Annotated in this window: 47 protein-coding genes, 1 other RNA gene and 10 pseudogenes; 15 read left to right on the top strand and 43 right to left on the bottom strand. The window is 51.3% G+C overall.

Features of this window, described 5'->3' with window-relative positions:
• Positions 1–25: 25 nt before the first annotated feature.
• Genes LH51_RS18835 through LH51_RS05280 form a run of 4 tightly spaced genes read right to left on the bottom strand, consistent with a single transcriptional unit; the run spans position 26 to position 1,822 of the window.
• The gene (locus LH51_RS18835; RefSeq protein ID WP_052063468.1) at positions 26–670 is read right to left on the bottom strand and encodes an FtsX-like permease family protein; all 645 of its coding nucleotides are present in this window, start codon (positions 668–670) and stop codon (positions 26–28) included.
• The gene (locus tag LH51_RS18840; RefSeq protein ID WP_052063469.1) at positions 619–1,173 is read right to left on the bottom strand and encodes a hypothetical protein; all 555 of its coding nucleotides are present in this window, start codon (positions 1,171–1,173) and stop codon (positions 619–621) included. Before LH51_RS18840 ends, LH51_RS18835 begins: the two co-directional genes overlap by 52 nt.
• A complete protein-coding gene (locus LH51_RS24055) occupies positions 1,170–1,292 on the bottom strand; it encodes a hypothetical protein (RefSeq protein ID WP_327124330.1) in 123 nt (40 codons plus the stop codon). Before LH51_RS24055 ends, LH51_RS18840 begins: the two co-directional genes overlap by 4 nt.
• Positions 1,292–1,822, bottom strand: a complete 531-nt coding sequence (locus LH51_RS05280) for an ABC transporter ATP-binding protein (protein ID WP_327124331.1) — start codon at positions 1,820–1,822, stop codon at positions 1,292–1,294. The genes LH51_RS24055 and LH51_RS05280 overlap by 1 nt, the downstream gene beginning before the upstream one ends.
• Before the next feature lie 109 nt (positions 1,823–1,931).
• On the opposite strand from LH51_RS05280, the gene LH51_RS22210 reads away from it, so the two are divergent.
• Genes LH51_RS22210 through LH51_RS05305 form a run of 6 tightly spaced genes read left to right on the top strand, consistent with a single transcriptional unit; the run spans position 1,932 to position 4,567 of the window.
• Positions 1,932–2,162, top strand: a complete 231-nt coding sequence (locus LH51_RS22210) for a hypothetical protein (RefSeq protein ID WP_235263536.1) — start codon at positions 1,932–1,934, stop codon at positions 2,160–2,162.
• Positions 2,159–2,962, top strand: a complete 804-nt coding sequence (locus tag LH51_RS05285) for an AI-2E family transporter (protein WP_235263537.1) — start codon at positions 2,159–2,161, stop codon at positions 2,960–2,962. The genes LH51_RS22210 and LH51_RS05285 overlap by 4 nt, the downstream gene beginning before the upstream one ends.
• Positions 2,963–2,989: 27 nt before the next feature.
• Complete coding sequence (locus tag LH51_RS05290) at positions 2,990–3,514, top strand: MFS transporter (protein ID WP_036520495.1); 525 nt, start codon at positions 2,990–2,992, stop codon at positions 3,512–3,514.
• Entirely contained in the window at positions 3,514–3,747 is a 234-nt protein-coding gene (locus tag LH51_RS05295; RefSeq protein ID WP_144244185.1) for an MFS transporter, read from the top strand. Before LH51_RS05290 ends, LH51_RS05295 begins: the two co-directional genes overlap by 1 nt.
• Positions 3,738–3,932, top strand: coding sequence for a hypothetical protein (locus LH51_RS22215; RefSeq protein WP_036520501.1), 195 nt, complete (start codon positions 3,738–3,740; stop codon positions 3,930–3,932). The genes LH51_RS05295 and LH51_RS22215 overlap by 10 nt, the downstream gene beginning before the upstream one ends.
• A gap of 26 nt (positions 3,933–3,958) precedes the next feature.
• Complete coding sequence (locus LH51_RS05305; protein ID WP_327124333.1) at positions 3,959–4,567, top strand: hypothetical protein; 609 nt, start codon at positions 3,959–3,961, stop codon at positions 4,565–4,567.
• On the opposite strand, the pseudogene gcvP reads toward LH51_RS05305, so the two are convergent.
• Positions 4,564–7,457: pseudogene (gcvP, locus tag LH51_RS05310) on the bottom strand (aminomethyl-transferring glycine dehydrogenase). The gene LH51_RS05305 and the pseudogene gcvP sit on opposite strands and share 4 nt — an antisense overlap.
• 188 nt (positions 7,458–7,645) lie before the next feature.
• Here gcvP and LH51_RS05315 point away from each other — a divergent pair.
• Positions 7,646–7,927, top strand: coding sequence for a hypothetical protein (locus LH51_RS05315; RefSeq protein ID WP_036520507.1), 282 nt, complete (start codon positions 7,646–7,648; stop codon positions 7,925–7,927).
• Between the two features lie 212 nt (positions 7,928–8,139).
• Here the strand turns inward: LH51_RS05315 and ahpF are convergent, their stop codons facing one another.
• The 17 genes and pseudogenes from ahpF to ffh form a co-directional block, all read right to left on the bottom strand.
• Positions 8,140–9,708: an alkyl hydroperoxide reductase subunit F gene (gene ahpF / locus LH51_RS05320; protein WP_036520508.1), complete on the bottom strand. Its 1,569-nt coding sequence runs from the start codon at positions 9,706–9,708 to the stop codon at positions 8,140–8,142.
• An 88-nt stretch (positions 9,709–9,796) separates the two neighbouring features.
• Positions 9,797–10,360, bottom strand: coding sequence for an alkyl hydroperoxide reductase subunit C (gene ahpC / locus LH51_RS05325; RefSeq protein WP_036520510.1), 564 nt, complete (start codon positions 10,358–10,360; stop codon positions 9,797–9,799).
• A gap of 104 nt (positions 10,361–10,464) precedes the next feature.
• A complete protein-coding gene (locus LH51_RS24060) occupies positions 10,465–10,830 on the bottom strand; it encodes a hypothetical protein (RefSeq protein WP_327124351.1) in 366 nt (121 codons plus the stop codon).
• Positions 10,831–10,899: 69 nt separating this feature from the next.
• Positions 10,900–11,094: pseudogene (locus tag LH51_RS24065) on the bottom strand (DHHA1 domain-containing protein); the annotation flags it as partial.
• Positions 11,095–11,561: 467 nt separating this feature from the next.
• A pseudogene (locus LH51_RS24070) lies at positions 11,562–12,299 on the bottom strand (single-stranded-DNA-specific exonuclease RecJ); the annotation flags it as partial.
• On the bottom strand, positions 12,265–13,659 hold the full coding sequence (gene thrC, locus LH51_RS05335) for a threonine synthase (RefSeq protein WP_036520512.1): 1,395 nt from the start codon (positions 13,657–13,659) through the stop codon (positions 12,265–12,267). The gene thrC and the pseudogene LH51_RS24070, both read right to left, overlap by 35 nt.
• An 11-nt stretch (positions 13,660–13,670) precedes the next feature.
• Positions 13,671–14,971: pseudogene (locus tag LH51_RS05340) on the bottom strand (homoserine dehydrogenase).
• Positions 14,972–15,125: 154 nt separating this feature from the next.
• Positions 15,126–15,863: a DsbC family protein gene (locus LH51_RS05345; RefSeq protein WP_036520514.1), complete on the bottom strand. Its 738-nt coding sequence runs from the start codon at positions 15,861–15,863 to the stop codon at positions 15,126–15,128.
• 57 nt (positions 15,864–15,920) lie between these two features.
• A complete protein-coding gene (xerD, locus tag LH51_RS05350) occupies positions 15,921–16,850 on the bottom strand; it encodes a site-specific tyrosine recombinase XerD (protein ID WP_081960675.1) in 930 nt (309 codons plus the stop codon).
• Positions 16,847–17,533 (bottom strand): hypothetical protein, encoded by a 687-nt coding sequence (locus tag LH51_RS05355; protein ID WP_160173681.1) that lies wholly within the window; start codon positions 17,531–17,533, stop codon positions 16,847–16,849. Before LH51_RS05355 ends, xerD begins: the two co-directional genes overlap by 4 nt.
• Positions 17,461–17,814 carry a hypothetical protein gene (locus LH51_RS05360; RefSeq protein ID WP_036520520.1) on the bottom strand — a complete coding sequence of 118 codons (354 nt, stop codon included), beginning with the start codon at positions 17,812–17,814 and terminating at the stop codon, positions 17,461–17,463. The genes LH51_RS05355 and LH51_RS05360 overlap by 73 nt, the downstream gene beginning before the upstream one ends.
• On the bottom strand, positions 17,799–18,179 hold the full coding sequence (locus tag LH51_RS05365; protein WP_036520522.1) for a hypothetical protein: 381 nt from the start codon (positions 18,177–18,179) through the stop codon (positions 17,799–17,801). The genes LH51_RS05360 and LH51_RS05365 overlap by 16 nt, the downstream gene beginning before the upstream one ends.
• A gap of 116 nt (positions 18,180–18,295) precedes the next feature.
• Positions 18,296–18,652 carry a 50S ribosomal protein L19 gene (rplS, locus tag LH51_RS05370; RefSeq protein ID WP_036520524.1) on the bottom strand — a complete coding sequence of 119 codons (357 nt, stop codon included), beginning with the start codon at positions 18,650–18,652 and terminating at the stop codon, positions 18,296–18,298.
• A 29-nt stretch (positions 18,653–18,681) separates the two neighbouring features.
• Complete coding sequence (gene trmD / locus LH51_RS05375; RefSeq protein ID WP_036520526.1) at positions 18,682–19,419, bottom strand: tRNA (guanosine(37)-N1)-methyltransferase TrmD; 738 nt, start codon at positions 19,417–19,419, stop codon at positions 18,682–18,684.
• Positions 19,420–19,422: 3 nt separating this feature from the next.
• The gene (rimM, locus tag LH51_RS05380) at positions 19,423–19,956 is read right to left on the bottom strand and encodes a ribosome maturation factor RimM (protein WP_036520566.1); all 534 of its coding nucleotides are present in this window, start codon (positions 19,954–19,956) and stop codon (positions 19,423–19,425) included.
• A 20-nt stretch (positions 19,957–19,976) separates the two neighbouring features.
• Entirely contained in the window at positions 19,977–20,228 is a 252-nt protein-coding gene (rpsP, locus tag LH51_RS05385; RefSeq protein WP_036520528.1) for a 30S ribosomal protein S16, read from the bottom strand.
• 158 nt (positions 20,229–20,386) lie between these two features.
• A pseudogene (ffh, locus tag LH51_RS05390) lies at positions 20,387–21,770 on the bottom strand (signal recognition particle protein).
• Between the two features lie 235 nt (positions 21,771–22,005).
• Between ffh and LH51_RS05395 the strand changes: the two are divergent.
• Together LH51_RS05395 and LH51_RS05400 are read left to right on the top strand one after the other, a co-directional pair.
• Complete coding sequence (locus tag LH51_RS05395) at positions 22,006–22,734, top strand: cytochrome C assembly family protein (RefSeq protein WP_235263545.1); 729 nt, start codon at positions 22,006–22,008, stop codon at positions 22,732–22,734.
• A 74-nt stretch (positions 22,735–22,808) separates the two neighbouring features.
• Positions 22,809–24,080, top strand: coding sequence for an HlyC/CorC family transporter (locus LH51_RS05400; RefSeq protein WP_036520530.1), 1,272 nt, complete (start codon positions 22,809–22,811; stop codon positions 24,078–24,080).
• Here the strand turns inward: LH51_RS05400 and LH51_RS05405 are convergent, their stop codons facing one another.
• Positions 24,081–24,674: a CoA pyrophosphatase gene (locus LH51_RS05405; RefSeq protein ID WP_036520532.1), complete on the bottom strand. Its 594-nt coding sequence runs from the start codon at positions 24,672–24,674 to the stop codon at positions 24,081–24,083.
• Positions 24,675–24,773: 99 nt separating this feature from the next.
• Between LH51_RS05405 and LH51_RS05410 the strand changes: the two are divergent.
• Positions 24,774–25,345: pseudogene (locus LH51_RS05410) on the top strand (NUDIX hydrolase).
• On the opposite strand, the gene LH51_RS05415 reads toward LH51_RS05410, so the two are convergent.
• The 13 genes and pseudogenes from LH51_RS05415 to grpE all read right to left on the bottom strand — a co-directional run bounded on the left by LH51_RS05415 (position 25,339) and on the right by grpE (position 37,534).
• The gene (locus tag LH51_RS05415; RefSeq protein ID WP_036520535.1) at positions 25,339–27,153 is read right to left on the bottom strand and encodes a V-type ATP synthase subunit A; all 1,815 of its coding nucleotides are present in this window, start codon (positions 27,151–27,153) and stop codon (positions 25,339–25,341) included. The pseudogene LH51_RS05410 and the gene LH51_RS05415 sit on opposite strands and share 7 nt — an antisense overlap.
• A complete protein-coding gene (locus tag LH51_RS05420; protein WP_036520537.1) occupies positions 27,150–27,854 on the bottom strand; it encodes a DUF2764 family protein in 705 nt (234 codons plus the stop codon). The genes LH51_RS05415 and LH51_RS05420 overlap by 4 nt, the downstream gene beginning before the upstream one ends.
• On the bottom strand, positions 27,854–28,534 hold the full coding sequence (locus tag LH51_RS05425) for an ATPase (RefSeq protein ID WP_036520540.1): 681 nt from the start codon (positions 28,532–28,534) through the stop codon (positions 27,854–27,856). The genes LH51_RS05420 and LH51_RS05425 overlap by 1 nt, the downstream gene beginning before the upstream one ends.
• A gap of 9 nt (positions 28,535–28,543) precedes the next feature.
• Positions 28,544–28,990 carry an ATP synthase subunit C gene (locus tag LH51_RS05430; RefSeq protein WP_036520543.1) on the bottom strand — a complete coding sequence of 149 codons (447 nt, stop codon included), beginning with the start codon at positions 28,988–28,990 and terminating at the stop codon, positions 28,544–28,546.
• Positions 28,978–29,868, bottom strand: a complete 891-nt coding sequence (locus tag LH51_RS22220) for a hypothetical protein (RefSeq protein ID WP_235263538.1) — start codon at positions 29,866–29,868, stop codon at positions 28,978–28,980. The genes LH51_RS05430 and LH51_RS22220 overlap by 13 nt, the downstream gene beginning before the upstream one ends.
• A gap of 17 nt (positions 29,869–29,885) precedes the next feature.
• A complete protein-coding gene (locus LH51_RS22225) occupies positions 29,886–30,269 on the bottom strand; it encodes a hypothetical protein (RefSeq protein WP_235263539.1) in 384 nt (127 codons plus the stop codon).
• A 44-nt stretch (positions 30,270–30,313) separates the two neighbouring features.
• The gene (locus LH51_RS22230) at positions 30,314–30,754 is read right to left on the bottom strand and encodes a hypothetical protein (RefSeq protein WP_235263540.1); all 441 of its coding nucleotides are present in this window, start codon (positions 30,752–30,754) and stop codon (positions 30,314–30,316) included.
• Positions 30,751–31,353 (bottom strand): V-type ATP synthase subunit D, encoded by a 603-nt coding sequence (locus LH51_RS05440; RefSeq protein ID WP_036520546.1) that lies wholly within the window; start codon positions 31,351–31,353, stop codon positions 30,751–30,753. The genes LH51_RS22230 and LH51_RS05440 overlap by 4 nt, the downstream gene beginning before the upstream one ends.
• A 3-nt stretch (positions 31,354–31,356) precedes the next feature.
• Positions 31,357–32,721 (bottom strand): V-type ATP synthase subunit B, encoded by a 1,365-nt coding sequence (locus tag LH51_RS05445; RefSeq protein WP_036520548.1) that lies wholly within the window; start codon positions 32,719–32,721, stop codon positions 31,357–31,359.
• 78 nt (positions 32,722–32,799) lie between these two features.
• Positions 32,800–33,608: pseudogene (dapB, locus tag LH51_RS05450) on the bottom strand (4-hydroxy-tetrahydrodipicolinate reductase).
• A gap of 32 nt (positions 33,609–33,640) precedes the next feature.
• Positions 33,641–34,776, bottom strand: a pseudogene (dnaJ, locus tag LH51_RS05455) (molecular chaperone DnaJ).
• A gap of 109 nt (positions 34,777–34,885) precedes the next feature.
• Positions 34,886–36,804, bottom strand: a pseudogene (dnaK, locus tag LH51_RS05460) (molecular chaperone DnaK).
• A 94-nt stretch (positions 36,805–36,898) separates the two neighbouring features.
• Entirely contained in the window at positions 36,899–37,534 is a 636-nt protein-coding gene (gene grpE, locus LH51_RS05465; protein WP_036520550.1) for a nucleotide exchange factor GrpE, read from the bottom strand.
• Between the two features lie 159 nt (positions 37,535–37,693).
• Between grpE and recN the strand changes: the two genes are divergently transcribed.
• Positions 37,694–39,358, top strand: coding sequence for a DNA repair protein RecN (recN, locus tag LH51_RS05470; RefSeq protein WP_036520552.1), 1,665 nt, complete (start codon positions 37,694–37,696; stop codon positions 39,356–39,358).
• A gap of 40 nt (positions 39,359–39,398) precedes the next feature.
• Here the strand turns inward: recN and fur are convergent, their stop codons facing one another.
• Complete coding sequence (gene fur, locus LH51_RS05475) at positions 39,399–39,815, bottom strand: ferric iron uptake transcriptional regulator (protein ID WP_036520554.1); 417 nt, start codon at positions 39,813–39,815, stop codon at positions 39,399–39,401.
• 113 nt (positions 39,816–39,928) lie between these two features.
• Here fur and LH51_RS05480 point away from each other — a divergent pair, with 113 nt between their 5' ends.
• The gene (locus LH51_RS05480) at positions 39,929–40,237 is read left to right on the top strand and encodes an outer membrane protein assembly factor BamE (RefSeq protein ID WP_327124347.1); all 309 of its coding nucleotides are present in this window, start codon (positions 39,929–39,931) and stop codon (positions 40,235–40,237) included.
• A gap of 19 nt (positions 40,238–40,256) precedes the next feature.
• Here the strand turns inward: LH51_RS05480 and LH51_RS05485 are convergent, their stop codons facing one another.
• The 4 genes from LH51_RS05485 to LH51_RS05495 are packed head-to-tail and all read right to left on the bottom strand — an operon-like array spanning position 40,257 to position 42,382.
• Positions 40,257–40,577 (bottom strand): RnfH family protein, encoded by a 321-nt coding sequence (locus LH51_RS05485; protein ID WP_235263541.1) that lies wholly within the window; start codon positions 40,575–40,577, stop codon positions 40,257–40,259.
• Positions 40,570–41,001 carry a type II toxin-antitoxin system RatA family toxin gene (locus LH51_RS05490; RefSeq protein WP_036520559.1) on the bottom strand — a complete coding sequence of 144 codons (432 nt, stop codon included), beginning with the start codon at positions 40,999–41,001 and terminating at the stop codon, positions 40,570–40,572. The genes LH51_RS05485 and LH51_RS05490 overlap by 8 nt, the downstream gene beginning before the upstream one ends.
• A gap of 47 nt (positions 41,002–41,048) precedes the next feature.
• On the bottom strand, positions 41,049–41,309 hold the full coding sequence (locus LH51_RS19875) for a hypothetical protein (protein WP_081960676.1): 261 nt from the start codon (positions 41,307–41,309) through the stop codon (positions 41,049–41,051).
• Complete coding sequence (locus LH51_RS05495) at positions 41,303–42,382, bottom strand: sodium-dependent transporter (protein WP_081960677.1); 1,080 nt, start codon at positions 42,380–42,382, stop codon at positions 41,303–41,305. The genes LH51_RS19875 and LH51_RS05495 overlap by 7 nt, the downstream gene beginning before the upstream one ends.
• Before the next feature lie 124 nt (positions 42,383–42,506).
• Here LH51_RS05495 and smpB point away from each other — a divergent pair, with 124 nt between their 5' ends.
• The 3 genes from smpB to ssrA all read left to right on the top strand — a co-directional run bounded on the left by smpB (position 42,507) and on the right by ssrA (position 45,140).
• Positions 42,507–42,986 carry an SsrA-binding protein SmpB gene (gene smpB / locus LH51_RS05500; RefSeq protein ID WP_036520560.1) on the top strand — a complete coding sequence of 160 codons (480 nt, stop codon included), beginning with the start codon at positions 42,507–42,509 and terminating at the stop codon, positions 42,984–42,986.
• Between the two features lie 110 nt (positions 42,987–43,096).
• Entirely contained in the window at positions 43,097–44,722 is a 1,626-nt protein-coding gene (locus LH51_RS05505; protein ID WP_036520561.1) for a methyl-accepting chemotaxis protein, read from the top strand.
• Positions 44,723–44,782: 60 nt separating this feature from the next.
• Positions 44,783–45,140: a transfer-messenger RNA gene (gene ssrA, locus LH51_RS19880) on the top strand.
• A 257-nt stretch (positions 45,141–45,397) separates the two neighbouring features.
• Here ssrA and LH51_RS22235 read toward each other — a convergent pair.
• A complete protein-coding gene (locus LH51_RS22235) occupies positions 45,398–47,533 on the bottom strand; it encodes a beta strand repeat-containing protein (RefSeq protein WP_235263543.1) in 2,136 nt (711 codons plus the stop codon).
• Positions 47,534–47,994: 461 nt separating this feature from the next.
• Positions 47,995–48,990 (bottom strand): annotated as a pseudogene (locus LH51_RS22240) (autotransporter-associated beta strand repeat-containing protein); the annotation flags it as partial.
• Positions 48,991–49,080: the final 90 nt, after the last annotated feature.

The following is a 49,080-nucleotide window of genomic DNA, read 5'->3' on the forward strand; positions in this document are numbered from 1 at the left end:
GCACACATAGGGAAACCGCTTTAACTTATCTTGCCGTTGCGTTGTGGAAGAGCCTGATCAGGCGAATAAGTGGCAGGGTGGCGGCCAGCAAAACCCCTCCAATGGCCATCGCCACGCCACTTAACCACCAGGCCGGTTGCAGGGTTAAACTGCCACTTAGGTCCGCACCGTAAAGGCCGCGCAAGCTGGCCGCCAGGTCGGGTAACAGCAGACTGGCAATCAGATACCCTGCGATTAAGCCGGGCAGCGCGGACAAAACCCCCAGTAACAACAGTTCGGCCAGTAGCCACCCCAATAGTTGACGTTGGCTGACACCGCAGCTGTGCAGAATCCGGCGCAGTGGGCGGCGCTGCTCAAACGCCAGATTGATGCAGGAATAGACAATTAACAGTCCCACCACGAACGCCAGCAGGCTCAGCGCGGTCAGATTGAGGTGAAAGCTGTCCGTCAGCCGGGCCAGATCGGCTTCATCTTCGGCTGTGATTAACTTCAGGATAGGCTGATGGCTATTGGGCAGTGGGCCAGATGGATCGGCTGTCAGCAATAATCGAGAGAGCCTACCGGGCTGTGCCAGTAACTGCTGCGCCAGATAAATATCGGTAATCACCTCTGCATCTGTCAGCTCCGGGCTGACCTGCAAATCCGGTAAGTCACCGGTTTGTGCTGACATAAACAGCTGAGCAACCTGGGGGATTCCCATAGGTGTTCCAGACTATCTGCCGTTGATTGGGAAACCAGGAGTTGCCTTGGCGGCGTTAAAAAGCGACTCAAATCAAAATTGCCGGGCAGGCTGTGGGAAGACTGAACATTAGAAAATGTCAGTGTTAAGGGATCCAGGCCAATAATGCGTAGATTCTGACTAGCGGGGAGTTCCAGTGTGCCCTCCAGTAGCGGTGTAACTTTCCAGCCCATACGCCGCAGGTCAATATAATGCTGTTCAGAAAAATTGCCTCCGGTACGGCTGATAAGTTGCGTCTGAGCAAGGTTGTTAAAACGCTCGGCTGCCTGGTCGTAGCTGCTACGTGCCTGGTCGTTAAGTGCCTGTACGCCGCTCCAAAGCGCCGTGGCTGCAATCAGCCCGCAAGCCAGCATCAATAGCTGTAAGGGATGTCGACGCCAATGACTGAGCAGCGCATGCAGAACCCAGCCTTGAGTAAAGCGCGTAACCGTCATTGCAGTTGACCGTTATGCAGTGTCAGACGGCGATCGAGCAGGTCCGCCAGGCGAGCGCTGTGGGTAACCATCAACAAACTGGCTTCGGTGTCCCTGACCAGTTCCAGAAACAGTTGCATCACCGCATCACCGGTACGTTCATCCAGACTGCCAGTGGCTCATCAGCCAGAATAAGATCAGGTTTTACTGCCAGAGCACGGCCAATGGCGACACGTTGTTGCTGTCCGCCGGAAAGCTGATGGGGGTAACGGTCTGTTAGCTTATCGAGCTCCAGGCGCCGAATCAGTGTCTGTTGCCAGGTCAGATCATGGTTGCCAGCGATACGCGCCTGAAAGGCTAGGTTATCCTGTACATTAAGACTGGGTATCAGATTGAGTTGTTGAAACACTATGCCCAGATGCTGGCGCCGGAACACTGCTCTTTGATGGTCGTTCATCTGCAGTAATTGTTGCTCGCCAAGTTGTATACTCCCGGCATCAGCCTGCTCCAGTCCAGCCAGCAGTTGCAGCAGAGTGGACTTACCACAGCCGGACTCTCCCATCAGTGCTAAACTTTTACCCTGAAGCAGGGTCAAATTCAGGTTGGAAAACACCTGTAGAGCCCCCTGAGGGGTGCTGTAGGTTTTACATAATCCGGTAGCTGTCAGCATAGCGACGTCCATTTAATTATTTCCCGATGCTACGGGGTTTTGATTGGGAAAGCTGTGGTAAAAGTATACAATTCTTTCTTTTACGTAGACCAAGTGCAAGAGGAGCTTTATGGCGGATAATCATGGACTGAAATGGCTGTTGGGATTGGCAGGTGTCATAGTGATTCTGGCCGGACTCAAAGCTGCTGAGGCTATCGTCATTCCGATTATGCTGGCTCTCTTCGTTGCTATTATTAGCACGCCATTTTTGCGCGCCTTAACGCGCCGTGGTGTTCCTTCGTATATGGCTGTTCTGATTGTACTTTCAGTATTGATCATTTTTGGTGGTGCGCTGGGATGATTGTCAGTCAGTCGATTGACTCGTTTCTTACGCGCATGCCGCAGTATCAGACACGCATGCAGACCTTGATTGTAGACTGGTTGCCCTATCTGGAGCGTTGGGATATTCCGGTTAACCGGGATATGGTGATGAATCACTTCAATCCATCCCAGATAATGGGGCTGGTAGGTACTACGCTGTCTGGTATTGGGTCTTTGTTGACCAATCTGTTTCTGGTGGTCTTTATTGTGATTTTTATTCTGCTGGAAGAGGCGGGTTTTGGCGATAAAGTGAAGGCGGCACTGCCCAATGCGGAAAAGTCCATCCGTGATGCCCAGGGTTTTATGAAACAGGTTAACCAGTATCTGATGATTAAAACCACTATCAGTTTTATTACCGGTGTGCTGGTGACTTTATGGCTCTGGTGGCTGGACGTTGATTTCCCGGTATTGTGGGGATTGATTGCCATGTTAATGAACTATATCCCTAATGTGGGTTCATTGATTGCGGCCGTACCTGCTGTGCTGCTTGCACTGGTGCAGTTAGGTGTGACAGACGCCATGTTGGTTGTTGCCGGTTATGTATTAGTGAATGTAGTGATGGGTAATCTGATTGAGCCTCGCTTTATGGGGCGAGGATTGGGTTTGTCTCCCTTGGTTGTATTTCTTTCTTTGATTCTTTGGGGCTGGTTGTTCGGTCCGGTGGGTATGTTCTTATCCATTCCTCTGACGATGATTGTCAAAATTGCGCTTGAGCAGAATCATGGCACCCGCTGGGTGGCTATCTTACTGGGCAATGAAGTTCCAGATACCTCAAAATAACCGCGTTATTCAAGATATAGATCTATTATGCTAAGCACAGCTCGTACCCTGTTATCCCTATATGCCAGCTATGGTTTGCTGGTTTTGGCTAATGCACTTTTCACCACATTGACCAGCTTGCGTGCCGATCTGGAAGGCTTTACCGTACAAACGATAGGCCTGATCATGGCCGGTTATTTTCTGGGGATGTTTCTGGGTGCCCGTTACACTTCTAAAGTGATACAGCGTGGTGGGCATATTCGCGCCTTTGCTGCATTCGCTTCATTCATGTCTTTGTCTCCCCTGATGCATGCCCTGTTTATCGATCCCTGGGTCTGGTGGGTATTACGCCTGATTGATGGTTTCTGTCTGGCAGGCTTGTTTATCATCACCGAAAGCTGGCTGAATGCACGTTCGGATAATAAGACGCGTGGCAGCATCATGGCGATCTATATGGTGGTTAACTACCTGGCATCAGGCTGGGGCAGTTGTTTCTGCTGTTTGCATCGCCGGACTCCTTTGAGGCCTTTGCTGTGGCATCAATCTGTTTTTCACTGTCCTTGCTGCCGTTGATGATGACTCGAACAGAGGCACCCATACCGCATCCGGTAACCGGCTTTACCGTTAAGCCTTTGCTTAAGGTGGCGCCAGCGGGATTTTATGGTTCCGTCTGTGCAGGCTCTGTCAATGCGGCCTTTTTTGCTATGGCGCCGATCTATGCGCAGACGCTCAATTACTCTGTCCAGGAAATTTCCCTGTTCATGATGGCGGGGTCTTCTCTGGTCTGGTGCTTCAGGTGCCCTTAGGTAAGCTTTCAGACCGTATTGAACGGCGTAAGGTATTAGCGGGCGTGTGTTTTGGTGCATTGGTATTCAGTTTACTGATGGTGCTACAAAGCTTCTTTCAACTGCCGTTCTACTGGCTGTTGATCAATGTGTTCTGCTATGGCTCTTTAGTGTTTGTTATCTACCCCTGTCAGCGGCGCATGTGAATGACTGGAGTGAACCAGATCAACTGATGCAAACCTCTTCAGGTCTGATGATAGGCTATGGTAGCGGGGCCATTTTTGGACCCATGCTAAGCTCTTCACTGATGTCCTGGATAGGGCCTGCCGCTTTGTTTGCTTATATTGCCCTTAATCTGCTGGTGATGATGTTCTACGCAATTTACCAGTCCAAAGTGGCCGGTCTGCAGCGCGAGAAAATGGAGTTTGTACTTCAGCCTTCAATACAGTTCCCGACCGACGAGCTGTATACCGCTGCACAGGATGATCTGACGCCGGTGCCAGAAGAACTCTACCAAACGGAAGAGCCTGTAGAAGGTGAGTCCGTTACTGGTAAAGCCGATGCAGATGAAACATCTGATAGTGTTACCGGCGAGGACAACTTTGAGGATGCGGCGGTTGTGGAGGAGCCTGTTGCACCTGCCTTGGCCTCTGATGATATGGCGGCTGATGGCAGTGCAACAGTCGCTGCTGAAACGCAGGATGCAGAAGATGAGCCGATTACTACCGAATCGCTCATTGAAGCCTGGGAGCAGGAGCAGCTCAGTGAAGCCGGTTTAGTACCTGAGAGTGATGAGCAGATGCTGGTTCAGGAATCCAAACCAGCACCTTCTAAGGATTAACGGTAATCTTCAACCGGTATGCAGGCGCAGAAGAGGTTGCGGTCACCGTAAACGTTATCGATCCGGTTGACGCTCGGCCAGATTTTTGCCTCTTTCAGCACTCGGCGGGGAAGGCTCCCTGCTCACGGCTGTAAGCACGCTCCCAGTTTGCATCCATCAGGTCAGCCTGAGTATGCGGTGCATGGCGTAGCGGGCTTTGTTCTGCTGTCAGCTCACCGGCTTCAACGGCGGCTATTTCCTGGCGTATCTGAATCATCGCATCGATGAATCGGTCGAGCTCAGCTTTGGGTTCAGATTCGGTTGGCTCGATCATCAGCGTGCCTGGAACCGGGAAGGACATAGTAGGGGCATGGAAGCCAAAGTCCATCAAACGCTTGGCAACGTCTTCTTCGGTAATGCCAGTGCGCTCTTTCAAAGGGCGCAGATCGATAATGCACTCATGTGCTACACGACCATTGCGCCCGGTATAGAGTACCGGGAAGTGTTCGTTTAGGCGCTGGGCGATGTAGTTGCACTGAGAATGGCCACTTCAGTTGCCTGGCGCAGGCCGGTGCCACCCATCAGGCTGATATACACCCAACTGATCGACAGGATGCTGGCACTGCCCCAGGGAGCGGCAGATACAGCGGTGTTTTTGCGGTTGTCATTGTTGACTGACACCACTGGGTGGTTGGCCAAATGCGGGATCAGGTGGGCTTTCACACCTATCGGACCCATACCCGGACCACCGCCGCCATGTGGAATACAAAAGGTTTTATGCAGGTTCATGTGCGAGACATCGGCACCTATGTCAGCGGGTTTGCTGATGCACACCTGCGCATTCAGGTTGGCGCCATCCATATACACCTGGCCACCACAGTCATGCACGATGGCACAGATCTCTTTGATCTCTTCTTCGAATACCCCGTGCGTGGAGGGTAGGTGATCATCAGTGCGGCCAGGTCGTTTTTGTGCTCCAGTGCTTTGCTGCGCAGATCTTCGACATCCACGTTACCCTGAGCATCGCAATCGACCAGCACCACTTGCATATCCACCATTGCCGCTGAAGCCGGGTTGGTACCGTGAGCTGAGGTCGGGATCAGGCAGACGTTACGGTGCCCTTCGTCCTTGGCACGCAGGTAATTACGGATTGCCATCAGCCCGGCATACTCGCCCTGAGCACCGGAGTTGGGTTGCATGCAGATGGCATCAAAGCCGGTAATCGCGCGTAGCATCAGATCCAGTTCATCGATCATCTGCTGATAGCCCAGCGCCTGCTCACGCGGAGCGAAGGGGTGCATATTGGCTAATTCAGGCCAGGTCACCGGCAGCATTTCGGCGGTGGCGTTGAGTTTCATGGTGCAAGAGCCAGCGCAATCATGCTGTGGGTTAGAGAAATGTCCTTGTTTTCCAGTTTTTTCAGGTACCGCAACATCTCAGTTTCACTGTGGTGGGTGTTAAATACTGGATGGGTCAGGATTTCGTTATCCCGTAGCAGTGAAGCAGGTAGTGATTCGGAGCCTTTCTGTACCAGTTCAAGGTCAAGGGCTTCGCTATCAAGTTGATGTGTTTCGCCCAAAATCGCTTTCCACAGGGTCAATATCTCTTCTCGGGTGGTACGCTCATCACAAGTAATGCCCAACTGTGTATCACCGACCTTGCGCAGGTTAATACCCAGCTCGGAAGCACGTTCATAGACTGTATCACGCGAAAAGCCCAATTCCAGCGTCAGGGTATCAAACCAATGGTGGTTGACCAGTTGAACGCCTTTAGCGGTAAGGCCTGCCGCCAGAATATTGGTCAGACGATGAATACGTGAGGCGATAATTCTGAGCCCTTCAGGTCCGTGATATACGGCATAAAAAGCCGCCATATTGGCCAGTAGTGCCTGGGCAGTACAGATGTTGGACATGGCTTTTTCGCGGCGAATATGCTGCTCACGCGTTTGCATTGCCATGCGCAGTGCCGGTTTACCACGACTATCAACCGATACGCCGATGATACGACCGGGTACGGAGCGTTTGAAAGCATCACGGGTGGCAAAGTAGGCCGCCGATGGGCCGCCGTAACCCATGGGCACGCCAAAACGTTGAGATGAACCGAATACTACATCGGCCCCCAGATCACCGGGTGATTTCAGCAGCACCAGCGCCATAATATCAGCGGCGGTGCAGAACAGCGCTTTTTGCTCATGGGCCTTGGCAATTAAAGCCTGATAGTCTTTAACATTGCCCAGTGTATCCGGGTACTGCACTACAACACCAAAATAGTCATGCAGCTCCATCAGGCTGGCAACATCGCCTACGACTACCTCAATGCCCAATGGCTCGGCGCGAGTCTGAATAACGCTGATATTTTGCGGGTGCATATGCTCATCAACGATAAAGACATTGGCTTTTTTCGCCTTGGACATACGCTTGCACAGGGTCATGGCTTCAGCTGCTGCTGTGGCTTCATCCAGCAGTGAGGCATTCGCCAGCTCAAGCCCGGTCAGGTCCATAATCATCTGTTGAAAAGTTAACAAACCTTCCAGACGGCCCTGCGAAATCTCCGGCTGGTAGGGGGTGTAAGCGGTATACCAGCCCGGATTTTCCAGCACGTTACGGAGGATGACATTAGGGGTGATGGCATCGGTAAAGCCCATGCCGATCATGGAGCGCTGTACAATGTTCTGGCTCATGATGGCCTTTAGCCGCTCCAGTGTTTCGGCTTCGGTGCGCGGGCTGTCCAGTTGTTCCGGAATATCACAGCGAATGGAGGCAGGCACTGTACGCTGAATCATATCTTCGAGTGTCTGAAATCCAGTGGCTGTGAGCATAGCCTGCTGCTCTTCAATGGAGGGGCCGATATGGCGTTCAATAAAGGCATCATGATGTTCAAGGGTGTGTAGCGAAAGTGACTGTGGGCACATTACTAATGAATCCTGAATGGGTGTTGGCTTGCTCGCTCACCTGGGTGGGAAAGACTTATTCGGGGACAACGCCCCCTGAAACTGAAAAATTTAGCTGCTAATGTTAACCGTTTTTGCGCTAAAAGTGGGCAAAAAAATGGTCGTAGGGTTGGGTAATCCAGTTTTGGCCGTTAGGTGGCCTTGGGCTAATGGGCCGTATCTGTCTGACACGCCGTGAACCCATCCCTGGGGGCTCCCGTGCGCCTTCCATGGCGCACAGGGTCAGCCAAATCCGATCCCATCAGCCCCACCAATCTGGGTGCCTGCTTAAAGTCGGTTTCAAATCGGTATTTGTACAAAATCCCCGCCATGCTGAGAGTCTGGATCTTAACTATGTGCTCTATGCCATGACTATGGTGTCTGTCCTGCTCAGCTTGATATTTGAGCTGGCAGAGGACTGTGGGCGGGGTGGTGGTATCACTTTGATGTGACCGTCTGCNGTCAGAGCGGCAGCCGAGCGGTCATGGATGACGAAAAGCGCGTCACACCAAAGCGATACCACCATCCAGCATGGCACTGATCTAAACCATGAGTCACACCGAACCGATGCCCCCAACATGGCACTAAAGGGTACTGACCCCTTTTAAAAGAAAAACCCGGTGCACTAGGCGACCGGGCTATAAAGGGGGGAACGCTGTTACAATCAGGCAGCGGCTTCGTCTTCCACTGAGGAGCGGATCAGATAATCAAACGCACCTAACGCCGCTGCAGAGCCATTGCCCATGGCAATAATAATCTGTTTATAAGGCACATTGGTTACATCACCGGCGGCAAACACACCGGGAAGATGCGTTTCTCCGTGTGAATTGACTTCGATTTCACCAAAACGTGTCAATTGCAGATCATCTTTCAACCAGTCGGTATTCGGTACCAGACCGATCTGTACAAAGATACCCGCCACATCCACATCGTACATCTGTCCATCGTTACGGTCTTTATAGGTTAAACCGATCACTTTCTTGCCATCACCACGCACTTGCGTCGTTTGTGCCATCTTAATGATGGTGATATTGGCCATGGAGGCTGCTTTTTTCTGCAACACCGCGTCAGCACGCAGGGTGTCGCCAAATTCCAGCACGGTGACATGTTCAACAATACCGGCCAGGTCGATAGCTGCTTCAATACCGGAGTTACCGCCACCAATAACCGCGACACGTTTGCCTTTAAACAACGGACCGTCACAGTGTGGGCAATAGGCTACGCCTTTACCACGGTATTCCTGCTCACCCGGTACGTTCATTTCACGCCAGCGCGCACCCGTAGCCAGAATGACCGACTTGCTTTTCAGCGTGGCACCATTTTCAAGGTCGATTTCAACCAGCTTTTCCCGGCGCAGTTTGCGCGCACGCTGATTGTCCATAATGTCGACTTCATACTCTTTAACATGCTGCTCAAGACTGGCAACCAGTTTCGGGCCCTCGGTGTAGTTAACCGAGATAAAGTTTTCAATGCCTACGGTGTCCATCACCTGTCCACCGAAACGCTCGGCAACCAGACCTGTACGTATGCCTTTGCGTGCCGCATAGATCGCTGCCGCTGCGCCGGCGGGTCCACCACCGACAATCAGTACATCGTAAGGCTCTTTTTCGTTCAGGCTGGCGGCTTCACGTTTGTCTGCACCTGAATCGACTTTGTTCAAAATCTCTTTCAGTGTCATACGCCCCTGACCAAACGGCTTGCCATTTAGCAGCACGGTTGGAACGGCCATGATTTCCCGCTCAGCCACTTCATCCTGAAACAAGGCACCATCAATCATCACACTGGTGACGTTCGGATTCAGCACCGCCATCAGGTTCAGTGCCTGCACCACATCCGGGCAGTTCTGGCAGGAAAGTGAAATATAGGTTTCAAAATGAAACTCACCTTCCAGACTTTTGGCCTGCTCAATCAAAGCGGCTTCCGCTTTGGAAGGGTAACCACCGGACTGCAACAGAGCCAGTACCAGCGAGGTAAATTCATGCCCCATGGGTATTCCGGCAAAGCGCACGCGTGGAACTTCTCCAACCGGTGCAATCGCCATACTCGGGGTTCTTTCACTGCCATCGGTCAGTTGCTTGAGGCTGATTTTATTACTCAGCTCAGCGATTTCCTGACACAATCCAAGCAGCTCTTTAGATTTGGCACTATCGTCAGTGGACACAGTAATCTCAATTGGATTAACGATATTCTGCAGATAAGTGTCCAGTTGTTTCTTAAGATTCGCATCCAACATGAGACCGTCCTTTAACAATAAGGAAATTAAATTCGGAGGGTATAGAGCCGGCCCAGGTACTGGACCGGCTGAGTCAACAGATCAGGGTTTAGATCTTGCCAACGAGGTCCAGAGAAGGTGACAGCGTTTCTTCACCTGGCTGCCAGGAAGCTGGGCAAACTTCACCATCATGCTCAGCAACGTACTGAGCGGCCTGAATTTTACGTACCAGCTCTTTAGCTGAACGACCAATACCCAGGTCGTGAATCTCGGCTACTTTGATTTCGCCTTCAGGATTGATCACGAAGGTACCACGCAGAGCCAGACCATCTTCTTCGATCATCACGTCAAAATTACGTGAAATCACACCCGTTGGGTCAGCAACCATGGGGAAGTGAATTTTTTTGATGGTGTCAGACGCATCGTGCCATGCTTTGTGGGTAAAGTGTGTATCAGTTGATACAGAGTAAACTTCAACGCCCATTTCCTGCAGTTTCGGATAGAAATCTGCCAGATCACCCAGCTCAGTCGGGCATACAAAGGTGAAATCAGCTGGGTAGAAGAATACGACTGACCACTTGCCTTTCAGGTCAGCATCAGATACCTGAACGAACTCACCCTTGTGGTAAGCCGTAGCGTGGAAAGGTTTAACTCCAGTGTTAATCAGTGACATTTTGTTCTCCTGTTAAGGTTATCGTTATTCAACGAAACCATAATAGGAAAATTTTTAGGCTTTGGGAAATTAATATATATTAACTGATCGATTGATTTTATTTATCAGGATGCAGGTACAACCCGGTCAACCATCAATTGCAAACTAACCTGGCCACGAAACTCATTGCGAGAAAGACGATAAACCAGGTGTACCTGCTGAACCGATTCATCCGGCCAAAGCTCTGTATCCACATTAAATGCAATCGCATCCACCGCCAACGAGCCACCTACTGGCATCACTACCAGTTTCAGATGTCGATAACCAACAATACGTTGCTGTAATACCCGAAACTCACCATCAAAAACCGGCTCAGGAAACTGGTGTCCCCAAGGACCGGCATCCTGCAGCAGGGCGGCTAGCTCCAGAGTCAAATCCACCTCTGACAGTGCACCATCCGTCAATAGAATACGCTGAAGATCCTGGGGCAACAAACGCGCCTTGACCTCCTGATCAAAGGCCTGACGAAACGCCTCCAGATCCTGCTGCGCCAGGGATAAACCGGCTGCCATGGCATGCCCACCAAACTTTCGTAGCAACCCTGGATGACGCGCAGCAATCGCATCCAGTCCATCGCGAATATGGAAGCCGGGGATAGAGCGCGCCGATCCTTTAATCTCATCCCCCTCTCCCGGAGCAAACGCAATAACCGGACGGTGCAGGCGCTCCTTAATACGTGAAGCCAGGATACCCACGACTCCCTGATGCCAACCCGGATCAAACAGACAGACGCCCCAGGCATCTCGGACTCACTCAACGGCAGATCTGCCAGTATATTCAATGCCTGCTGCTGCATCTCACGCTCGATACTGCGGCGCTCAACATTCAGATCATTGAGCATCTGTGCAAATTCTTGTGCCTGTTGTGGATCATCGCACAGCAAGCACTCAATACCGATCGACATATCTTCAAGACGTCCGGCTGCATTCAGCCGCGGCGCGATAGCAAAACCCAGATCAGCCGCCATTAACTGCTCACGGCGGCGCCCGGCCACCTCCAGCAGCGCCAAAATGCCGGGGCGTGCCTGTCCGGCACGGATACGTAACAGGCCTTGATGCACCAGGGTGCGATTATTGTGCTCCAGGGCGACAACATCAGCTACAGTGCCCAAGGCTACCAAGTCCAGCAAGCTGGCAAGATTCGGTGCCTGAATAGCCTGCTGCTCAAAATAACCCTGCTGTAACAAGGCTCGGCGCAAGGCAATCATGACATAAAAAATCACCCCGACACCGCAGGTCGACTTGGCCATAAACTCGCAACCCGTCTGATTCGGGTTAACGATGGCACAGGCAGCCGGAAGCTGGTCTCCGGGCAGGTGATGATCGGTAATGATGACATCCAGTCCTAGTTGGCGTGCCCGCTCAACCCCTTCCACACTGGAAATACCGTTATCGACTGTGACGATCAATTGCGGTTGCTGCCCGGCCGCCACCTCGACTATCTCCGGGCTCAGGCCATAGCCAAATTCGAAACGGTTGGGCACCAGATAGCTGACCCGCTGGGCACCCATCATTTGCAGTGCCAGCATTGCCAACGCGGTACTGGTAGCACCATCACAATCAAAGTCACCGACAATCAATATCGATTCCTGCTTTTGCAAAGCGCTGATCAGGCGAGCCACGGCCGCCTCCATCCCTTTCATCCGACTGTCCGGTAACAACTCACGCAGATTACGTCCAATTTGAGTTGGATCGGTAATGCCCCGTGCCGCATACACCCGAGCCAGAACAGGGTGAAGGCTATCCAGGGCAATAGTGGAGTCAATGGCAGAAGTACGGCGTTGTATCAAGGCAGAAGACATAGGGAAGGAAGCGCCAGTCAGAACAACAAGGACACCCGGTCCACAGACAGGGTGTCCACAGGAATCAATCGCGATGTACGTGCGATGCAATATACGCATGCACTTCAGCAATGGATTTGGGCAACACGGTGAAGCGCTCTTCACGCTGCATCAGGTCACTGAGACGCGCCGGCAGCTGAGGTGCTTCCAGACCGGCTTTGACCACAGGCTCAGGGAACTTCACCGGATGTGCAGTTGCCAGCGTAATCATCGGCACACTACGATCTTTCCAGCACTCACGTGCCGCTTTGAGACCTATGGCAGTATGCGGATCGAGCAGGTAGCCGGTTTCAGCCTGCACCTGACGGATCACCTCACAGGTGGTATTGTCATCAACGGCATAACTGTCGAACAAGGCGCGCACACTTTCCCAGCGCGCCGGTTCCAGCTGTACGGCTTCAGTTTTGAAGCGTTGCATCAGATCCGCCACCGCGCCGCCATCACGCCCATAGACATCAAATAGCAGACGTTCAAAATTTGACGACACCATAATATCCATCGAAGGCGACAAGGTATGTTCCAGGGTGCCTTTGGACATATCATTGCCGGAAATCACCCGGTGCAGAATGTCATTGCGATTGGTCGCAACAACCAGTTGCTGAATCGGCAAGCCCATCTGCTTGGCCAGATAACCGGCGAAAATATCACCGAAATTACCCGTTGGCACAGAGAAGGAAACCGGACGGTGTGGTCCACCGACTGCCAGCGAAGCTGAGAAGTAGTAAACAATCTGAGCCATGATGCGCGCCCAGTTGATTGAGTTCACCGCACCCAGCTTCATGCCTTTAAGGAAACTCTGATCCGCAAAGCTGTCTTTAACCATCTCCTGGCAATCATCAAAATTACCTTCCAGGGCGATGTTAAACACATTATCAGCCAAAATACTGGTCATCTGGCGACGCTGCACCTCAGACACCCGGTTGTAAGGGTGCATGATAAAGATATCCAGGTGTTTACTGTGACGACAGCCTTCTATCGCTGCCGAACCTGTATCACCCGAGGTAGCCCCCATGATTACCAAACGCTCGCCACGTTCGGCGAGCACATGATCCATCAAGCGTCCCAACAGCTGCAGAGCGAAATCTTTAAAAGCCAGAGTGGGGCCGTGGAAGAGTTCCAGTATCCACTCATTCTGTTCCAGTTGGACCAGTGGCGCTACGCCAGTGTGATCAAATACGGCATAGGTTTCATCAACCATCCGTTTCAGATCGGCATCACTGATACAACCCTCAACAAACGGCTGAATCACCTTGAACGCCAAGTCTGCGTATGAAAGCCCTGACCAGGAAGCAATTTCAGCCTGACTGAATACAGGCAGTTGCTCCGGCACATACAGACCGCCGTCTTCGGCCAGGCCCGCAAGTAACACATCAGAAAAGCTCAGCGAAGGGGCTTTTCCACGCGTAGAGATATACTTCATTACCTGATTCCTCAACCTTCCAGATGATCGATACGGATGCGGATTAAATCACCCAGGATATCCGGCAGTGCTTCGATTTCGCGTATGGCTTCATTCATCATCCGCTCTTCAACACGCTGGGTCAGCAATATGACCGGCACTTGTGCTTCACGAGTCTCTTTCTGCACAATCGCTTCAATATTTATGCCTTTCTCACCCAGAATACGGGTGACATGTGCCAGCACCCCAGGGCGTTCAACGGCCTGCAGCCGCAGATAATAGCCACTGACAGTCTGGTCAACCGGCAATACCGGCGTTTCAGATAGCTGGTGAGACTGGAATGCCAAGGGTGGCACACGTCCATGAGACGGCGTATCCAGCATGCGTGCCACGTCAATCAGATCAGCCACCACGCTGATGCTGTGGGCTCAGCGCCAGCACCTGGACCATAATAAAGCGTCTGCCCGACTGCATCGCCGGATACCAGAATCGCATTCATCACACCGTTGACGTTAGCCAGCAGGGTTGATTTGGGGATCAATGTCGGATGCACACGCAGTTCAATACCCTGCTCTGTGTGACGGCTGATACCCAAGTGTTTGATACGATAGCCCAGCTCTTCAGCGTATTGCACATCTTCCGGAGTGATCTTGCTGATACCCTCGGTATAGCTTTTATCAAACTGCAACGGAATGCCATAGGCGATGGAGGCCAGAATAGTCAGCTTGTGTGCCGCATCGATACCTTCGACATCAAAAGTGGGATCGGCTTCGGCATAACCCAACGCCTGCGCTTCAGCCAGCACGTCATTAAAAGCACGGCCCTTCTCGCGCATTTCGGTCATAATGAAGTTGCCAGTACCATTAATGATACCAGCCAGCCAGTTGATCTTATTGGCAGCCAGCCCTTCACGGATCGCTTTAATAATCGGAATCCCACCCGCCACAGCAGCCTCAAAAGCAACCACGACATTTTTTTCGTTGGCAGCCGCAAATATTTCGTTACCGTGTACTGCAATCAAAGCTTTGTTGGCAGTGACTACATGCTTGCCATGCTCGATAGCAGTCATCACCAACTCGCGCGCAACCTCATAACCACCAATCAGCTCAACAACAATATCGATATCAGGATCACGCGCTAGTGCCATAACGTCGTTGGTGAAGGTGAAACCGGATGTGTCGCAAGCAGAATTTTCACGGCGCGAAGCAATCGCGGCCACTTCAATGCTGCGACCAGCACGCCGGGCAATTTCATCCGCATTGCGTATCAGCACATTGAAAGTACCGCCACCGACAGTTCCCAGTCCACAGATCCCGACTTTTACAGGCTTCAAACCACACCTCACAATTTCAGTTCACGACAAAATCCCACGCCAGAGTGACGGGAAAATAAAATGGTGGTTAGTATAACGAAAACGGGGGCATTGCACTACGCAAGCCCCCGTTTTACCGTGCCCAGTCTGACGTATCAGTAGTCTTATTGGGGTATTAATTCAATCCCAGCATCTGCGCAATGCGCTCTGCTGGCATATAACCCGGGATCAAAGTACCGTCTTCCAGAACCATGGCTGGCGTTCCCGAGACACCTATTTTCTGCCCCAGCATCAACTGCTCAACAACCGGGTTTTCACAGGTTTTATTGTCAATGGTACTACCGGATTTGACACGATCCATCAAATTAACGCGCTCTTCAGCTGTTTCGCCGCACCAAATAGTCACCATTGTTCTGTAAGTCGCCGTATTCGGACCGCTACGAGGGAAAGCCAGATAACTAACCTCAACCCCCATCTCATTTAGAGCATCCACTTCGTCATGCAACTGGCGACAGTAAGGGCAATCCACATCGGTAAAGACTCGCAAGGTGGCTTGCTTCTCACCCTTGGCCGGATAGGTGATCATTTGCTCCGGCGCTATATCGGACAGCGCTTCAACACGCATCTGATTCTGACTTTGCTCAGTCACATTAACCAAACCCTGTTGATCATCAATACGGAACAGATGCCCTACAAGAAAATACTCACCTTGCTCATGGGCGTAAAGCAACTCACCACTCTCCAACAACACCTCGTACATGCCCTCCAGAGGTGCTGCCTCAATGCTTTTGATCGGGATTCTTGCATCTGCCTTGTGTAGCTGCTCGCGGATCAGATCTTTGGCGTCAGCCATACTCTGCGAGCTGAGCAGAAATCCTACTAATAAAACGACCCAACCGACGTACTTCTTCATAGTTTCCTCATTCGATTAATGACACTTAGTTATCTGAGTAACCACACCCACAAAAGTTCACCCACGCGGATGATGTGCCTGATGCAGTGACTGTAATCTGTGTGTTGCTACGTGCGTATAAATTTGCGTTGTTGACAGATCGGCATGACCCAGTAGCATCTGTACAACGCGCAGATCGGCCCCATGATTGAGTAGATGGGTTGCAAAAGCATGGCGCAACACATGTGGTGATAAGGATTTTTCAATACCCGCCTGATTTGCATGCAAACGCACCCTATGCCAAAACGTCTGACGTGTCATCTGATTGCCCCGTCGGCTCAGGAACACAATATCCTGCGAAGCATCGAGCACAAGCAAGGGCCGCGAGGTTTTCAAGTAGCGGCGCATCCATTCCAGCGCCTCATCTCCCACTGGCACAAGACGTTCTTTATCGCCTTTGCCGACAACCCGTATCACCCCCTGACGCAGATTCATCTGTTCGCTACGCAAACCAACCAACTCAGTAACACGCAAGCCGGAAGCGTAAATCAGCTCCAGCATGGTTCTGTCACGTAATCCCAGCACATCCTTCACATCAGGCGCCGCAAGCAGGCGCTCAACATCAACCTCTGTCAGAGTCTTGGGTAATGGCCGCCCAGGCTTGGGACTGGCAATATTGAGTGTCGGATCCTGCTCAATTCGCGCCTCACGCAGCAGATAGCGGTAAAACCCTCGCAAACAAGACAACACGCGTGCTGTTGATACCGCTTTGAAGGCCTGCCCGACACGCCAGTCAAGGTAGGCCTGTAAATGGTGTCGCTGCACCTTTAGCAAACTCAGCGCTTGTGCATTCAGCCATAAGGCAAAATGGTTAAGATCACGTCGATAGGAAAGCTGGGTATTGCGACTTAAACCTTTCTCTAACCAGGCTAACTGCACATACTCGCGAATCACAGACTGATCCTGAGGCAAAGGTTCCAGAGCAGTAAAACGACGGTCCGGGGTCAACGAAAAACCTCTGTAGCCTGAAGCGTTTCCAACTCAACCGGATACTGTGCCGTACCATGCTGGACACGTTCAGCTACACGCGCATTGCCATCCTTAACACTCACTAGAATGCCTTCAACTCGTTTTCCAAATGAGGTATAAAAGCGCACCGGATGGCCAATATAATTTTCCAGATCCAGTGGGTCTGTACGACGGTATTCCAAGGGTTCAGCCGCTACGGCAGGCGCTACCGGTGCTGAGGCCACTCCTGGCATAACGCGAGGCATGCCCGCCAACTCAGATGCCTCAGACTCTTGTGTATTTACCTGCGATTCCAGCACTACAGGTTCTTGCATCAAGACCCAAAGCCGCTCTAACTGCTCGGGTTTAAGCGTTAGCGATTGATCATTCACACTCAGAGACATCCCACGGCTTAACACCTCACCGCGGTAATCCGGCGCATTAAGCGCCTGCAAATCCACACCCTCAAGATTCAGACCCATAGCGAGTCGTGCACCCGGCTCACCTGTTTGCTGGTACACTGGCATTAGCACAGCAGCCAAACCCGGCGCTTGCTCATTTAACCAGTCCTGAATCAGGCTCTGATGCTGGTCACGATATTCTGCAACACTCAGACCGGACTGCATGGCGCAGAACTGGTTTTTACGCTGATTGTAGCCCATATCCTGGTAACTGATAGCCAAACGCCGCAACTCTGGCTCTGTTGTGACAAGGCCTGCGGGGATGCATTATCTGCCTGAAGGCTCATATCAACTGCCACTTCAGCCCAACCGTACATATAACCCAACAGCTCCAGGTTCAACTGATCCTGAGCGACCCTGTGCAGATTGGCATGAAAATCAAAACGCCCCTGGCGCATACCCATCATACGCAACGCAGACATATCAAAATAGCGAACCGATCCACACCCCAACGCGGCAGGCTGAACCCCTTGCTCATCCTGCTGGGTTAACTGCGCCAACATCGCAAACAAGGCATATTAAAATCTATATTCAAGCCTTCAATCGCCAACGCCAGTTTCTCCGGCCAGTCACCGGCAGACACACGTGACTCAAAACGAAGAAAAAATAGTGGATCAGAAGTCAGTCGGATTTTGTCGATAATAAATCCGGAAGGCTGTCCCATCGGAGTGAAAGTGACCGTGCTTAACTGGACGTCACCCAGTGGATTGACATAGAGCGAACCGTATTCAGCTTCGATCACTGGACGCAGTTGCTGTAGCTGTGTATCAATTGCTGACTTCACCTGATAATAATACAAGCCGTAAGCAATCAGCAGCAGTAAAAACAGCAGCACCAGCACTTTTGAAAACAGTTTTACAATCCGCATCCGACGTTTCTCAGTAAATTATCCCCGATATTGCATTCTATGCACAATTTACTTTTTACGCGAATGCCCAGACGAAAAAAAAACGGCCCGCAGGCCGTTTTTTTGATATCGCGCAATTAACCCAGCTTTTCTTTGATACGTGCTGACTTACCGCTACGTTCACGCAGGTAGTAAAGCTTAGCCTGACGTACATCACCACGACGCTTGACACTGATGCTGTCAATAACCGAGCTATAAGTCTGGAAAGTACGTTCAACACCCACACCGTGAGAGATTTTACGTACTGTGAAAGCTGAGTTCAGTCCGCGATTACGCTTACCAATCACTACACCTTCAAAAGACTGCAGACGGCTACGCTCGCCCTCAACAACCTTAACCTGGACTACAACGGTATCACCGGGTGCAAATGCAGGCACCTCTTTATTCATCTGTTCAGCTTCAATCTGCTGAATAATATTACTTTTGCTGCTCATCGCTCGCTCCTGTATTTTCAACCGCACGCCTATTCGGCTTCGCGGATATATTCGCTTAACAGCGCCTGCTGTTCCGGGCTGAATTCAATCTTTTCCAACAAATCCGGTCGCCGCTGCCAGGTTCGCCCCAACTGCTGCTTCAAACGCCAGCGTTTGATATCAGCATGATTGCCACCTAACAGTACCGACGGTACCTGTTTATCATCGAGTGTTTCGGGTCGAGTGTAGTGCGGGCAATCCAGCAAGCCTGCAGCGAAGGAATCCTCTGCTGCTGAATCTTCATGCCCCAACACACCGGGTAACATTCGCGAGACTGCGTCCACCATAACCATGGCAGGCAACTCACCACCACTGAGCACAAAATCACCCAGCGACCATTCCTCGTCAATATCAGCATCCAGTAGACGCTCGTCAATACCCTCGTAGCGACCAGCCACCAAAATCAGGCTGTCTGCTACTGCAAGCTCTGACACGCCTGCCTGATCCAGCCGTCGCCCCTGGGGTGACAAGTAAATCACCCTGGGTTGCCCTGGCGCTTTCAGCCTGGCGGCCTGTATGGCATCTCGCAGCGGCTGCACTTTCATCAGCATACCGGGACCGCCGCCATAAGGCCGGTCATCCACGGTACGGTGCTTGTCAAGCGTGAAATCCCTGGGATTCCAACATTCAACTTCCAGCAAGCCGCTACGAACTGCACGTCCGGTGATGCCGTAGCCAGTAACGGCATCAAACATCTCCGGAAACAAACTGACAATTCCGAACCACATCGATCAGAACTCCGGGTCCCAATCGACCCGCATCGTTCCTTTTTCAAGATCTATCTCTTTAACCACCTGTTCCGGCAAATAAGGAATAAGTCGCTCTTCCTTATCCCGACTATCTGCAGTCGCTTTGACCACAAACACATCGTTCGAACCGGTTTCAATCAGGTGACTCACCCGACCCAGCAACTCGCCGGATTCGGTATAAACCAAAAGATTCTCAAGCTGGCTCCAGTAGTACTCTCCTGCATCCAGTTCAGGCAACTGACTTTGTGCGACATGAATTTCCGCACCATTCCAGTCTCTGACCTGCTCAGGGGTATCAATACCCGCCAACTTGGCAATCAAGCCTTTACCGTGACGTTTTCCGGATTCCAGTTTCACCTGAAACCACTGATCGCCACGTTTCACCTGCCAGGGAGAATAACAAAACACATTATCTATCGGGTCAGTATAGGAGTGGACTTTGATCCAGCCCTTAACACCGTAGGGTGCAGTCAGCTTACCTATAACGGTGGACTTATCTGCCTGCATCTGTTCCATACCTGTCAGGTCCGCCAAACTTACTGTGCGGCTTTACGTGCGTCTTTAACCAAACTAGCAACACGCTCTGAAGTCTGAGCGCCTTTGCTGATCCAGTAATCAACGCGTTCCAGGTTAACGCGCAGACGCTCTTCCTGACCCCGGGCTACAGGGTTAAAAAAGCCCACCCGCTCAATAAAGCGGCTGTCACGCGCAAAGCGTGAATCGGCAACGGTGATATGATAAAACGGACGCTTTTTGGCGCCGCCTCGAGACAAACGAATAGTGACCATGCGCTGGACCCCTTTATTTCGCAAGGATGGGTTTTAGGATCGCCCATCGTTAATAATCCCCGTCTCTTCGCTATGCTAGCCGGCAAGACGGGGGCCAATCTAAAAAACAAGGCGCGAATTGTACGTCAAACAACCAACAAATAAAAGCAATTCATACCTCAGAAGCGTGGAAAACCACCACCGCCGCCCATACCGGGAGGCATCATACCTTTCATGCCACGCGCCAACTTGGTCATGCCTGACTTACTGCCAAATTTTTTCATCATTTTGGCCATCTGCTTATGCTGCTTCAGCAGACGGTTTACATCCTGAATCTGGGTGCCGGACCCCATAGCAATACGCCGCTTGCGCGAGCCGGAGATAATATCCGGATTACGCCGCTCTTTGGACGTCATCGAATTGATGATGACTTCAAACTGCTGCATACCTTTTTCTGCCTGAGACTGCCTGGGCCGCCTGCGCCATCTGCCCCATACCCGGCAGCTTTTCCAGCATACCCATCATGCCGCCCATATTACTCATCTGCTGAATTTGCTCTCGAAAATCTTCCAGATCAAAACCCTTGCCTTTAGTCATTTTCTTGGCAAGTTTTTCAGCTTTAACCTTATCGATCTTCTGCTCAGCTTCTTCAATTAAGCTGAGTACATCTCCCATACCCAGAATACGCGAAGCGATACGATCAGGATGGAAAGGCTCCAACGCATCGGTTTTTTCACCCACACCGAGGAACTTGATCGGCTTGCCGGTAATATGACGCACCGACAGCGCCGCACCACCACGAGCATCACCATCAGTTTTAGTCAGTATGACACCGGTCAACGGCAGCACGTCATTAAAAGCACGTGCTGTATTGGCGGCATCCTGACCGGTCATGGCATCGACGACAAACAGGGTTTCAACCGGTTTAACCGCGGCATGCAGGTCGCGGATTTCAGCCATCATCGCATCATCAATAGCCAGGCGACCCGCGGTATCTACCAGCAGCACATCGTGATGCTGCAAGCGCGCATGGCGAATAGCGCTGTTGACGATGTCTATGGGTTTCTGGCTGATATCTGACGGGAAAAATTCCACACCCACGTCAGTTGCCAGGGTTTCCAACTGACGAATGGCAGCCGGCCGATAAATATCGGCCGACACCACCAGTACTTTTTTCTTTTTGCGCTCTTTCAGAAAACGCGCCAGCTTGGCTACAGAGGTGGTTTTACCCGCGCCCTGTAAGCCCGCCATCATTACCACTGCTGGCGGGGTAGTGCTGAGATCGAGCTCCGTATTGGCCTCTCCCATCACCTTAATCAGTTCTTCATTGACAATTTTAACGAAGACCTGTCCAGGGCTCAGGCTTTTACTGACCTCCTGACCTACCGCACGCTCTTTGACACTGTTAATAAACTCTTTAACGACCGGTAAAGCCACGTCCGCTTCAAGCAATGCCATACGCACTTCGCGCAAGGTATCTTTAATATTTTCTTCTGTCAGGCGCGCCTGACCGGTGACGCTACGTAACGTCTGCGTTAATCGTTGTGTAAGATTATCAAACATCTTCTGCCTCTGATCGGATCATCTGTGGCCAGCTGAGGCCTTGTCTTCAGCAACTTGTACAACTACTGAACAAACTTTGTTCGACATTATACAGATCCATGCACCAGCACTGCACCCTATATTTCTTCTTTACAGAGTTTATGCCAAACTTGTGCGCTTGAAAGGAGATTCATTGGATGCTGATTTTCATCTCATTATTTGCAGTTTTGTGCTACGCCATCGCATCCTGGCTGCAATGGCAGCGTGCCACGGGTCGGCGGCAGAGTGTACGCCCCACTGTGCTCATATCAGGCATGCTCGGCTTTGTTGCCAGGGTGTTTCGGTATACCACACCCTTCACCACCAGGCGGGGATTGACCTTGGTCTGTTTAGCATGGGCTCATTAATCAGCTGGCTGGTGGCTGCACTGGTGATCGGTAGCAGCCTGCGTCAACGCATCGACAATCTGTTCATCGGGGTTTTTCCGATGGCTGCTCTTGCCGTTTTGCTGGCAGCCGTCATGCCTGCATCGGAGACCCTAAAGCCCTATGGCAGTGGTTTATTTCTGCACATTCTTCTATCTGTTCTGGCCTACAGTATTTTCACCCTGGCGGCCCTGCAAGCCATTCTGCTCTGGCGCCAGCAATTGGCATTAAAGCAGCACCATACACGCGGTCTGGTAGCCAGCTTACCGCCACTACAAATAATGGAAAAACTGCTGTTTGAAATGATCTGGGTGGGTTTTATTTTACTCAGTATTTCGCTGATCAGCGGCTGGCTGTTTGTGGACAACCTTTTTGCGCAACACCTGGTACACAAAACACTACTCTCCATCGCAGCCTGGCTGATTTACGCCATGTTGCTGGTTGGCCGAAAACTGCTGGGATGGCGCGGTATCACTGCCATACGCTGGACCATCGGTGGCTTTTTACTGTTGATGCTGGGCTACTTTGGCTCAAAGCTGGTCATGGAGTTCATCCTCTAGCCTTTCAAAGCTATTGACACAGCCGGGCTCTGCTCTGAAAATGGCTGTCCCTATTTATAACACAGGTTTTTATTTTGGAAGACGCGTCGATAAGCTCTCTGCTGATTCTGCTTGGCTTTCTGATTGTTTTGTCAGCTTTCTTTTCCAGTTCAGAAACCTCAATGATGTCGTTAAACCGCTACCGATTGCGGCATCTGGTTAAAAAGCACCACCGTGGGGCAATCAGAGCCAGCCAATTGCTGGAACGACCTGATCGCCTCATAGGCCTGATCCTGATCGGTAATAATTTTGTTAACATCCTCGCTTCAGCGATTGCTACGATTATTGCGGTCAAGCTCTGGGGAGATGCCGGCATTGCTATCGCTACCGGTGTGTTAACACTGGTGATTCTGATTTTTGCCGAGGTAACACCAAAAACTCTGGCCGCTCTGCACCCTGAACGCATAGCTTTTCCAGCCAGTTTCATACTTCATCCGCTATTAAAAATATTCTATCCGCTGGTCTGGCTGGTGGGCATCATCACCAATAATCTGTTGCGTGCCTTTGGCGTCAAGCCCGGCTTGCATGGCAATGATCATTTGAGCACCGAGGAGCTGCGCACACTGGTACATGAAGCCGGTGCCCTGCTTCCCAAGCGCAATCAATCAATGTTGCTTGGCGTACTCGAACTGGATGAAGTAACAGTTAACGACATCATGATTCCACGCAACGAAGTGGAAGGCATCGATATGGATCAGTCGCTTGATCAGATTCTGGAGCAGCTCTCCAATACGCTACATACCCGCTTGCCGATTTACCATGGTGATATCAACAAAGTTGTCGGGCTATTGCATATGCGCAACCTGGCACAATTAATCCAACGCGGCGAAGTTACCAAAGAAGCGATTTTAGAAGTCTCACGTGATCCCTACTTTGTACCGGAAAGCACACCGCTGCAGACCCAGCTATTGAACTTTCAAAAACAGAGCCGTCGCATCGGTATCGTTGTGGATGAGTATGGTGATGTTGAAGGCATAGTCACCCTGGAAGATATCCTTGAAGAGATCGTCGGCGAACTGTCTGAAGAGAACAACGATCTGGTCGAAGATATCCATCCACAGGATGATGGCAGTTATTTTATTGATGGTGGCGCTTATGTGCGTGACATCAATCGTGCCCTGCACTGGCAGTTACCCACCGATGGTCCGAAAACACTGAACGGACTGATTACCGAAACCCTGGAGTCACTACCAGACGCCAATATCTGTTTGATTATCGGTGAATACCGCGTAGAAACACTGCAGATTCAGGATAAGTTTATCCAGACAGTACGGATGATCTCAGCACGCAAGGATAAGCTGCTCTAGTCAGCAGAAGCCACGCTCAGGCCGGGTTGGCATGCTTATCTTCATGCCAAATCCGACCGTCAGCAACTCACAGATAATATAGGCGGTCAGACCCCAGATAACCTCACCCTCATATTGCCAGGAAGGTACATCCCATATTTGCCCATCTACGGCAATCTGATCCAGATGCGGTGGCCCATGGTCAATAAAAAAGCGCACGGGTACTTTAAAAATACGCGCAATTTCGGCTGGATTTGCGCACAAGGGCAACTGTTCAGGAATCAACCCAACCCAGGGAGTCACTTGCAAATGGTGTTTGGAAACCACCTGTCCCAAGGGCCCGTACAACTCCACATCGGTTGGGCTTAATCCTATCTCCTCATCAGCTTCACGCAAGGCGGTGTGTGACAGAGAAGCATCGGACTCATCACGCTTTCCACCCGGAAAACAGACTTCACCCTTGTGTGTATTGAGATGTGAGGCCCGCACTGTCAGAATCAGTTCGGGATGACTTTCAGATCGGGTGATAGGAATCAGCACAGCCGCCTCCCGCCCTTTTTGGCGTAATCGCCAGGGTTGGTGGTTACTGATACGCTGAATGGCCTGATTGAGCATAATGCCTCCTTACCCGTTGATCATAACGTTAAAAAAACGGGTCGACTAGCCCGGCAGCAACTGACTACAATGATGGAGAAGTCAAAAGGAACCAGCCTAATGAAATACTGCTCAAATTGCGGTGCGGTGGTTGAACAGAAAATACCCACGGGTGATAACCGTCACCGTTATGTGTGTAACAGCTGCCATACTATCCACTACGAAAACCCCTGTATTATTGCAGGCTGTCTGCCGGTCTATAAGGATCAGGTGTTGTTATGCAAGCGTGCCATAGAGCCACGCTATGGCCTATGGACGCTACCTGCCGGATTTATGGAGAATGGCGAATCTACCGAACAGGCCGCACTGCGCGAAACGCTGGAAGAAGCCAATGCCAGGTGATCATTCGCAGCCTCTACACCATGACATCCATTTTACATGTCGATCAGGTGCAGATGATCTATCTGGCCGATATGCCGGAGCCAAAGTTCAGTATCAGCGATGAATCCCTTGAGGTGGAGTTGTTCCGTGAAGACCAGATACCTTGGGACGCCCTGGCTTTCCCAACCATTACCAACGCGCTGAAGTTTTATTTCAGTGACCGTAAAACCGGCCACTTCCCTCTGCGCCACCTGGCCATGAACCGCAGCCCGGCAGGGGAGCTAAGCTGCGAGCTGGGCACCCATCAATGAGGCACGCCCAGTGCCTCAATTTCCTGCCAGTAACGCTGGTACTCGGGACTGTCCTGACGGGTAAAGTTGAGGTTACGAAACAAGCTGGTCAAATGCACGAAATGCTTACGCACCAACTCTTTGGTGGTCAAGGCTGGCAAGTTTTCCAGACTCCGGGTCAGTAAACGAAACAGGTCTCGCTGCCGGGCAATCGGTACGGAAATATCCACCGGATCGAACGCATCCTGCTGCAGATACACCTGATCCAGACATTGTGACTTCTGCCAGAGAATATAATCCTCCAGCGTTACACCTTCTTCACCGGTCACCTGCATCATCTGCTGTACTTCTTCGCCCTTTCTCAGCAATAGCAGCATTTCACGTACCTGCGGTACCCAATCCTTATCCATATGCTCGGCAAACCAGTCTTCCAGTTGCTCCAGATAGCGTGACCAGGAGATTAACGGGTCCACGGATGGATAAGCACGTTTATAAGCACGCTCAGCACTCAAACCCAGGAAGGTTTTCACCGTGCGCAGCGTTGACTGGGTTACCGGCTCTTCAAAGTTACCACCCGCAGGCGATACCGTACCGATCAGTGTCAGACTGCCCATGGAACCGTCATTGGTGCGCACCAGACCAGCCCGCTCATACAATGCTCGCACCGCTGAATCCAGATAAGCAGGGAAAGCCTCTTCACCAGGAATCTCTTCCAGACGTCCGGAGGTTTCACGCATCGCCTGCGCCCAGCGCGAGGTAGAATCAGCTATCAACAACACGTTATAGCCCATCTGACGATAATATTCGCTGATGGTGATACCGGTGTAGATGGAAGCTTCGCGCGCAGCAACCGGCATGGAAGAGGTGTTACAGATGATCACCGTACGATCCATCAGTGTGCCACCTTTGGGATCAGGCGTTTTCGGGAATTCAGTGATGGTCTCCACCACTTCACCCGCACGCTCGCCACAAGCCACTATAACCACGATATCGACATCCGAATAGCGGGATATCAAGCTTTGCAACACGGTTTTACCTGCACCGAAAGGTCCAGGTATACAGGCTGTGCCGCCTTTTGCTACCGGAAAAAAAGTGTCAATCAAGCGGATAGTGGTCAGCATCGGCTCATGCGGGTACATACGCTCACTGTAACCGGCACGTAACAGATCGCGGTTCACCGGAATACGCACAGGCCAGAACTGTTGCATACACACTTCATGTTCCTGCCCGCGCTGATCACGCAAGCGCACCACCGGTGTGGTGACGGTAAAGCTACCCTCCTGAACCCAGGTCACTTCAGCTTCACCGCGTAAATTAAACGGCACCATGATTTTATGATTAAAGCGCCGTTCCTGAACCTTGCCGAGCACATCACCGGCTTTAACCCGTGAGCCTATTTTAACTAGTGGCTGAAAGGCCCAGTGCTGCTGCTGATCGATACCATCAACATCCAGCCCCCGCGGCAGAAAGAAGCCATGCTGCCCGGCAATCAATTCCAGCGGATTTTGCAAACCATCATAAATTTGTCCGAGAAGTCCTGGACCCAGCGCCACCGAGAGTAGCCGGCTGCTCTGCACCACCACATCACCGATTGAGACACCGCGGGTGTTCTCAAACACCTGCACATCGGCTTCACCATGGCGAACACGCAGCACCTCAGCCTGTAAGCGTTCCTGACGCCCATCGGCTGGCAAGCGTGCGGGACAGATATACACCACCTCGTTTTTGACCAACGCAAAAAACTCGCCTTCACCATCTTTCATCAGACGTATGGTGACAATATCATCGCGCACACCCGCGACGCGCGCGGTTACTGGTGTTGCATTCATGCGTTAAATTCCTCAAACATATTCGCTAGCTGCTGTTGAATACCACTGCTGTGCATTAGCTCATCACTCAGGCCTTCGAAGGCTGTCAGGGCCGCATCGGCATCACCACTCAGACGCTTTTCGGCCAACCCCCAACGCAAGACAAAACAGATTACGGTTTCCAGGGTAAAATGATGGCTGCGTTCCGTAGCCAGCAAATTCTGCCACAGATAGTCATCCATCCTGGTTTGCAGATCCCCTGTGCGGCCTTGCTCAAATAACAGTCCCAGCTCTTCCAGATAATCAACTTGCGTTTCCAGGCCAAAAAAAGGCTCTTGCCAGTGGCGTCGAATCCAGGGTGTCCAGCGCCCAAAGCCCTGAAAGTGCTCTACGGATGTCTCTGGACGGCGGCGGTAGCGAAAAGCGGCCAACAATGTCTGCATTTCCAGACGTAAACCGATGCTGGCCCGCAGAGCTTCTGAAGGAAAACTGTCCAACTGTCGCTGCCACTGCATCACCCGATCACGATCCGGTAAGGTACTATCACCTTTAGATGGCAGATGATAAAGCTGTTCAGCCAGATTCAATAATTGCCGATCTGCATCACTGAGCAAAGTCAGACGCTTTTCCAGCGCAATACGCGACAGGGGTAACTGGGTACACTTCTCCATCTGCTCCTGCAACCAGGGCAGAGCAACTACCAGAGTATAATAGTCCGCCACTAGCGGATCACCCCTTCCAGCAAGGCACGAAAACGCGGCTGCAGGTGTTTCAATAGCACCTGGGCTATGGCTACTTCAGTCAGGTCAATCTCAACTTCCTTACCACTCAAGCGGATGCGTAGTCCCCGGCCCGCATGAGCATCAAAACTAATTCCCTCACGCAGTAATTCAGCCGATAGCGATTGCACAAACTGGCTTAAACGCCCCTGACGATATTCATGAGAGTTGCGGCGCAACTCATCCAGACCAATAAACTCATCCGGCAGCATCACCTCGACTGTATGTCCGTCCAAATGCGACTGATCCCGCACCTTGCCAACCAGCTCCAGTATCAGACGACGCATAAATTCGGCGTTATCCATCTGCTGCTCAACCAGGCGCTCGACCTGATCAGCGAAGCTCAGCGCCATGCTCTCTTTCAGTTCCAGCAACAGATCACGTGCGGCCATTTTTAATGCATCTTCACCGGCCTTGCGTGTCTGTTCAGCATCGCGCCGAGCTGTCTGACGAATGGTTTCGGCATCATGGCGCGCTTCGTCAAGCAGTTGAGCCGCTTTCAGACGCGCGTCCTGCAGCAGCTTATCAGCTTCTGTACGCCCTTTCTGTACGCCCTGATCCCGCAGTTGCTCTATGAGTGCTTCAACGCCGGATGAGGGGTGGTGTTTTTCCTGCTGATTCATATGCCACTCCTAAGCAGGAACACCTGCACTGATAACCAAGGCAAAGATAAAGGCAAATACCGCAAAGCCTTCGACAATCGCCGCCGGAGCCAGCGACATGCCGAATATTTCCGGACGAATTTTGGATACATTGATTGCCGATGCACAGCTGCGACCCTGATAAATGGCACTAAACATCAGCGCCAGCCCACAGAGCAAACCGATACCGGCCAAACCTGCGGCATTCTCAGGGGTTACATCACGATTCAACGCAAACATCACCACGATGCCATAAATCGATTGAGATGATGGCATGGCCGAAATGCCGATATAGCGCCCATGTCCGGTTTCAGTTTCCAGTAAAGCACCCACAGCCGCCTGACCCGCCAGTGAACAGCCGATCATACTGCCTATCGCTCCCAATGCCATCGGGCCGTAAAGCCCAGCCCAGCCCAGGGCCATAATCAGGTTGTCCAAGGTGTAACCTCCTGTTTCGAGAAAGGCCGGAAGGCATAGCCTTCATCTGCCAGACTCCAGTTATAAAATTCAATAAGGTTCAGACGCAGCCCGTGAATCACCCCACTGACCACAGTCAGTATAAAGTTCAGCATATGACCTGCCAATAAAATCAATACTTTAAGAAACATACCAATGCCCGGCAATGCCGTAGCCACATCGGTCGACAGCTGGTTGAAGGTAATAGCCAAAGACGCACTCGCCAGCCCCAGTGCAAACAGACGCAAGTAGCTCAGCACATCACCGAACATTTTGGTAACATTGGTTAACGCCAGTCCACCCTGCAGCAAGCCACGTAACTGCCAGCGCTCCTCCTGACCACTCATTCCCAGTACCATCATCAGACCAAGGGCAAATACCACCCAGTGCAGCAGATGAAAGCCTTGCAGCCAACCCAGTAAGGCTGACAGTACTGCCAGCGCCCAGCCGACCGATGCCCAGGCCTGCAATGACTGACGCCGGACCCAGGCCATCATCAGGTTTCCCAGGATCAAGTGCAATGCACCTATGCTAATTGACAGACGCATCATGTTGTCAAAGTTATTAATATCAATGAATTTTAGCTGCTGCAACCAGTCAAACGGGGCAGCAGCACCAAAGTAACTGCCAACAGCCACTCCCCAGACAAAACTGGCAAGACTCAGTGTTAACCCGAGCGAACGTAGCCGACGCTGCGTTCGGGTGGCCTGCATCGATTTCCAGTAATAGGCCAGAATCGCTCCCAGCAGCAGCGCATAACCCGCATCCGACATAATAATGGCAAAGAAGCCGGTGAAGGAAAAAAACACCACACGTGATGGATCCCAGCTACGGTAGCCCGGCGTCTGAAAAAAGCTCACCACTTCTTGACCACCGCCTAACTGCTCGGAATTTTCCAGCAGTGTGGGGGGATTTCATTCGGATCAGCGTCTTCGATCAACAGCACCAGTCCCTGACTCTCGGCAAAGGCTTGCAGTTCTTGCAATTGCGTCTCGGCGACCCAGCCTTGCAGCGCAAAAATCTCGCCACAATCAAGGGTCTGATCGGCCACTTCAGATAGAAACGCGCTGTCCTGCGTAGCGGCAACACAGCGTTGCAACTGATAAATCCAGCGGGTCAGTGCTTCACGCTCAGCCTCAGCCGACTCTAACTCTATCTCAATATCTTCCAGATCCTGCTCTAACTGGCTCAAGGGGATATTGCCAGTCAAAGTCCGTGCCACCGGCATACGATTGGCATCCGGTTCATGCTCGGACAGCACGACAATATAGGCATGCCGGTTATCCCGGTGAACACAGTGCCAGATCAGCCGGAACGCTCCACCACAGGCATCTGGAAATTTGGTACCAGATAAAACCAGAGTTTCTGCTGCGCCAGGGCATCAGGCTCCGGAAAGCTGAAATCGCCCCAGGGAGTCAGATCAGCAATGCGCTTTTCCAGAAAATCCCGTCGCGACATTAACTCCAGACGCCGGGTACGGCTATGATCGATACGGTCGAGCATCTCAACCAGACTGAACTGGCGTGTGCGCACCACCTGACGGCGTTTTTCGCGACAACTGAGTAAATACTGTAATGCCCGTTTCAGTCGCTCAGGATTGACACTGTCATCTGTCTGCACATGTTGCTGCGGGTCCTGCAATGGGATGATGTGCATCAGACCCAGCGCCTGCAAAGCATCCAGCATCTGCAGTTTTTCTTCAGCCAGACCGATCAATGCGGCTTTTTTAAGTTGCAGAATACTCATGAGGTAAGCGCCTGACGTTTGCTCTTGGCTATTTTTGCGCGTACCACACCAGCACGCTCAGCGTCTGCCAGCGCAATACGGATTTTACGGATATTAGTCTGAGCTTTGGGAATCAATACTTTATCGAAAAGATTTAAGCGCTGTGTGGTTTTCTGCAAGCCCTGATTAAGCAATTCCAGTCGCTTATTCAATATCTGGCGGCGGGTTTTGATCTCCACCACCTGCTGCAACTGCGCTGCGAGTTTATCCAGCCAGTGCTCGGTCCCCAGACAGGAATAGGGATTGATCACTAGCTCCAGTGAGCCTAGCTCTGGCAAGCGGATGCCAACCAGGTTCACCTCTACCAGCTCAATATGCTTCACTCGGACCAGCTCATCGGCACGCCCCTGATAGTTGCTGAGCATACTCAACTGCCCCTTAACACGGGTTTCAACCTCGATCAGCGTCTGATCGTGTTCCCGCAACTGCTGTTGCGTCATTACCCGTGCCGCGAGCAGTTGTTTGCGCTTTAAATCCAGAGCTGGAACAAATTTCTGATAAGCTTTTACCTTGCGCCCTTCCTTGTTCAGGGTGCTTTTGTTCAGTGCCAGGCGCCCCATACGTTAGCCCTGTACAGTCGCAGTATGCGGGAAATACTTGTCTATCAGATCCTGCTTCATCAGCAATTCTTCTGCTTCAAAGCATTCCGCCAGAGTCTTCCAGCAAAGGTCCAGCGCTTTTTCCAACGGCAGTGACACCTTGATATCCATAAAACGCCGCTGGAACAGATCACCGAAGCGCAATAGGCGCTGGTCGTATTCGGTTAACTCAAATGACATGGCTTGCTTCTGCTGCGCATCCTGTGCCGAGGCATAAAAGCGCACCATGGTGTTCATGATTTGGCCATGGTCTTCACGAGTTACTTTACCTATCACATGCTGCTTCAGACGTGACAAAGAACCGAACGGGTCCAACACACCATCATGCAGGTAGAACTGTCCTTCGGTGATGTAGCCGGTATTGTCCGGTACCGGATGGGTAACATCATCACCCGGCATGGTCGTTACCGACAGAATGGTCACTGAACCGGCACCTTTATAGTCGCAGGCCTTTTCATAACGTCGTGCCAGTTGCGAATAGAGGTCACCAATATAACCGCGGTTCGACGGCACGTGCTCCATCGCCACACCCACCTCTTTGAGTGCATCGGCATAGGCCGTCATGTCGGTCAGCAACACCAGCACCCGCTTACCTTCTTCAACCGCAAAGCGTTCAGCCACGGCCAAGGCCATATCCGGCACCAGCAGCGCCTCGACGGTCGGGTCAGAACCCAAGTGGACATACATGACGGTTTTGGCCAGCACCCCCGCCTTTTCAAAAGCCGAGCGGAAGAAATGGTAATCATCGAAGATCAATCCGATTCCACCGAACACTACAACATCGGCATCAGCGTTCGCGCCAATCTGTGCCAACAGCTGGTTGTAGGGCTCTCCGGCAACGGAAAAAATGGGGATTTTCTGACTTTCAACCAACGAATTAAACACATCGATCATCGGTACGTCGGTACGGATCATTCGCGATGCTAACACCCGACGTGCCGGATTAACGGTTGGACCATCAATTTCGATATGCGGCTCTTCGGTCAGATCAGGGCCTGCATCGATGGGCACACCCGCACCGGAAAATATACGTCCAAGAATATTGGTGGAAAAGGCCACCTGCATGGAATGACCCAGAAAACGAATGGTGGCTTTGGTTGAAAGGCCTTTGGTACCGGAAAATACCTGCAGCGATACGGTATCACTACCCAGTTCAATGACCTGAGCAAGGCAAGGCAGCTGTGAGGGATCCAGTGGATTTTCAATCAGCGCCAGATCACCAAAGCCGACAGTGCCGGTTTTGTCACGCTCAGGCTCTGGTACATAGACTTTGACCAGATCACCCACAATTTCCAGAATTCTTGAATAACACAAAAGCAATTGGGACACGGCGCACTTCCTGTATAAAACCCACAGGAAGATTAAGCCATGCTTAAGTTACATTTACAATACAACAGGCTGCCTCAATTACTTAAGATTGAGTACATCCTGCATATCGTAGAGCCCACTGGGCTTCTCTGCCAGCCAGACAGCCGCACGAACCGCGCCTTTGGCAAAAGTCATACGACTGGACGCCTTGTGAGTGATCTCAATGCGCTCACCTTCAGTGGCAAACAGCACGGTATGATCACCCACCACATCGCCAGCACGAATGGTTTCAAAGCCGATCTCTTTGGCCGTACGCGGGCCGGTCTGACCTTCACGACCATACACAGCGCAGGTTTTAAGATCACGCCCCAGCGTATTAGCCAGCACTTCACCCATGCGCAAAGCCGTACCCGAGGTGCATCGACCTTGTGACGATGATGGGCTTCAATCACTTCGATATCATAACCGCCATCATCACCTAAGGCTTTAGCGGCTACTTCCAGCAACTTAAAGCACAGGTTAACACCGATGCTCATATTGGGAGCAAACACCAGGGCAATCTGTTCAGACGCCTGTTGTAAGCGTGCCTTCTGCTCCTCATCCAGTCCGGTCGTACCAACCACCAGTTGCTTGCCATGCGCCTCGCAAAACGCCAGATTCTGCAGGGTCACCTCAGGCGAGGTAAAATCGATCAACAGATCAAAATCATCCTTAACCTCAGCCAGCGAACCACTGAGCTTGACACCCAGTTTGCCCAGACCAGCCAACTCACCTGCATCTGCACCCACCAGCGAACTACCTGGCTCAACGATAGCGGCTGTAAGCTGCGCACCCTCAGCCTGCTGCACGGCGTCTATCAGGGTTTTACCCATACGGCCAGCCGCACCTGTCACTGCTATTCTGATCATCACCTTACCTGCCAAAACCAGCCGACCCTGAATCAGGTCATATCTTCAAAAAATTTCTTCACGGAATCGAAGAAACCATGGCGTTTGGGACTGTGTTTATGCTTACCCTCTTCAGTGGCATCCTGAAACTCGCGCAACAACTCTTTCTGGCGAGCATTCAGGCTTATCGGTGTTTCCACGATCACTTTGACCATCAGATCACCGACACCACCGCCGCGAACCGGGGTGATACCCTTACCACGCAGACGGAACAGCTTGCCTGTCTGGGTTTCAGCTGGCACCTTGAGCTTCACACGGCCTTCCAGTGTTGGCACATCCAGCTCACCACCAAGCGCCGCATCGACGAAGCTGATAGGCACTTCGCAATACAGGTGCTTACCATCGCGCTGAAAGATCGGATGCTCACGCACACTGACCTGCACATACAGATCACCCGCCGGACCACCATTGGCGCCCGCTTCACCCTCACCAGACAAGCGGATACGGTCACCGGTATCCACGCCTGCCGGAATCTTAACCTGCAGAGTTTTATCTTCTCGACACGCCCCTGCCCATGGCAACTACCACAAGGATCAGCAATGACCTTACCGCTGCCGTGACAGGACGGACAGGTCTGCTGCACCGAGAAAAAGCCCTGCTGCATTCTTACCTGACCTATACCACCACAGGTACCACAGGTTTTCGCACTGGTGCCTGGTTTCGCACCGCTACCATGGCAGGTCTCACAGCTTACCAGCGTAGGCACACGCAGGCTTTTTTCGCAGCCACGTACCGCTTCTTCCAGGGTTAAGTCCAGGTTATAGCGCAGATCGGCGCCGCGCTGCACACTGCTGCGTCGCTGACCACCACCGCCGCCACCGAAGATATCCCCGAAGACATCACCAAATATATCGGAGAAATTACCCTCAAAGCCGCCATGGAAACCACCGCCGCCACTCTGCCCATCAACACCGGCATGACCAAACTGGTCATAAGCGGCTTTCTTCTGGGCGTCCGAGAGCACTTCGTAGGCTTCGCTGAACTCTTTAAATTTATCTTCCGCGTCCTTGTCATCCGGATTACGGTCCGGATGATACTTCATCGCCAGGCGACGATAGGCTTTTTTAATATCGCGGTCTGAGGCATCGCGCGGGACACCCAGTAGTTCGTAATAGTCTTTTTTTGACATAGTCCGAATCTGATCCGGTTAACGATGACTCCTGCGGGAGCCGGACACGACAACGCGGGCTGGTGCCCGCGTTGCCTTCATTTCAATAGTTTATGCAGGGTATGAAGGATTATTTTTTGTCATCCTTCACTTCTTCAAACTCTGCATCCACTACGTCTTCTGCGGGCTTTTCTTCGCTCTGAGCAGCATCACCACCCTGTTCAGCGGCAGCGGCGTCAGCATACATCTTCTGCGCCACACCAGACACAGCTTCGGTCAGCGCTTCTGTTTTGCTTTCGATCGCTGCTTTGTCATCACCTTTGAGCGCTTCTTCAAGCTCAGTGATAGCCGCTTCGATCTTGGTTTTTTCGTCTTCAGTCACCTTGTCAGCCGCATCTTTCAGCGTCTTCTTCGCGGTGTGCACCATGGCATCGCCCTGGTTACGTGCCTGTGACAGCTCTTCAAACTTGCGATCTTCATCCGCGTGGGCTTCCGCATCACGTACCATCTGATCGACCTCTTCATCACTCAAACCGGAAGAGGCTTTAATCACGATAGACTGCTGCTTGCCAGTCGCCTTGTCTTTGGCTGACACGTTCAGAATACCGTTGGCATCGATGTCAAAGGTAACTTCAACCTGTGGCACACCGCGTGGCGCTGGTGGAATATCTGCCAGATCAAAACGACCCAGTGACTTGTTCTGATTCGCCTGCTTACGCTCACCCTGTACCACGTGAATGGTTACAGCAGTCTGGTTGTCATCAGCGGTTGAGAACACCTGAGATTTCTTGGTAGGAATCGTAGTGTTCTTATCAATCAGCGGCGTAGCCACACCACCCATGGTTTCAATACCCAACGTCAGCGGGGTAACATCCAGCAGCAGCACGTCTTTGACATCACCCGACAGTACCGCACCCTGAATCGCCGCACCAATCGCTACCGCTTCATCCGGGTTTACATCTTTACGTGGCTCTTTGCCGAAGAATTCAGTTACGCGCTTCTGTACCAGTGGCATGCGTGTCTGACCACCGACCAGAATCACTTCATCCACTTCAGAGGTGGACAGACCGGCATCTTTCAATGCGATCTTGCAAGGCTCCAGTGAACGCTCGACCAGCTCTTCAACCAGTGACTCCAGCTTGGCGCGAGTCAGCTTGACGTTCAGGTGCTTAGGACCTGATGCATCAGCGGTGATGTACGGCAGGTTAACATCGGTCTGCTGTGAAGAAGACAGTTCAACCTTGCTTTCTCAGCCGCTTCTTTCAAACGCTGCAGTGCCAGGGGATCATTATGCAGATCGATACCTGAGTCTTTCTTGAACTGATCAGCCAGGTAGTTGATGATCGACAAGTCGAAATCTTCACCACCCAGGAAGGTATCACCATTGGTCGCCAGCACTTCAAACTGGTGCTCGCCATCTACATCGGCAATTTCGATGATGGAGACGTCGAAGGTACCACCACCCAGGTCATAAACCGCGATGGTTTTATCACCCTTGGACTGATCCATGCCGTAAGCCAGTGCAGCCGCTGTTGGCTCATTGATAATACGTTTAACTTCCAGACCAGCAATCTTACCGGCGTCTTTAGTCGCCTGACGCTGTGAGTCATTGAAGTAAGCCGGTACGGTAATAACAGCTGCAGTGACTGGTTCACCCAGGTAATCTTCAGCGGTTTTCTTCATTTTCTTCAGCACTTCAGCAGAAACCTGCGGTGGCGCCATTTTATTGTCACGCACCTGAACCCAGGCATCACCATTGTCAGCTTTGACAATTTTGTAAGGTACCATTTTGATATCTTTCTGAACTACATCGTCTTCAAAACGACGACCGATCAGACGTTTGATAGCAAACAGGGTGTTATCCGGGTTAGTCACAGCCTGACGCTTGGCAGACTGCCCTACCAGGATCTCACCATCATTGGTAAATGCAATGATGGATGGGGTAGTACGATCACCTTCTGCGTTTTCAATGACACGGGTCTTGTCACCATCCAGGATGGCTACACAAGAGTTGGTTGTACCCAGGTCAATACCAATAATTCTTCCCATTTTAATCTCCGTAATCTTTGCCGCTCGGCGACATGAATTCTGTAATGTATCGATGCAACCTATATGGGGTTGTCTAAATGTATTTCAAGTAATATTACGCTTTCGCTACCATAACCATCGCTGGACGTACCAAACGACCATTCAGGGTGTAGCCCTTCTGCATGACGGCTACTACGGTATTGGGTTCAGCGTCTGGCGCATCCACCATGGACATGGCCTGATGCAATTCCGGATCAAAGACTTCGCCGGTCGGATCAACAGATACCAGATTGAACTTGGCCACACTGCTGACAAACAGATCCAACGTCATTGCTGCACCTTCTCGCAGGGCTTTAGTGGCCTCATCTTCAGCAGGGCAAGCCTCTATAGTGCGCTCAAGACTGTCGAGAACCGGCAGCAACTCCTGGGCAAACTTATCCAGCGCAAACTTATGTGCTTTTTCTACATCCTGCTCGGCACGCCGACGCACATTCTGAATCTCGGCCTGAGCACGCAGCTGCGTATCCAGCACCTCTTTTTTCAGCCGCTCAATTTCATCCCGCGCCAGTGCCAGATCACTCTGTTGCGCATCGCTAGCCTGCTGAGCCTGACTGCCCTCATCACTCACATCATCAACTTCGCCTTCAATCACTTCGGCAGACGTGCTGTCAGGAGCCACATCACCTTCGGCCTTTACCTGCTCAGTGACGTCAAGTGCTTCATCCGACGGTTTCTGCTGATCATTAGCCATCCACTCTCTCCTGTCATATTTCCAAATCTTGAGACTGTCAGATTAATGGGGTCAAAAAAAATGGATTCAACCAGGATCAACTATCTTTTCAACAGCACTTGCAGACCAGCCAAAAATACCTTATACATACTACTGTATAAATAACCATGTATGACGACTATGCTCACACACTTATTGATCAAAAATTTCGCCCTTGTCGACCTGCTGGAACTGGAGCTGAAAGACGGCATGACCGTTATCAGCGGTGAAACCGGCGCAGGTAAATCGATCATGCTCGATGCACTCGGCCTCACTCTCGGCGACCGTGCCGACAGCGATACGGTCAGAGAGGGCGAGGAACGTGCAGAAATTACCGCCAGCTTCGATCTCCAGGCAATCCCTGAAGCGCAAGCCTGGCTCAAGGCACAGGACCTGGAACAGGATCAGGAGTGCCAGATACGCCGCATCGTTACTCGTGAAGGACGCAGCCGCAGCTATATTAACGGCCAGCCCGCGCCACTAAATCAACTGAGGGAGCTAGGCCAGCTACTGGTCAACATCCACGGCCAACATGAGCACCAGCGCCTGCTGCACCGTGAATACCACCGGGTATTATTGGATGATTATGCTCAACAAGCCACTCTGGCAGAGCAGGTTCGTCAGCAATACAACCGCTGGCAGAAGCTCAGCCAATCACTGCAACAACTGACTGACGACAGCGCCGAAAAAACGGCCCGCACCCAATTACTCAGCTACCAACTGGAAGAACTGGCACAACTGGACCTGCAGCCCGACGAATTGACCGAGCTGGAGAACGAACAGAAAACCCTGGAAAATGCCGGCCACCTGCTGCAAACAGGTCATCAGTTGATTGAGATCACCTCTGAGCATGAAGAGCAGAACTGTGTCAGCCTGCTAAACCAGTGCCAGCACTTACTGCAGCAACTGACAGTCACAGCGCCAACACTCACCCAAGTGAGTGAAATGCTCAATAATGCCCAGATTCAAATTGAAGAAGCCAGTCACGAACTGCGTCACTACCTTGACCATATCGAGATCAGCCCGGAGCGCCTGCTAACAGTTGAAGAGCGCCTGACAGCGATTTATGACATTGCCCGCAAACATCGCATCCAGCCGCAACAGCTACCCGCCTTTCAAGCTGAGTTACAAGCGGAAATGGACAGCTTACACCGCTCAGACGAGGCTCTCGACCAGCTTCACCAGGAGGTTCAGACTGCCAGGAACAGTTATATTGAGCTAGCCGCTCGCTTAAGCAAAGCGCGCGCGCAACACGCCAGCAAACTCAGTAAAGCCGTGGACGGTCAACTGCACAATCTGGGCATGATTGCCGCACACTTTAGCGTCAGCTTGAATGAACTTCCGGAAACCCGCTGGAATGCTAATGGTATGGAGGATGTAGAGTTTCTAATTGCAGCCAACCAAGGGCAAACCGCGCGTCCTTTGGCCAAGGTTGCCTCAGGTGGTGAACTGTCGCGTATCAGTTTGGCAATTCAGGTGATTACTGCACAAACATCCAGCACACCTACACTGATATTCGATGAAGTGGATGTAGGGATCGGTGGTGCCATCGCCGAAGTGGTGGGTCGCTTGCTGCGTGAGCTTGGTGAGCGCACACAAATACTCTGTGTAACGCATCAACCACAAGTGGCGTCACAGGGTCATCAGCATCTTTATGTCAGCAAGGCCAACCAGAAACAAAAGACACGCACGCGTATCAACCAACTTGAACCTGAGGCCCGCTTACAGGAGATTGCCCGGATGCTCGGTGGCATTCAAGTAACGGACGCCACACTCACACATGCCAGGGAGATGCTCGAGCGATAAGAGCATCTCCACTCGGGCACAGGGTCGCCCGATGAATCAATCACATATTGTCTTTGAACTGCCCGTACAAATACAGCGTGCGATCAGCAATTACAAAGCCATTTTTTTCAGCAATTTCATCCAGTAACAGGCTTAAACGTGGGTCATTAAACTCACAGACTCTACCTGTTTTGACACAAACCATATGATCATGATCATCCTCACGTGCCAACTCAAACACGGAGTGACCACCCTCGAAATGATGGCGTGAGACCAGACCCGCTGATTCAAACTGAGTCAGGACCCGATACACGGTTGCCAGACCGACATCTTCACCGGTTTCCATCAACAATTTATAAATATCTTCTGCACTAAAATGCTCTCCCTCGCCGGCTCTTTCCAGCAACTGATATATTTTTACCCTTGGCAAGGTAACTTTAAGCCCCGCTTTACGGAGTTCTTGATTCTCTAATGCCATAATCTATCTCTATTTACTATGCGGTTTGGGATCTGCAGTGGTAGACTTCATTATCAATGTTTATGCGACAAAGTGGAAGTTATTTACCGATGCGAAAGATCTTGATAGTTCTCTTGGCCAGTTTTTTAATCTCCGGCTGTTTTCCCGGTGTTCATAAAATTGACATTCCCCAGGGCAATGTTGTCACTCAGGATATGATAGACCAATTACGTCCTGGTATGACTCACAGCCAAGTCCGTTTTATCATGGGAACTCCGCTAATTACAGACACCTTCTCTGATAACCGCTGGGATTATTTGTACAGCTTTCAAAAAGGCGGCAGTCAACGTGAGCAGGAACGCATAACCCTGTATTTTACCCAAGGCCAGCTAACACGTTTCAGTGGTGACTTCCGTCCCACGGCAGCCACCCCCTCAGAATAAGCTAAATCAGCAAAGGTCTTCAGGCTTCAGCCTTGACCTTTGCTGCTTTCTCAGCCGCTTTACGTGCGCGTATCTCTTTCGGATCTGCCAGTAATGGGCGATATATTTCAACGCGATCACCCGCCCGCAACACAGTTGCAAAAGGATCCTTCACGGCTTTACCAAAGATGCCTACCGGATCCTTATCTGGATCTATATCAGCAAAATACTCATTCATACGCGACAACACTACCGCTTCGTGAACAGTGGTTCCTTCATGTACATTCAACGCGATAATTTTTTGCTCATCGGGCAGGGCATAAGCCACCTCTACCGGAATCATACTATTGTCCTCAACCATAGAGTTTATCTGCCCGCTCCACAAACACATCAACCATAGTGGTTGCTACTGATGTAAAAACCTTGTTCAGCGCCAGACTGGCAAGCTTGCCGGCAAAATCATAACGCATTACAAATTCTACCTTGCAAGCATCTTCACCTAACGGCGTAATGTTCCACACTGCGCTAAACGTTGAAAAAGGCCCCTCAACCAAAGACATATCCATAAACACCGGCCGCCGTTTGCAATTACGCGTAGTAAAACTATAGTGTAATCCAGCTTTGGCAACATGCAAGGTTGCCTGTATTTCATCCTCAGATTCGCTAATCACCTGGGTCTTGGAACACCAGGGTACAAAATCGGGATAGCGACTGACATCATTGATCAGATCAAACATCTGCTCGGCCGTATGCAGCACCAGAGCACTCTTATGAATTTCGGTCATGCGGCTCCTGCCCGGTTAATGTCAAAAGGACATATTATACAGATTTGTCACAAAAATGAGCCCGATTGCCAAGGGGCCAGATAACGTAGACAGAAACGCCACAGATAATACAACACCAGCGACTGACTCAGTTCACTCTGCGTAATGCGACGACACAACATCCAACCCGCAAAGAGCGTAAAAGCCAAGCCAACCAAAGGTAGCAATAAGTAGGTGGTGACAAAGTTCAATAGATCAAACAGATCCATCCCAAACAGCCGAATGCCAGACAAATGACTGAATGAAAACAGCACGATCAAACTCAGCAACCAAGAGCCCCCACACTCACGCATGCCGCCACAGGTCGGGGCAGAGCAAAACTCTGCTCGAGCAAGGCCGTCGCCGGCTCTAACAATGAGATCACCGAAGTCACCGCCGCAAAGCCCACCAGCAGAAAAAATATCACACACAGCACCTGACCAGCATGCATCTGCCCAAAAGCCACTGGTAAAGTAATAAACAGCAAACCCGGTCCTGACGCTGGCTCCATCTGGGCCGCAAACACTACCGTAATCACCACCATACCCACCAGCAGTCCCAACACAGTATCCAGCACGCCAACACAGGCGACCGTCTGCCCTATGGATTCCTTACGGCTCAGATAGGCACCATACGTCATCACCACACCCATCCCCAATGACAGGGTGAAAAATGCATGGCTCAGCGCAGCAATAAACATACCTGCATCGATCCGATCAGGATGGAAAGCAAACAGATAATGATAAGCCTGCGCAAAATAACCGGAGTTATAAGCATAAACCAGCAGGATAAACAGCAGCAGCAATAGCAAGGGCATCAGGTAGCGGATGGCACGATCCAGCCCGCGGCGGACACCAGCCCCCAGGATCAGCAACACCACCAGCATAAAAATACTGTGACTGATCAGCAAAGATTCCGGCGCATTCAGCATAGCGGCAAAAAAATCACTTGCCTGTTCAGCACCGACATCAACCAGCAGACCAGCTGACAGGGAGAAAATGTAGTGAAAAATCCACGCAGCAACCACCGCATAGAAAGAAAAAATCAGCACTCCCGTCAATACAGCCAACCAACCAGCCCAAACCCAGCGAGGCGATGCACCCGCCTCCTGACTTAATATCTGCATTGACTGCACAGGGTTACTGCGGGTTCTGCGCCCCAGTAAGACCTCAGCCATCATGATCGGCACACCCACCAGCAACACACAAAACAGATACACCAGTATAAAGGTGCCACCGCCCTGCTCTCCCGTCAGATAAGGAAATTTCCAGATATTCCCCAAACCTGCGGAGGAACCCAGCAGCGCCAGAATAAAGACACTGCGATGAGACCAGAGCTCCTGAGCTTTTCGACCTGTCTGCATAAATTCGCTTCCTGACTCACGCTCAACCCATGGCAGAAAACTTTCTACCCTTGAACGTACCAGCTATATGAAAGCCCAAGTAAAACAGCTTTCAAAGCCTCTGTCTCGTCTATATAATTCGCACATGTCAAAAAAGAAAGCAAAACCTACCAGTTCAACTATCTGCCAGAACAAAAAGGCACGCCACGAATATAGCATTGAACAGAAGTTCGAAGCTGGTGTAGCCCTGTCTGGCTGGGAAGTTAAAAGTCTACGCGCTGGCCGCGCTCAGTTGGTTGACTCCTATGTAGTCCTCAAGGATGATGAAGCCTGGCTGGTTGGCGCTCACTTCACCCCGATTATTTCCACCTGCACCCATGTTCTGGCCGACCCGCGTCGTGACCGCAAACTGCTGTTGCACAGACGTGAAATCGACCGGCTGATGGGCGCTACACAAGCCAAAGGCTATACCTGTGTTGCACTCGCACTCTACTGGAAACAGGGACGGGTCAAGTGCGAAATCGCACTGGTAAAAGGCAAAAAGCAACACGATAAACGTGCAGCAGAAAAAGAGAAAGACTGGGCTCGCCAGAAACAACGCATCATGGCAGCGCTGCCTGATTAAAGCAACAGTTCTCTTTTATAGCAAAAACCACACAACTTAAGGTGTATAAGCTTGTAGTCAACGCGTAGATCAGCATAATACTATGAATCCTCTCAAAAAAAGGTGCCATTATGCTGAATCAGATGAACGTAGTTACCCGCCTGATTGTTTTAAGCGTATTCCCAGTTTTAGTCATCATTGCGAGCTTTTCAATCGCAGTAAAAGACATGCAATTACTGAACCAAAACACGCAGTCTCTTTACACCGATGCCGTAATCCCTCTGCGCCAGCTGAAAATAACCTCCGATGCCTTTGCAGTAGCCGGAGTTGATGCCTTTCAAAAATTCCGCGCCGGAGTTTTACTTGAACCAGAATTACGAGCACAGATTGAAGCGGCCGAAAGTGCAGGACAGGAAGCCTGGGCACTCTTTCTTCAAAGCGACATAAGTGATACTGAAAAAGCGATGATCAAACAAGCTGAAGGGCACCTACAGACCGTTTTAAATACCCAAAATGAATTTCTGGAACAAGCGGCCTCAGGCCATCTTCGCTTACTCGATCTACCCACCTTCAACACTCGCCTGTTTAGTGCTTATGAGCCCCTGTCAAACACATTAAACGAATTGATTGATTACCAGTTGAGTGCTGCTTCTACACTACGAAATCAAGCTGATGCCCAGTATATCCGTGACCGCAACATGTTTGTGATTGTTGGAATACTGGTGGTGATTATATCGAGCCTGCTGGCATGGCGCGTGTCGTTGTCGATTCAACGGCCAATTCGGAAACTGGTTGATGTTGTTAGTGAAATAGGTACGAATTCAAACCTGACTCTTCGCGCCCCGATTGAAGGTAAAGACGAGCTATCTCAATTAGGTACCCAGTTCAACGGCATGATGGATCACTTCCAGCAACTGATCCGCAATCTTGGCAACGCCACCGACCAGTTAGCCGCAGCCGCCGAAGAGATGAGTGCCATCAGCAGCCAGGTCAGCGGTGGCGCCCGTGATCAGGAACAGCAAACTACCATGATTGCGACAGCCATTAATGAAATGACAGCCGCCATCACTGAAGTGGCCACCAATGCACAGAATGCCTCCAGCTCGGCTGAACAAGCCAATGAGCAGGCTAACGCAGGCCTGGAACGCACACGCCAGACCCGCAAAGCTATTGAAGCGCTGGCCGGCAGCATTGAAACTTCAGCCGAACGTATTGGTAATCTGGACGCCCAGGCCGATAAAATTACCGAAGTTCTCGATGTCATAGAATCCATTGCAGAGCAGACCAACTTACTGGCCCTCAATGCTGCCATAGAAGCTGCACGTGCTGGCGATGCTGGCCGCGGTTTTGCCGTCGTTGCTGATGAAGTACGCAACCTGGCTGGAAATACCCAGCAATCCACTGAGCGCATTCAACAAAGCATCAGCGATCTGCAAAGCGTTGCCAAGGAAGCGGTTAAAGAGATGCAAAAATCCACTCAAGCCGCCCGGGATGGTGTCGATAATGCGCGCGCCAATGGTGAAACCTTCGATGCCATGAGCGCCGCTGTCAGTACCATTCTGGATATGAACGTGCAGATCTCCTCAGCTACCGAAGAACAAACTGCCGTAGCCAACGAAATCAATCAAAGTGTTCACAACGTCGCTCAGATTGTCAGCGAAGTGGTCAGTGGCGCCGACCAGACCGCCGAGGCCAGCCAGCTACTGACCGAACTTGCCCAGCGCCTGAAAACCGAAGTGGAGCAGTTCAAAGTATAAAACAGCTGACGGTGGTGCTTTAGCTTTCCACCGTCATGCTATATACTGCACTCGTTATCTGGGGGTGACATGGCTTCGACGCTGATTACGAACCCTTGGGTGCATGCCGAGAACGTGATGATTCTCGTAAATCCCTCATCACACAGTTATAGTTGCAAACGACGATAACTACGCTCTAGCCGCTTAAGTCGGCTAGCGCTGCACTCTAAGGTGTCTGTAACTCAGAGGTTCGCAGTGTCATATGAGACAGAATCGCCCGGATGCTTTGCTCTAAGCTGAACGGTTAAAACTAAAAGAGCTCGCCCAAAACACCCTGGCTCTCGGGTCGTGACGGGTTAATTGAATAGAGAAGCCTAAGCATGTAGATCTTAAGGCAGAGGATTGGCGGACGCGGGTTCGAAACCCGCCACCTCCACCACCCCTACCCGATTGGTGACACTCACAGGTGACACTGGGGGTTCTCAATGAATTCGTCCCTACCCTACACATACCGATCCTCGGCAGGCAATTTTTTTGTCCGTTATCCTGTCCGCTGATCTTCGCGAATCGTTAGACATACCTCCACGTGAAATTGACGCTTTCTGAAAACCCTCTCTACTGTGGTCCAGGGTAACATCCGCACCTCCAGGTGGGTGCGATTAGTTACCCAATGACAACACAGAAGCACTGACCGCTCTACTCTTCTGGTTCTTTACGCAAGCGAAATATCAGTAGTTCTCCCATACGGTCTACCGCCAGCACATATACCGGCGCTTCCTCTGAATGCCAGTTAGCCCAGTCGTTAACACTTAACACACCTGTATTCTGGTCATAACTGATACCTGCAGAGAGTGGCGATCCGTCTTGTCCAAATACCGACAAGATCGCGACAATATCAGGAAAATCGTTACGCACTTCATCAAGCAGCAATGAGTTACCAACACCAAGCTGAATCAGAGAAAGCGACAACTCCAGTATATTTACCGGTAAAGCGTCCAGATCTAGCCTCTCTGAACGGCTAGTGCTATTGCCGTCCGACGTCTCTGTCGTAGTAGTTACGATACCATCGGCTGATAGAGATACCGTGATGGTGCTGCCATCGCTATTGAAGATCGTTGTTGAACTACCATCCTGGCTCATCGGTGAAGGGCTGCTACCTATGCCAGAATCCAATATCGGTGCGGGACTAAAGGAATCACTAGCTCCACTAACAAACGCTCCGGGCTCCACATGCAGTGTTGACAACCGATCTTCCGTAGAGGCAATACCGGTTAACAATACAGAGTTGGCCGAGTTGACCTTGAGTAATCCCGAAAAACGGTTATTAGCATTATTAAGTACAATGTCACCCGTGCCCGCTGTTAGGCTGGTTGCACTGGCCACACGCAATGGTTCTGTTTGGGTGATGTTGCCGTTATTGGTCGTCGTGCTCAGATCACCACGCACCGTGGTGTCACCAAAGCTGGTGCTACTATTGGTGCCGGTAGTGGTAGTAGTCAGGTTCTGGCTATTGCCTGAGACCGTCATAGTATCGACTGAGGTCAATGTGCTGTTGCCAGTCACATTCAGGTCAGCTGCCAATGCACCTCCCGCATCAAGCTTGGCGTTACCACTGGCGTTAATGTTGACGGGTTCAAGATCGTTAATGTCATTTAAAGTGATATCGGCACCGGTCGCATTGACCAAACCATTGAAATCGTTGGCACCATCCAGAGTGATATTGCCTTTTGCGGTCAAGTCGCTCGGGCCGCTCACCACCATCAGCGTGCTGTTTTCGCCTTGGCTGATCGAGCCATTTTTTGCCTTCAATGCCAGACTGTCAGCATTGATCTCGTTATTCAACGCAAGATCATTTTGTGCCGTGGCATCCAGTTTACCACTGGCTGTAATGTCACCAAGTTCAAGAGCATTGATGTCATTTAAGGTGATGTCTGCACCTGTTGCATTGACCAGCCCCTTGAAGTCGTTGTTTCCATCCAGGCTAATGTCACCTGCCGCGATCAAATCGCTTGGTCCGCTCACGACGGTGAGTGTGCTGTCTTCACCTTGGCTGATCGAACCGTCTTCGGCTTCCAAAGCCAGAGTGTCGGCATTGATCTCGCCACTCAGGGCAAGGTCATTTTGTGCCGTGACATCCAGTTTACCACTGGCGTTAATGTTGCCGAGTTCAAGATCATTACTATCATTCAAGGTAATGTCAGTACCCGAAGCATTGACCAGACCATTAAAGTCGTTGGCGCCGTCCAGAGTGATGTCAATTGCTGCGTTCAAGTCGCTCGGACCGGTTATGACAGTAAGAGTGCTGCTGCCACCTTGGCTGATTGATCCCTCTTTGGCCTCTAGAGCCAGACTGTCGGCATTGATCGTACCACTCAGCGTGAGGTCGTCTTGTGCCGTAGCGTCCAGTTTACCGCTGGCAGTAATGTCGCCGAGATCAAGCACGTTAATGTCATTCAAAGTGATATCGGCACCCGTCGCATTGACCAGACCATTGAAATCATTGGCGCCATCCAAAGTAATATCGTAAGCAGTTGCCGGAACCTCCTCTCCATTGCTGGCCACAAGTGTCGTTGCACCTGTCACCACAATGGAGGAGTCTTCTTCCTGCTCAATCGCACCATTTGTGCTGGTCACATTTAAGAAGCCCGTCGTACTGATGTCACCCAGCGTCAAGCCACCAACACCATCCACCAGTGTAATGTCTTGCCAGCTACCATAGTTGGCACCCACAAACGATACAGCCCCACCAAAATCATTATCCGCTGCATTAAGCAACGCAATTTGGTCGGTACCGGCATCGGCGGTGAAGGTTGAGGCTCCCGTAACAACCAAGCTGTATCAGCAACCTGAGAAACGCCACCTGACACACCAGCAGCCTGTGTAGTACTCAATAAATTACCGCCTACATGTGCGTCACCAAAGATGATTTTTCCTGGGGTGCTTAGCGTCAAGTCGCCGCCCGAGCTGATAAGCGTACCAACGCTTTGGGTTATACTGCCAGTAGTGGCGCGAAGACTGATATCACTATCCCTTGACGTTAAATTGCTATTAACTTCAATTCCACCACCATATACCGAAATCGACCCCGCGATATCGAGTAGGGAATTAATAATGATGTTTGCCGTATTTGTTGCTTTGCCAAGGGTTAGACCGCCCAAATCCGAACCAAAACTCCAGTCGCCAGTATTGAACACACTCGTAAAGCTGTCACCCGCAGACTCGATGCGCAACTGCCCAGCTCCAGTGAAGCTTTTATTAGCTGGACTGGGCGCATCATTCAATATTACCAGCGTGCCAGCATTAATGGCTGTCGCACCCATGTAGGTATTATTGCTAGTCAGGGTGAAACTGCCAGAGCCTTGTTTTGTCAGTCCCCCGCTACCACTAATAACACCAGTGAAGGTGGTGTCATTGCTATCGCCCAGGGTTAAGGTGTTGGCACCCAAGATGACATTACCGACGCCAGCCAGTGATGCAATGGTGTCGCTTGCGCCCAGTTCATAAACGGCACCCGATGCGACTGTGACTGCAGTGCTGTCACTCAAGCTACCCGTCACCGTTAATGTGCCCGCGTTGATTATCGTGGCACCGCTGTAGGTATTTGCTCCAGCTAAGGTCAAGGTGCCTGCGCCGACTTGCGTCAAACCAGCCGTACCTGACACTTCACCTGAGATGGTTGATACCGCTGAGTTTGTTATCGTGATTAGGGTATCTGTTTTAACTGCATCAGCGGTCAAAGTGCTTGTCGTTACACTGATGTTTTTAAGGGATGTTGTGCTACCCACTGCACTATCAAAGAGGGTATCGCCCGTACCTGTTGATATGGTGAGTGATTCTGTGTTTGCTGTGGTGCCATTGAGTCTATCGCTGAATGTCACATCGGCGTCAGTGGTGGTAAATGTCGTATCCCCGATAAGCTCTACTGCACCCGTATAGGTTTGGCTTGCCGTAGTGCTGACGCTACCATGGAGCTTGGTCAGACCGGCTGTGGTAAATGAACCTGCTACAGATAAGTTATGCGTATTAGCCGCCGTGCCCATTACGAAGCCACCCGTATTACTTAGGGTCGTGTTTGCACCCAAATTCGATGTGCTTGAAGCATCAGTCTGAGCAATCTTGAATGTGAAATCTGTATCTGCGGTCTGCAGGTTAGCTACATTCAACCCACCACCAATGGTTATCGTGCCTGTTTGGTCCCCGGCATCAAATACAGTCGTCTCACTTTGTAGGATGCGCGCATAACCATGGCCAGCCTGGCCTGTTTGCGTGCCACCACCTGTTGAGGGCATCGAGGCATTACCTGCCGTCGTTCCACCATTTTCGACCCCACCTATATAGGACGAGCCGCCACCGCCGGCACCAGGAGTAGAACCACTGGA

It is taken from the genome of Nitrincola sp. A-D6 (assembly GCF_000764495.1).
GTDB lineage: Bacteria > Pseudomonadota > Gammaproteobacteria > Pseudomonadales > Balneatricaceae > Nitrincola.

Excerpts from the sequence above, each read along its gene's own strand:
- LH51_RS18835 (WP_052063468.1), bottom strand. The coding sequence starts at position 670 with ATGTCAGCACAAACCGGTGACTTACCGGATTTGCAGGTCAGCCCGGAG.
- LH51_RS18840 (WP_052063469.1), bottom strand. The coding sequence starts at position 1,173 with ATGACGGTTACGCGCTTTACTCAAGGCTGGGTTCTGCATGCGCTGCTC.
- LH51_RS24055 (WP_327124330.1), bottom strand. The coding sequence starts at position 1,292 with ATGCAACTGTTTCTGGAACTGGTCAGGGACACCGAAGCCAGTTTGTTG.
- LH51_RS05280 (WP_327124331.1), bottom strand. The coding sequence starts at position 1,822 with ATGCTGACAGCTACCGGATTATGTAAAACCTACAGCACCCCTCAGGGG.
- LH51_RS22210 (WP_235263536.1), top strand. The coding sequence starts at position 1,932 with ATGGCGGATAATCATGGACTGAAATGGCTGTTGGGATTGGCAGGTGTC.
- LH51_RS05285 (WP_235263537.1), top strand. The coding sequence starts at position 2,159 with ATGATTGTCAGTCAGTCGATTGACTCGTTTCTTACGCGCATGCCGCAG.
- LH51_RS05290 (WP_036520495.1), top strand. The coding sequence starts at position 2,990 with ATGCTAAGCACAGCTCGTACCCTGTTATCCCTATATGCCAGCTATGGT.
- LH51_RS05295 (WP_144244185.1), top strand. The coding sequence starts at position 3,514 with ATGATGACTCGAACAGAGGCACCCATACCGCATCCGGTAACCGGCTTT.
- LH51_RS05305 (WP_327124333.1), top strand. The coding sequence starts at position 3,959 with ATGCAAACCTCTTCAGGTCTGATGATAGGCTATGGTAGCGGGGCCATT.
- LH51_RS05315 (WP_036520507.1), top strand. The coding sequence starts at position 7,646 with ATGGGCCGTATCTGTCTGACACGCCGTGAACCCATCCCTGGGGGCTCC.
- ahpF (WP_036520508.1), bottom strand. The coding sequence starts at position 9,708 with ATGTTGGATGCGAATCTTAAGAAACAACTGGACACTTATCTGCAGAAT.
- ahpC (WP_036520510.1), bottom strand. The coding sequence starts at position 10,360 with ATGTCACTGATTAACACTGGAGTTAAACCTTTCCACGCTACGGCTTAC.
- thrC (WP_036520512.1), bottom strand. The coding sequence starts at position 13,659 with ATGAAGTATATCTCTACGCGTGGAAAAGCCCCTTCGCTGAGCTTTTCT.
- LH51_RS05345 (WP_036520514.1), bottom strand. The coding sequence starts at position 15,863 with ATGAAGAAGTACGTCGGTTGGGTCGTTTTATTAGTAGGATTTCTGCTC.
- LH51_RS05360 (WP_036520520.1), bottom strand. The coding sequence starts at position 17,814 with ATGTTGGCGCAGTTAACCCAGCAGGATGAGCAAGGGGTTCAGCCTGCC.
- LH51_RS05365 (WP_036520522.1), bottom strand. The coding sequence starts at position 18,179 with ATGCGGATTGTAAAACTGTTTTCAAAAGTGCTGGTGCTGCTGTTTTTA.
- rplS (WP_036520524.1), bottom strand. The coding sequence starts at position 18,652 with ATGAGCAGCAAAAGTAATATTATTCAGCAGATTGAAGCTGAACAGATG.
- trmD (WP_036520526.1), bottom strand. The coding sequence starts at position 19,419 with ATGTGGTTCGGAATTGTCAGTTTGTTTCCGGAGATGTTTGATGCCGTT.
- rimM (WP_036520566.1), bottom strand. The coding sequence starts at position 19,956 with ATGGAACAGATGCAGGCAGATAAGTCCACCGTTATAGGTAAGCTGACT.
- rpsP (WP_036520528.1), bottom strand. The coding sequence starts at position 20,228 with ATGGTCACTATTCGTTTGTCTCGAGGCGGCGCCAAAAAGCGTCCGTTT.
- LH51_RS05395 (WP_235263545.1), top strand. The coding sequence starts at position 22,006 with ATGGCAGCGTGCCACGGGTCGGCGGCAGAGTGTACGCCCCACTGTGCT.
- LH51_RS05405 (WP_036520532.1), bottom strand. The coding sequence starts at position 24,674 with ATGCTCAATCAGGCCATTCAGCGTATCAGTAACCACCAACCCTGGCGA.
- LH51_RS05415 (WP_036520535.1), bottom strand. The coding sequence starts at position 27,153 with ATGAATGCAACACCAGTAACCGCGCGCGTCGCGGGTGTGCGCGATGAT.
- LH51_RS05425 (WP_036520540.1), bottom strand. The coding sequence starts at position 28,534 with ATGAATCAGCAGGAAAAACACCACCCCTCATCCGGCGTTGAAGCACTC.
- LH51_RS22230 (WP_235263540.1), bottom strand. The coding sequence starts at position 30,754 with ATGAGTATTCTGCAACTTAAAAAAGCCGCATTGATCGGTCTGGCTGAA.
- LH51_RS05440 (WP_036520546.1), bottom strand. The coding sequence starts at position 31,353 with ATGGGGCGCCTGGCACTGAACAAAAGCACCCTGAACAAGGAAGGGCGC.
- grpE (WP_036520550.1), bottom strand. The coding sequence starts at position 37,534 with ATGGCTAATGATCAGCAGAAACCGTCGGATGAAGCACTTGACGTCACT.
- recN (WP_036520552.1), top strand. The coding sequence starts at position 37,694 with ATGCTCACACACTTATTGATCAAAAATTTCGCCCTTGTCGACCTGCTG.
- fur (WP_036520554.1), bottom strand. The coding sequence starts at position 39,815 with ATGGCATTAGAGAATCAAGAACTCCGTAAAGCGGGGCTTAAAGTTACC.
- LH51_RS05485 (WP_235263541.1), bottom strand. The coding sequence starts at position 40,577 with ATGGTTGAGGACAATAGTATGATTCCGGTAGAGGTGGCTTATGCCCTG.
- LH51_RS05490 (WP_036520559.1), bottom strand. The coding sequence starts at position 41,001 with ATGACCGAAATTCATAAGAGTGCTCTGGTGCTGCATACGGCCGAGCAG.
- LH51_RS05495 (WP_081960677.1), bottom strand. The coding sequence starts at position 42,382 with ATGCAGACAGGTCGAAAAGCTCAGGAGCTCTGGTCTCATCGCAGTGTC.
- smpB (WP_036520560.1), top strand. The coding sequence starts at position 42,507 with ATGTCAAAAAAGAAAGCAAAACCTACCAGTTCAACTATCTGCCAGAAC.
- LH51_RS05505 (WP_036520561.1), top strand. The coding sequence starts at position 43,097 with ATGCTGAATCAGATGAACGTAGTTACCCGCCTGATTGTTTTAAGCGTA.